This is a genomic window from Pseudomonas serboccidentalis, from assembly GCF_028830055.1.
Lineage (GTDB): Bacteria > Pseudomonadota > Gammaproteobacteria > Pseudomonadales > Pseudomonadaceae > Aquipseudomonas > Aquipseudomonas serboccidentalis.
In genome coordinates, this window is the sequence record NZ_CP101655.1 from 519045 (window position 1) to 573876 (window position 54832).

The following is a 54832-nucleotide window of genomic DNA, read 5'->3' on the forward strand; positions in this document are numbered from 1 at the left end:
ATTCCATCGTTTGTAGTCTCGCGGTGTAAGCCTTGGCTTACTCTTTCGTAAGTGTTCCCTATTTTTACAGGACGGTAGACGTCTATTGTTCGATGGACTGTAGTTTAACTCATTGATTTTCATGCATATTTTTAAATATGAAGTGCTTATTACAGTCCCTTTTGGCTGTCTGGGGCGATTGCTCTCGGCAGGGAACTCTTTAGTATCAGCACTGTGTCGACGGACAGACACGCCCTTCAAGGATGAGGGGAAAGGACATCGCGGGATGCGATTCATCAGGACGATGAAAAGGAATACAGGGAATAGGGAAAAAATGTGGGCGGGTCAAACCGCCCCTTTTTTTTGCCCGTAAAAACTCAAGGCAGAGACGAAAAAAAGGCCCGCAAGGGGCCTCTTCAGAACGCGTGACAGATCAGCGTTCGAGGTCTTTGATCTTGCCTTTGACGCCATCCCACTCTTCGGCATCCGGCAGCGATTCTTTCTTCTCGGTGATGTTCGGCCAGATTTCGGCCAATTCAACGTTCAGTTGAATGAACTCCTGCATCTCTTCCGGAACTTCGTCCTCGGAGAAAATGGCCACGGCCGGGCATTCTGGTTCGCACAGGGCGCAGTCGATGCACTCATCCGGGTGAATTACCAGGAAGTTCGGGCCTTCGTAAAAGCAGTCCACCGGACACACTTCTACGCAGTCGGTGTACTTGCACTTGATGCAGTTGTCGGTGACGACGAAGGTCATTTCTAATTTTCTCCTCAGGCGGCGGCAGCGTTGCCCCTTCACGGTTGGGGTCGCCAGGTTCGGGAGCGATGTCTGCCAGCCAGGCTATTAGCCAGCAGCATCCCAAACCGCGCGAGATTCTAACAGCTTGAAGCCGTTTGCGTTATATCCGGTTCTTCGGTGCTTAGATCCGGTTCTTAAGTGCATATAACAATTCGAGTGCCCGACGCGGAGTCAGGTCATCGAGATCCACTTTCGCCAACTCATCCAGCACCGGATGCGGCAGGCTGGCGAACATGTCGCTCTGCTGCGGAGCGGCCGGCTTGCCTTTGACGGCAGGTTTCGGCGCCTCATGCGGCAATGCGGTGTCTTCCAGTCGGCTCAGGTGCTCACGGGCACGCACGATCACTTCGCTCGGTACGCCGGCCAGTTGCGCCACGGCCAGACCGTAGCTCTGGCTGGCAGGCCCCGGCAACACGTGGTGCAGGAACACGATGCGCTCGTTGTGCTCGGTGGCGTTGAGGTGCACGTTGGCCACCAACGGCTCGGCTTCCGGCAACACGGTGAGTTCGAAATAGTGCGTCGCAAATAGAGTATAGGCACGCAGGTGCGCCAGACGCTCGGCCGCCGCCCATGCCAGCGACAGACCGTCGAATGTGCTGGTGCCGCGACCGACTTCGTCCATCAGCACCAGGCTGCGTTCGGTGGCGTTGTGCAGGATATTGGCGGTTTCACTCATTTCGACCATGAAGGTCGAACGGCCACCGGCCAGGTCATCGCTGGAGCCGATCCGGGTGAAGATCCGGTCCACCAGCGACAATTCGCAACTGGCCGCCGGCACGAAGCTGCCGATATGTGCCAGCAGCACGATCAATGCGGTTTGCCGCATGTAGGTGGATTTACCGCCCATGTTCGGACCGGTAATCACCAGCATTCGGGTGTTGTCATCCAGGCTCAGATCGTTGGCCACGAACGGCGTGGTCAGCACTTGCTCGACCACCGGGTGACGACCCTGAGTGATGCGCATGCACGGCTCGCTGACGAAACGCGGGCAGTTCAGGTCAAGGTTCAGCGCACGCTCGGCCAGGTTGCTCAGCACGTCCAGCTCGGCCAGTGCACCGGCAGTGTCCTGCAGGGGTGGCAGCTGGCTGATCAGGTCTTCCAGCAGCGCTTCATAAAGCATCTTTTCGCGGGCCAGGGCACGGCTTTTGGCCGACAGCGCCTTGTCTTCGAATTCTTTCAGTTCCGGGGTGATGAAGCGCTCGGCGCCCTTGAGCGTCTGGCGACGGATGTAGTCTGCCGGAGCGGACTCGGCCTGTTTGCTCGGCAACTCGATGAAGTAGCCATGAATGCGGTTGTAACCGACTTTCAGGTTGGCCAGGCCAGTGCGGGCCTTCTCCCGTGCTTCGAGGTCGATCAGGAACTGGCCGGCGTTTTCGCTCAGTGATTGCAGTTCGTCGAGCTCGCTGTCGTAACCGGTTTTCAGCACGCCGCCGTCGCGGATCACCGCTGGCGGGTTGTCGATAATGGCTTTTTCCAGCAGCGCCGCCAGTTCCGGGTAGGTGCTGGTGGTGGTCGCCAGGCGCTGCAGGTGCGGCGCCTCAAGGTCGGTCATCGCCACTTGCAGTTGCGGCAGCGCGCCGAGGGCATCGCGCAGGCGGGCGAGGTCACGGGGCCGCGCATTGCGCAGACCGATCCGCGCCAGAATCCGCTCGATGTCGCCGATTTCCTTGAGTTGTGGTTGCAGCTTTTCGAAGCGATAACCGTCGAGCAGACAAGTGATCGACGTTTGTCGCGCGAGCAGCACGGTCAGATCGCGCAGCGGACGGTTCAGCCAACGGGTCAGCAGACGGCTGCCCATCGCGGTCTGGCAGCGATCGACCACCGATTGCAGGGTGTTGTCGCGGCCACCGGCCAGGTTGGTATCCAGTTCGAGGTTGCGACGGCTCGCACCGTCCAGCACCACCGTGTCATCCAGGCGCTCATGGCGCAGGCTGCGCAGATGGGGCAGGGCGGTGCGCTGGGTTTCCTTGGCGTAGGCCAGCAGGCAACCGGCGGCGCCGATGGCCAGGGTCAGGGTTTCGCAACCGAAGCCTTTCAGGTCTTGCGTGGAGAACTGCTGGCAGAGACTTTTCAGCGCCGAGTCGCGCTCGAAATCCCACGGCGCACGACGACGCACGCCACGGCGTTTTTCCGCCGGCAGGTCTTTCGGCCAGTCGTCCGGGATCAGCAGTTCCACCGGGTTCACCCGTTCCAGCTCCGCCAGCAGGTTTTCCCAGCCCTTGATCTCCAACACGGTGAAGTTGCCGCTGGTGATGTCCAGCACGGCCAGGCCGAACAGGCGCTCGTCGCCCAAGACCGCCGCAATCAGGTTGTCGCGGCGCTCGTCGAGCAGCGCTTCGTCACTGACCGTACCCGGGGTGATGATCCGCACCACCTGACGTTCCACCGGACCCTTGCTGGTGGCCGGGTCGCCGACCTGCTCGCAGATCACCACCGACTCGCCGAGCTTGACCAGTTTCGCCAGGTAACCTTCCGCCGCGTGGTATGGAATCCCGCACATCGGAATCGCCTGACCCGCCGACTGACCGCGCGCGGTCAGGGTGATGTCGAGCAACTTGGCAGCCTTCTTCGCGTCTTCATAGAAGATCTCGTAGAAGTCGCCCATGCGATAGAACATCAGCTGATCCGGGTGCTGATTCTTCAGGCGCCAGTACTGCTGCATCATCGGAGTGTGGGAGGACAGGTCGGAGACGGCTTTATTCATCGGATTGTCAGGCAACTCGTTAAAAGATGTAGGGCAAAAGCGGGGGCAACGGCCCGGCTTTTCCGCGATGGGCGCAAGGTTACCATGGGTGGTCTGCTCGACGCAGGCACGACGGTCCGCTGACACTTTTTTGCGTTTAATGCTGATTTATGCATGTTTTATGCAAATCAGCATTTGTCTTCCGAAAAAACTTCAAGCACTATGCGCGTTATGCAAAAACGCAACGTATCCTCCGTCTTAAGAGCACTGCTCGACCAGCACGGGATCTCCCCCACGGAGCTCCACCGTCGCACCGGCGTGCCTCAATCAACGCTCTCGCGGATTCTCAGCGGGAAGATCGTCGATCCTTCGGATAAACACATTTCGAAGATCGCCGAATACTTCAGTGTGAGCACCGATCAGTTGCGCGGCCGCGCAGACGTCGCGACCGTGACCGGTGGCGCGCGCGATGACGTGCATGCGGAACTCAAGGACATAAGCCTGTGGGACGACGATACCCCTGTCGATGATGACGAGGTGTCGGTGCCCTTTCTTCGCGAGGTTGAATTGGCTGCTGGATCAGGAAGATTCGTCATCGAAGAGAGCGAACGCTCTAGCCTACGCTTCGGCAAGCGCAGCCTGCGCCATAACGGTGTGCAGTTCGACCAGGCCAAATGCGTGACGGTGCGCGGCAACAGCATGTTGCCGGTGTTGCGGGACGGCGCCACTGTCGGTGTAAATGCGGGCAAGTGTGGTATCGGCGACATCATCGATGGCGACTTGTACGCGATCAATCACAACGGTCAGTTGCGCGTGAAGCAACTCTACCGCCTGCCCACCGGTATCCGTCTGCGCAGCTTCAACCGCGATGAGCATCCGGACGAGGACTACAGCTTCCAGGATATGCAGGAAGAACAGATCGTCATCCTCGGCCACGTCTTCTGGTGGGGCATGTACGCCCGCTAACCTGAACCCCTTCAGATAGAACCCGCCCTTGGCGGGTTTTTTTTCGTCTGTGCAAAAACCTCCAACCCTTGAACGGCGCGGCTTTCATGCGTCCGTGCATTTCTCGCGCATAAATAAATGCATTTACGCATTGACTGGATATGCATCCATGCATATCCTTGCCACCAAGCCGCTCGACAAAGCGGCTGGCAACAACAGCTCTTTAGTTCCACAAGAACAGGCAGCGATGAACCGGCCTCAACGGTTCAGAGGGTTGGCAACTGACCCGGGTGTGCAGCGTAAAGCACCAAGAGCAGTTATCCGGCGGGCAGGGACCGCGGTCGGAAAAACAATTTGAATGGACTCGTACCGCGCCAGTAGCGCCGAAAAGTCAGCTTCCTTTTTTGAACACAGGATTTAAAGGAAGGCGAAGGAGCGCATTACTGAAAAGCCCGGCTATAGCGCCGGGCTTTTTGGAATGCCTACCTGAAGAGACATCGCTTGAACCCAACACACAACACTCATCAACTAAAAACAGGAGGCGTGACATGACAAACGAGCAACAAGCGTTGGCAGACATGCCGATCTGGCTGGTCATCCTTCTCGCCGTAGTGGGCGGGGTGTCCGGCGAGATGTGGCGCGCCGACAAGGAGGGCGCTCGCGGCTGGCCATTGCTGCGGCGTCTGGCCCTGCGCTCCGGCGCCTGCATGATCTGCGGCGTGTCGGCAATCATGCTGCTGTACGCCGCCGGCATGTCGATCTGGGCCGCTGGCGCCTTCGGCTGCTTGACGGCCATGGCCGGGGCCGACGTAGCCATTGGTCTTTACGAGCGCTGGGCGGCCAAGCGCATTGGCGTTTGCGAAGTACCGCCTGGCAATACAAACAAGGAGTAAAGAGGCGTCACAGCGGTATTTGAGAAGGAGTTCAATTCATGCTGAGCGATTTTCGTTGCGGTAAATGCAATCGTTTACTTGCAAAAGTAGATGCATTTCATCAAGTGCAAATCAAATGTCCTCGGTGCAGGACATTGAATCACACGAAGACCCGAGGTCTCGTCAGTCCGCCTGTGAGCGATCCAACGCAGCATTGACTGCCCACAATAACCAATCGGTCAATAGGTGAATATATGGCTACGCTACCACGCTACCCGTTTACTACGAACGGCAGTTCGATTTTGCTGCCTCTGCATGAGATGTCCGCTGGGCAATATCTTGAATCACCGGACAAGCGCTTCAAGTTAATTGTCCAGCCCGATGGCAATCTGGCCATTTACGAGGGGGGCAATACAGTTTGGGTGGCGATTGCCGGTCAACCGTATACAAGTTCCGGAAAGCAGATAGATAACTCAAAAATTTATTTCTACCTGATGTATTACGCGTTTCTCAATGATCCAACGCGCGGCCGTATGTGGGGCACTGCCAACAGCACGCCGCTTAACGCTGATATTTGGGCAGCTTACAATCGGGCCTATCTGTCTCTGCAAAATGACGGCAATCTCGTCGTGATCGACTCGATCCCGGTCTGGGCAAGTAACTCTGCCATCCCGATCAGCCCCTCTGTGGAATCGACCTATATTCCAGCCGGGACGACTCTCGAAGTTGATCGACGGTATGTGGTCGGTGGTACTACGCTGGTCTTCCAGTCGGACGGTAATCTGGTTGTTTCGAACGGACCGCTCGGTGTTCTTTGGGCGAGCTGGACACAGAACAAGGGCGCTACTCGTGCCGTGATGCAGGATGACGGAAATTTCGTGATCTATGGCGCGAACAATACGCCGCTTTGGTTTACCGGCACGGCTGGTCGTCCTGGGGCGATTGCGAAAATTCAGGCAAATGGAAGCTTCTCCATTGTCAGTGAAAAACCCGTCTGGGCTCGATTTGGTTTTACTCCAACTATTTTGCCGAAACGTGTTTACCACTGGGATAACAGCACTTGGAGTTTGCCTCTGAGTAAAGTTCTCTGGACCTTCTGACGTACAACTAATGATGTATGCCCCGTGTAGCAACGGGGCTTTTATATTTGAGTGTTACTCCGCCATGTGGCGGTTTTATTCTCGTTGGCAGCCGATAAAAAGCCACGTTGGCCCAGCCATCTCACACCATCATCGCAATCAGCCATCCCCCCACGTTTTTTGCCTGCAACTCCTGCGGCGGGACTGCGCGTGGACATTTGAAAAGGAGGTCATGCATGCCCGCACCGATCCAGCAGCCGTCGCAACTGTTCACGGCGATGGCGGCAACCTTGCGCAACAGCGCCGGCCTGAATCTGCAGGTTGGCAGTCACGACGACTTCACGGCACCTGGCGCTCAGGCCTGGGCGCTGATCGACTTCGACCGCAATGCACCGGGAGCACGTGCCGCTGACGGGCGTATCGCCCACGTCATGAGCGTATCGCTGCAAGTCATCCCGGCCGTTTCTGCCAGCGCTTTCGCCGCCTGCGATCTGATCGCCGTGCTGAAAAACCTGATCACCGACAACCGTTGGGGCCTGCCCGGCGATCAATGCGATCTGCCGATGAACATTGATGGTTTGCCGTCAGTGCTGATTCGCGCCGACCAGCCATACAAGGCGTGGACGCTGACCTTCACCCAAACCCTCTACCTCGGCCCGACCCTGCTCGACGATCCGCTCGGTACGCCGAAATTCGCCCGCACCTGGGAAGTCAGCGACATCGACGACCCCGACCAATACACCGCGCTGGAGGCCTGATTGATGTTCGACGCATTACTGCGCATGCAACTGGGGCCGATCATCGAGCGGCTGGCGGAAATGGAAGCGGAAATCGACGACCTGCACCGACGTGCCGAGAGTTTCTGTCGCATCGGCGTCTGTCAGGCAGTCGATGCGGCGAGCAATACCTGCCAGGTCAGCCACGGTGGATTGCTGACGCCGGCCATCAAGTTCTTCAACCCGAGTGCCGGCGCCCAGAGCGAGTCGCGGATTCCCACCGTGGGCGAGCAGTGTCTGCTGTTCAACTATGGCAGTGGTGAAAGCGGAGCGCAGAGCGTGGCGTTGTTCGGCCTGAACAGCGACCGCTTTCCGCCGGTCGCGACGGTACCGACGCTGACGCGTCGGGTGCATGTCGACGGCAGCGAAAGCGGCTACGACGACGCCAGCCATACCTTGCACTGGCAGAACGGACCGGCAGCTTTCAGCGGTTCCCGCGAATCGCTGGAACTGAGCATCGGCCCGGCACGGCTGGCGATGACGCCGCAGGTCATCAGCCTGCAACTGGGCGCAGTCGGCCTGACCATCGACGCCTCCGGCGTGCACTTCAGCGGCCCGTTGGTGGATCACCAGGGCCGCGTCATCAGCCCCTGAATCAAGAGCGTCCCATGATCGGAATCGATAGAGACAGCGGGGCCACGGTCGACGACTGGCTGCAGTTTGTGCAGCGCGCGACCCGGGCCCTGACCACGCCGCTGGGCACCCGGCAAAAAAGGCCCCTTTATGGCTCGCTGATCCCCACGCTGCTGGGGCAGAACCTTGGTGACGACGTTCTGCTTCTGGCCCAGAGCCACGCAGCTCAGGCGTTCTACAACACGCAGAACGGCATCAGCGATTTTCAGCCGAGCGTGATCGTCGCCAGCCGCCAGGGCGCCGGTCTGCTGCTGCGTTTCGCCGGCACCTGGAAAAACCGACAACAGACTTTCGAGGTAGTGACATGAGCATGTTGATCCCCGGCCAGAACCAGTTGGCCGAACCGGCGCTGATCACCGTCGACGCCTTCGAAGACCTGCTCGCCGAGTTCAAGACCTTCGTCGTCGAATACGTCGGCGCCCGAGCGCCCGACAGCGCGGCGAAACTCAAGACCAGTCTGGACAACGAAAGCGAACTGCTGACCCTGGCGCTCGAAGCCTTCTGCGTGCGCCTGCAAACCCATGAACGCAAATACAACGCTCGCATCAAGCAGATGCTGGCGTGGTGGGCGACCGGCAGCAATCTCGATGCACGACTGGCGGACATGGGCCTGGAGCGGCAGTTGCTCGACCCGGGCGACCCGGCGGCATTTCCGCCGGTACCGCCGATTTATGAAAGTGACGACGACGCCCGGTTGCGTTATTACCTGGCGCCACACGCCCCGGCAGCCGGTTCGCGGATGCAGTACCGCCGCGAGGTGTTCACCCTCGGTGAACGACCGACGGTGAAGGTCGAATCCAGCGATGCCGGTGTGGTGAACGTCACTTATACCTTCAACCCGGACGGCCTCGCCGCGCAGGTCAAGGACGGCAATGGTCGGCGCACTGCGCCTGGCGAAGTGCAGGTCACGGTGTTGTCGCGCGACGGCGATGGCACCCCGTCAGCAGCGTTGCTGGATGGCGTTCGTCAGCACTTCGCCCGACCCGATGTACGACCGGAAACCGACCTGGTCACGGTCAAGGCTGCCGACATTCAGCGCTACAAGATTCGCGTGGTGGCGAAGATCAATTCCGGCCCCGACTCGGGCCTGACCAAAGTCGCCGCGCAGCAGCAATTGCAGGCTTACGCCGACAGTTGTCATCGCCTCGAAGGCCGGGTCGATCCGAGCTGGATCGACTACACGCTGCACAGCGCCGGCGCCGTGCAACTGCAGATTCTTGAACCGCTGAAGCCGATCGTGACCAGCGCGTTTCAGGCGCCGTACTGCGAGGCCGTCGAGGTCGAGGTGCTGACACTATGAGTGAGCCAACTCAACGTCCGACGCTGCTGCCGGCCAACAGTTCGGCGCTCGAACGCGGTCTGGATCTGGGCTTCGGTGCACTGCTTGATCGCATCGCGCCGCCGTTTCCCGAGTTGATGAACCCGAGCGAAACACCTGTCGCGTTTCTGCCCTATCTGGCAGCGGATCGTGGCGTCGCCGAGTGGAGCAGCGCTGCACCGGAAGCGGAAAAGCGCCTGACCGTCGAACTCGCCTGGCCCACCGCGCGCCAGGCCGGCACTCGCAAGGCACTGGAAAACGCGGCCAAGGGCTTGCAACTGCGCCCCGATGTCCGCGCCTGGTACGAACAGACGCCGCCCGGCGTGCCTTACAGCTTCACCGTGCGAGCGTTCAGCGACCAACCCTACAGCGAAGAAATCGACGCCCGTCTCGACCGACGCCTGGCCGATGCCAAAAGCGAACGGGATGTGTTGTCGGTGTCGGTGGGTTTGAGCGCGTTCGGCAGTCACTCCATCGCCGCCGCGACTTTCTGCGGTGAGCTGACGACGATCTATCCGGTGTTCATCGAAGGGCTTGAAACCTCTGGCGAGGCATTCATGGCCGCGGCGCTGTACACCGTCGAAACATCCACTATTTATCCTCAGGGGGCCTGAATGGCTGACTATTACACCCTGCTCACCAACGCAGGGATTGCCTACGAAACGGCGTGCAAGGCCGCGGGCGTGCCGATCAAGTTGACGCAGATTTCCGTCGGCGATGGCGGCGGCACGGTCTACAACCCGGCTGCGACTGCCACTGCGCTGAAACGCGAAGTCTGGCGCGGGCCGCTCAATGCGCTGTTCCAGGACGAGAAGAATCCGAGCTGGCTGCTCGCTGAAGTGACCATCCCGCCGGATGTTGGCGGTTGGTATGTGCGCGAAGCGGGGTTGTGGACCGACACCGGGATTCTCTACGCCATCGTCAAATATCCGGAGTCGTTCAAACCGGTTCTGGCCACGTCAGGCTCGGGCAAAGAGTTCTATATTCGCTCGATTTTCGAGACCAGCAACGCGTCGCTCGTGACGTTGTTGATTGATGACACGGTGGTCAAGGCGACTCGTGCGTGGGTGGCTGGGTATGTGGCGGATGAGCTTGCCAAGCTCGATTCCAAGCAATCGGTACGTGTTGCCACTACGGGTAATATTGCGCTGAAAGCTTCACAAACCGTTGATGGTATTGCCGTCATTGCGGGTGACAGGGTGCTGGTGAAGAACCAGACATTATCGAAAGACAATGGACTCTACGTTGTCACAAATGAAGCTTGGGTTCGGACAAAAGATGCAGACACGAATCTGAAGGTCACCTCAGGCTTGTGCGTGTCTGTAGAGCAAGGCACAACTCAGGCCGATACGATCTGGCAACTGGTTACCGATGGCCCTGTAGTGCTTGGCACTACTACTTTGGTGTTTCAAAACATCACCTTCGGTTTTGCACCGCTCAGTTCACCGGTGTTCTCCGGTAGCCCGACAGCGCCAACGGCTAACGTTTTTAGCAATGATGATGTTCTGGCAACTACGAAGTTTGTCCAACGAGCGCTGGGTAGTTACGCCGGCCAGACAAACTATGACTCCGATACCCAGTTGACCGTTGCCGACGTCGGCAAACTGTCGATCTTTACCACTGCAGGTTCGACGGCGACGCTGCCCGATTGGAACAGCGTGCCTCCGGGGGGCTTGGTACATCTGACAACCACTGGGGGGCTAACCGTCAAGACCCGGGCAGGGGAAACCTTTGGAGCTGTAAACACAACCAACTTGACTAGCGTTGTGCTCCAACCAGGCAATTTTGCGGTTTTCCGGCGCTTGTTGCTTGGTCCTGGCTGGAGTCTGGATTCGGGGGATACTGCGCTGAAATATTCTCCGATGTTTTCCACCAACGGGGCAACAGTGGGATATATGAAACACCCTGGCGGAGCGATTGAACAATGGGGGATAGGGACGACGAATGCAGAGGGCTATGTTTACATCACCTATCCCTTAGCTTTCCCCTCGAGCATGCGCTCAATCAGTTGCCTTCATGGGGGTACCATGGCGTTGATGGGCTGCGTTGTTTACGACTCTATCGAGAAGACCGGATGTACTCTTCGAGTCCAAAACGGCAGTAATGGGTCTTTAGCCGGTTGGGCCGTTTACTGGCGAGCGATAGGGATTTGAACATGACAGACATTATTTTATTCAGCCCAAGCACATGTGGTGCTTACCTTCCAAATGTCCATGAACTCGATATTCCAGACGATGTGGTACCGGTGTCCCTGCTAAATTGGGAGGCGCTGCTTAACGAGTTAGCGACAACGCCAAAAAAAATCGGAGCGGGACCGGATGGTCACCCCATCCTAGTCGAGCCTCCACCGTTTGACAGAGAGACTTTGCAGTCCATAGAACTCGAATGGCGCAACGCGCAGTTGGCATCAACCGATACTCTTGTTTCAAGGCATCGAGACGAATTGGAGGGAAGCGGCCTTACCACGCTGACCGCTATGCAGTACTCAGATTTGCAAACGTATCGACAGCGGCTACGTCAGTGGCCGCAACGCGAGGAGTTTCCTTCGAATCAATATCGTCCCCCTATGCCTGATTGGCTTATCGAAAAGACTCAATAAACACCCCGCACCCCCAAGACGTTTCTTGCCCGCTTAAAACAATTCAACACCTAACAAAGCCCCTCCCCGAGGGGCTTTCCCGTTTATGGAGAAACGAAAAATGGCAACCCGCCAAACCTACACCGTGCTCGTCCCATTCCCCACCGGCGGTGGGCACTGGTCGAGCGTCGGTCAAGACCTTGATCTGCTCGACGTTGAGGCCAGTGCCTTGCACAGCGCCGGTCGACTGGAACTGAAAACACCCTCCACCCAGGCCAAAAAGGCCGCTGCCAAGAAGGCTGACTAACTATGGCTGAGGTTCTGAACTTCGAGCACAACGGCATTACCGTCAATGCCACCGAATCCCCCGAGGCCATGGGTGGCCTGGGTGACAACGTCATCGGTCTGGTCGGCACTGCGCCGAAAGCCGATCCGCTGATTCCGCGTAACGCGCCGTTCCGCATCAATAGCTTCACCACCCATGCGCTGCTCGATCCGACCGGTTCGGAAGAGGGCACGCTGTACCACGCGGTTTACCAGATCCTCAAAGTGGTCAAGGTGCCGGTCTACGTGGTGATCGTCGAAGCGGGCGCGACCCCGGCCGACACCGTTAACGCGGTGATCGGCGGCGTCGATCCAACCACCGGCCGCAAGCTCGGTCTGGCGGCGCTGGGCAGTGTCCCGGAAGACCTGACCATCATCGGCGCGCCGGGCTTCACCGGCACCAAAGCGGTGGCCAGCGAGTTTGCCTCGTTCGGCAAGCGCATCAAGGCCCGTGTGGTGCTGGACGGCAAGGACGTGTCCGTCGCTGACCAAGTGACTTACAGCCAGGAACTGGGCGGCGCCGATCTCGGTTTCGACCGTTGCCTGGTGGTGCACAACATGCCGGCCGTGTACTCGAAAGCGGCGAAGAAAAATGTGTTCCTCGCGCCATCTAGCCTGGCGATTGCCGCGCTGGCCAAGGTCAAGCAGTGGGAGAGCCCGGGCAACCAGGTGACCTATGCCGAAGACGTTTCCCGCGTCGTTGAGTACAACATCCTCGACACCTCGACCGAGGGCGATCTGCTCAACCGCTACGGCGTCAGCTACTACGCCCGCACTGTGCTGGGTGGCTTCTCGCTGCTGGGTAACCGCTCGATCACCGGCAAGTTCATCAGCTATGTCGGCCTTGAAGATGCGATCAGCCGCAAGCTGGTCAAGGCCGGCCAGAAAGCCATGGCCAAGAACCTGACCAAGTCGTTCATGGATCAGGAGGTCAAGCGCATCAACGACTGGCTGCAAACCCTGGTCGCCGACGAGACCATTCCTGGCGGCAGCGTCTATCTGCACCCGGAACTCAACAGCGTCGAGAAGTACAAGAACGGCACCTGGTACGTGGTCATCGACTACGGCCGCTACGCACCGAACGAACACATGGTTTATCAACTCAACGCCCGCGATGAAATCATCGAGCAGTTCCTGGAGGACGTTCTCTAATGTTTACCAACCGCGTAAGACAGGCCATCGCGGCCACCCTGCAAGGCCTGCCGTTGTCGGCGACCGTTGAGGAATTCACCCCGCCGAAAATCGACTTCGACATGGAAAGCATGACGGGCGGGCGCTTCATCGTTGAGGAAATGGCCAAGAGCGCCAAGGCGCTTAATGCTCAGATCAAGCTGCAAGGCACCGGTGCTGAAGTGTTGCTGGCGATGGGCGTGAAACTGGGCGACGACATCCTGCTGAACGTGCGTGAAGCCGGTCAGGATCAGGACGGCAACACCTGGTTCACCTATCACACTATCGGCGGCAAGCTCAAAACCATGGGTGAAGACGCAATCAAAATGGGCGGCAAAGCCCTGACGACACTGGACTTCTCCTGCCGCACCTACAACCGCCTGGAAAACGGCATCCCGGTGATCGACATCGACGTGCGCACCCAGAAGTTCGTGCTCAACGGCGTCGACATCCTCGGTGATGCGCGTCGTGCGGTGCTGATGCCGTAATCCACGGCACACCACAAACCCTGTAGGAGTGAGCCTGCTCGCGATAGCGGGCTTTCAGTCACATCGAAGTTGCATGTGCTGTCCTCATCGCGAGCAGGCTCGCTCCTACAAGGGAATAGCGATACCTCCAAAAAAAGAATCACCAAGGAATTCATACATGTCGTGGATGCCACCCAAGCATGACCTGCTGTCGCCGATCACCGGCGACGACGGTTCGCAGATCGAGCAGATCCAGCTCAAGCCGCTGTTTTACGCCGCGCAGAAAGAAGCGCTGGAACGCGCCGGCGATGATGAAGACGATCAGTTCTTCGAACTGGCGCTACTCGCCACCGGCCTGTCGGTCAAGGAACTCGACCAACTCAAACGCCCGGACTACGTGAGCATCGCCCAGTACGTGCACGAGATGTCGACACGTCCGGCGTCGTACTTTCTGGCGCAGGTCGAAGACGCGGAACAATCCGCCGATCCCGACGAAGTGCAACTGCTGCAACCGCTCGCTGTGACCGGCCGCACTGTGACCTCGCTGTCACTGGAAATGCCGGCACTGCGCGCCACCAAAGTGATGAAGAAACTGAAAACGGCCAAGGAACGCGCCGAGTTCATCACTGCCCATTGCACCGGTCTGATGATCCCCGATCTGGCCCGGATGAGCGTCCCTGACTGGACCCAGTTGCAGGTGCGCATCGACGATTTTTTAAACCAGCCGGCGGCCTACTTTCGGAACGCGACATCGAAGTAATCCTCGATATCGTCCCGCTCATTTACTCGGTAAGTGAGGCGGAGATTCTGGAGTGGGACGCCGAAAAGGCGTTGCGCCGCTACGACATAGCGATCACTCGCCTTGGCGTGAAACAGGAGTAGAGCGGCATGGCAGAGAGTAAAAATGCGCTCATGTACGCCGATGAGAGCACAAGTGCGGCGAATCGTAATCTCAGCTTGGTTACCGCAAACACGAACTTGGCCAAGGATTCAGTGGCCGGCCTCAGACAAACGTTGACGACCGCAAGTGACCGCATTCTTTTGCTGACGACAGCCATCGATTCGTTAAACCTGACACTGGCGAGCAAACGTGATTTGTCGCAGAGCATGGCCAGCAATATCACTGGATTGTCTGAGCAAAAGAGTTCGCAGAAGGTGGCTGGTGCTACACCTCCCGACTCGCTTAAAGCAGCGGTGGTTATGGATTCTGCCGCTGCAGCCTTGAGCGATGCAGCCCGAATCAGTCGGACTCAAGGCAAGGAAGCGGCTCATGAGAGTCTGATCATGGCCAGCGCACCGCTGGTGGCTGCCGGTGGGACCACCGGGGTTGAGTTGGTCAATGCCGCGGCACTGGGTGCCAAGGCGGGGGTCGGCCTCGACTTGCCCAATGCCTCGGACAAAAAGTTCGAGCTGCTGAAGTTTGCTGATGACGCCGCGATCACCGCATCGGCATTCAAGGTGCCTGGGTTACAAGCCGCCGAGATGATGGCGGTCTGGCGCACTTCGATGAAGTTGACCCGCGATGAGGCTGTCGATCTGGCGGATGCGGCCCATCACCTAGGCAAAATGACTGGCGATGTAAACGCGGCAGACATTGGTTCTGTCTTGCAGCAATCGGGTGACGCGGCAATTGCCGCGGGTTTTCAACCCGAACAGTCTGCAGCATTGTCGGCAGCATTACTCAACACCGGAACGAAGGAAGGCGAAGCTGGCGCTGCGCTGAAGAGCATTTCCACTGCCTTGAGTAAAGGAGGCCAGGTCTCTGCCGTCGAGCAGGGTGCATGGAAGCAGTTGGGGCTTGACCCCAAGGCAGTGGCTGCTGCGATGCGTGATCCGAACAAGGACAATGCGCAAGGTGCATTGTTATCGGTGTTGGCGGCATTGAACGCCAGACCGCCAGAGCAACGTGCGGTGTTAGCCCGGACGTTGTTTTCAGATGGCGGTGACGCCGCGCAAAAGCTCTCGCAAAATCTGAGTGAGGTGAATGAAGCCTTCTGGCAGGTCAAGGACAAGCGCCAATATGCAACGTCGGAACTGGGCGAGAAGAGTTCGGTAAGACAGGCTGCTCTCGCGCTTTCCAACACCTATCAAGGGCAGCTGAACATTCTCAATGCCCGAAGGGAACGGCTGGACGTCGCTAAAGGCAACGCGCTGGACCCCTCAAGCGACACGCTGGCCTCCGCTGGTGTCGACAAGCTCAGTGAACTGACTGAAACCTATCCGAAAACCGCTGGCGTGGTGTTGACGGTGAGCGCGTTTCTCAAACCGTTGTTCGATCATGCGCTGGATGCCATTGGTAGCGAGATCAAGGATCGGTTTGGCAAGAAGGTCGTGGATAAGGGGCTGTCCGTTTTCACCGGTGCAGCCACAGGAACGGCGGAGGGGGCAGCTGCTGGCACCGGTTTGAAGATCCTTGAGCAAACCTCACGGGTGCGGGCCCCGCTTTTGGAGTCGACCACCGCTGCCATGCGCCCCCTGTCACGCGCAATGCCCTGGCCTGTAAAAACCGTCGCGGCCCTCGCAGGCCTGGCGGCGGGGGTGGCCAGCGGTGACGAAACCCAGATAGCTAAAAGCGTCGGCGCGGCGGGCGGTGGAATGGCTGGCGCTCTCGCAGGTTCTGCTTTCGGCGCATCACTCGGAGCCGTGGGTGGCCCTCCCGGCGTGGCCATAGGTGGCCTGCTTGGTGGATTGCTTGGCGGTTGGCTGGGCACTGAGGGCGGTTCCCTTCTGGGCGAAAAACTCGGCAGTGCCGCACCGGACAAACTCGAAGCACCGGCTCAGGTAAGTCAGGCGTTGGCCAGCGCCCAGGTACCCTCGGTGCCAGCCACCTACGCGCCCACCGTTCAGGTGTATTGCAGCGATCCGGGCAGTGCGGAAAAGATCGGTCAGTTGGTCGACTTTCACCTGAGATCTCAATTCAGCAACGAATTTACCCCGCTGATGGGTAGCCATTCCCTCGCCACCCGCCGTGACGCAGCCCTGACCGATGGAGTCGCCACATGAAACAGCAAATGGCACTGGGCAGTTTCATCTTCGGCCTCTCGCGCAACTTCGCCTACAGCACGCTGGCGCGAAAGTCCGACGGTGGCTGGACCGAAATACAGATCCTGACCAGCAAACCCAAATCCAGTCAGACCGGGCAGAAAGCGGAAACGCTGACCATCAGCGGCACCTCGATGTATGCCGTGGCCATGGATCGACTCGATGAGTTGCGCGCACTTCAGGCACTGCGTGTGCCGCTGCCGTTGATTGACGGTATCGGTCGCAACTGGGGCCTGTGGCGGATCAACAGCATCGACGAAAACCAGAGCGAGGTCATCGATGACGGCACCGCGATGGTGATCAAGTGGGTGGTCGGATTAACGGAGTTCAACAATGCGTAAGGTAAGAAGCGTGGCCGGTGATTCGGTGAATCTGCTGCTTTACCGCGAAACCGGTCGCAGTGATGACGCCGCCGAAGAGGCCCTGTGGAAACTCAACCCGACCTTGGCTGAACACGGTCCGATCCTGCCCGCAGGTGTATGGGTCGTACTGCCGGAACTCGATTCGAAACCGGCCGTGATCAAACCGGTCACGGCCTGGGATTAAGGAGGACGCATGGCACTGGGTTTTACCCCGACGGTAAAAATCTACGGGGCTAATTCGGCCCTGCTCAATCAGCGCCTGATCAGTTGGGAACACATCGATGCAGCCGGTTTCGAGTCCGATCAGCTGACCTTGACGATTGATCTTGAAGGCCTCGAAGGGCTGCCGAACCTGGGTGGGAAAATCGGCCTGGAGGTCGGTTACCTGGAGTCGGGAATGGTCGACAAGGGCCAATTCAAAGTGACGCGCCTGACCCCGACCCTGTTTCCGTTTCGCCTGACCCTGGTGGCCACGGCGGCACCGTTCAGCAAGGATGATGAAACGGGCTTCAAGCAACGCCGCACGGCCAGTCATGGCCCGACCACATTGGGTTCGCTGTTTCACGAGCTGGTGTCGAGCCATGGCTTTTCACCGCGCGTCGCGCCCGAGGTGTCGATGATCAGGATCGAGCACGTCGACCAGTCCAACGAAACCGACATGAGCTTTCTGACGCGCCTGGCGAAAAAGTACAACGCGGTGACCAAACCCTACGACAACGTGTACGTGCTGGCCCGTCCCGGCCAGACCAAATCGTTGTCGGGCCAGGTGCTGGCGGACGTGACCTTGTCGGTGACCAGCAACAACCGTCCCGGCGATCACGCGTTCGTCAGCGCCACGCTGGAGGAATCTGCCCGCGAGCAGACCAAGGGTTGCAAGACCTGTTTCTGGGATGGCGCCGCGGGTGTGTTGCGCTGGGTCGAAACGGGGCTGGCGCCGTTCAAGACCCTCCGCCAGAAGCAACCCAGCGAAGCTGATGCCATTGCCGTCGGCGAAGGCGAAGTGCGCAAGATGCTGCGTCAGAAATACAAGGTGAAGATCACCTGTCCCGGCGACCCACGGCTGACGGCCGAAGGCCTGGTGCTGCTGGATGAGACCTGGCCGGACTTCATGCGCGGACGCTGGTCGATCGACAAGGTCACCGCCAGCGGCAATCGCGAGAACAGCTATCGCTGCGTGATTGATGCCAGCTGTCTCGATCCCAAGGCCGAGTCCAAAGACTGATTCAGCAGCGACACGAATCCCTTGTAGGAGTGAGCCTGCTCGCGATAGCGGTGCCACAGTCAAAATCAATGTGTCTGACCCACCGCAATCGCGAGCAGGCTCACTCCTACAGGGGCCTGTGGTCATTTTCATAATCTGGAACACCACCATGAAGATCACCCCGATCCTCACGCAGCTGCGTGCGCAATGCCCTGGCCTTGCCAACCACATTGCCGTTGGTGTCGATCTGGCCTTGCTGCAAGGCAACGCCGATCTGCCGACACCTTCGGTCCATGTGCTGCCGCTGGCCGATGTGGCCAGCAACAGCTCCGCGCAAAACCTCATCGCCCAACCGATCCGCGACCGCTTCGAAATCGTCCTGGCGCTGGATGCCAGCGACGGCACAAAAGCGCTGGATCTGTTGCACGACCTGCGTGCCGAACTGTGGCGCGCGCTGGTGGGGTTCAAGCCGGGCACCGACTACAGCGCCATCGTTTATGACGGCGGCGAAATGATCACGATCAACAGCAGCCGCGCCTTCTACCGGCTGCGCTTTTTTGCCGAGTTCCAGCTCGGCCGCAATCTGCCCGGTCAGCCTGCGGAGAGTTGGCACGAACGTGAACTGGACGGTTTGTCGTCCTTTACCGGGGTCACCGTGCGGGTGGATGCGATCGACCCGGCCGACCCCAACCTGAAACACCCGGGCCCAGACGGGCGCGTGGAACTGACTTTCTCTGGAGACGTAACCCCATGAGCAATCGCATCACCGTACTGCCGGCCGCTGGCCGTGCCGTGCCTGACCCGGAGGCGGGCGATCTGCTGCCCAAGGAAGGCCGTGAAGTGCTGGACAGCGCCTGGTGGCGCCGGCGTCTGGCCGACGGCGATATCACACTCAAAACCGCAAAAGCGGCTAAACCACAGGGAGCCAAATAATGGCGATCGGATTCAGCAACATCCCCGCGGACATTCGTGTACCGCTGTTCTATGCCGAAATGGACAACTCGGCCGCCAATAGCGCGAGCTCGACCCTGCGTCGTCTGATCGTCGCTCAGGTCAACGACAACATCGCCGCGACTGAAGTCGGCAAACTGGTGCTGGTCTCCAGCGTTGCGCTGGCAAAAAGCATTGGCGGTCAGGGCTCGATGCTCGCCTCGATGTACGAGACCTTCCGCAAGGCCGACCCGATCGGTGAGATCTGGTGCCTGCCGCTGCACAACACTGAAGGCGCCATCGCCAAAGGCGTGCTGACCCTGACCGGCACCGCGACCCAGGCTGGCGTACTCAACCTGTACGTCGGCGGTGTGCGTGTGCAAGCCACCGTGGTCAACGGTGCCACCGCTGCCCAGGCCGCCACTGCACTGGCACAGAAAATCAACGCCACGGCCGATCTGCCGGTGAGCGCTGCGGCTGCCGAAGGTGTGGTCACCCTGAACGCCAAATGGACTGGCGACAGCGGTAACGACATCAGCCTGCAGTTCAATCGTCTGGGCAAGAGCAACGGCGAAGAAACCCCGGTCGGCCTGACCGCTGCGATCACCGCCATGACCGGCGGCGCCGGCGTGCCGGATCAGATCGCGGCGGTTGCCGCACTGGGCGACGAACCGTTCGAGTTCATCGCACTGCCATGGTCCGATCTGTCGACCCTCAACACCTGGCAAGCGGTCATGGATGACAGCACCGGTCGCTGGTCCTGGGCCAAGCAACTGTTCGGTCACGTCTACAGCGCCAAGCGCGGCACCGTCGGCACGCTGGTCGCAGCAGGCCAGGCGCGCAATGACCAGCACATGACCATTCAGGCGCTGGAGCCGGGCGTACCGCAACCGTTCTGGGTACAAGCTGCAGCACTGGCTGCGCGCACCGCGGTGTTCATCTCCGCCGACGCCAGTCGCCCGACCCAAAGCGGCAGCCTGCCGGGCGTTGACCCTGCACCGGCAAGTGAGCGTTTCACCCTGACCGAGCGTCAGTCGCTGCTCAACTACGGCATCGCCACCGCGTACTACGAAGGCGGTTACGTGCGCATCCAGCGTTCGATCACCACCTACCAGAAGAACGCTTACGGTCAGGCCGATAACTCCTACCTGGACAGCGAAACCATGCACCAGTCGGCGTTCATCGTGCGTCGCCTGCAAAGCGTGATCACCAGCAAGTACGGTCGCCACAAACTGGCGTCCGACGGTACCCGTTTCGGCGCCGGCCAGCCGATCGTGACGCCAGCGACCATTCGCGGCGAGCTGATCGCGCAATACGCCAAGCTGGAACTGGAAGGCCACGTGGAGAACGCCGAGCTGTTCGCCGAGCACCTGATCGTCGAGCGCGACGTGCAGGACCCGAGCCGTGTGAACGTGCTGTTCCCGCCGGATTACATCAACGGTCTGCGCGTGTTCGCACTGCTCAACCAATTCCGTCTGCAATACGACGACGCGGCCTGATCGCCGCGTTTGACCGTAAGCATTCAGCCCACCTCGCGTGGGCTTTTTATTTGAAGGGAGTAACACCATGGGTCAAGTGATTGCAGGCACCTGCTACGTCAAAGTGGACGGTGCACAACTGACTATCAACGGCGGCTGCGAAGCCCCGCTGATGGCCGTCAAACGCGAAACCGTCGTACCGGGTTTCTACAAGGAAACCGACGTCGCGCCGTCGTTCAAAGTGACCGCGCTGCACACCGCCGACTTCCCGCTGAAGAAGCTGATCGAAGGCACCGACATCACCGTCACCTGCGAATTCAGCAACGGCAAAGTCTACGTGCTGGCCGGTGCCTATCTGGTCGAAGAGCCGGTTTCCAAGGGCGATGACGCCACCATCGAACTGAAGTTCGAAGGCATCAAGGGGACCTGGCAATGAGCGGCGCCGTGAAGCTTCAGGTTGCGATCGAAGCTCACGGCGAGCCCCTGACCGAACTCGTCCTGCGTCGTCCGACGGTGCAGGAAGTGCGAGCGATCAAGGCGCTGCCGTACAAGATCGACAAGAGCGAAGAAGTCAGTCTCGACATGGACGTGGCGGCCAAATACATCGCCGTGTGCGCCGGTATTCCACCGTCGTCGGTCAACCAGCTCGATCTGGCTGACCTCAACGCGTTGAGCTGGGCCGTTGCGAGTTTTTTCATGAGTGCGGCGTCGGAGCCATCACCGACCTGATCGCAGTCGCCTATGACCTGGCCTGGTTCTGGAAGGTTGACCCCGAACAGATGATGGCCAGGCCACTGGATGTGCTCCGCGAATCGCTGGAGCACGCGCAACGGATCAATGCGATGCAGCAGGTGCAGTGATGGCAGACGAAGAAAAGCAAGTGAAGACTCCGGTGCTGATCACGGGCATCGATGAACTGTCGCCAAAACTCGGCGCCCTTCGGGCAAAGGTCGAGAGCTTCAAGAAAAATCTCGAGCAGACCGGCCTCGGCAAACTGGATATCAGCGGTCTGTTCAAGGGCGGCAGCGTGATCACGCCGTTCGTGGACGGGATCAAATCGGCGGCGGCGTTTCAGGGCAAGTTGACCGAAGTCAGCGAGACGGCGAAAACCGTCGACCTGCCTGCTGCGCCGAAAGTCGCCGCGCAGAACATGAACGTGTTCAGTGCGTCGATGGAAAAGGTGTCTGCCGCTGTCGACGCGGCTTTGGTGCCGGCAGTCGGGGCGTTGGTGGTCGGGCTTGAGCCGATGATGACTCAGGTCGGCAGCCTGCTCGCCGACAATCCGAAACTGGTGGAAGGACTGGCGGCGGGGGCCATCGCCTTCTCGGCGATGCAAACCGCGGTCACCGGGGCGACGCAAGTGTTCGATGTCATGAGCACGGTGCTCAAGACCAATCCGATCATGCTGATCGCCATGGGCATTGCTGTGGCGGCGGGGCTGATCGTGGCCAACTGGACGCCGATCAGCGCGTTCTTTACGGGTATGTGGGAAAGCGTGAAAAACGCCGGGGCGAATGCCATGGCGATCTTGCGCTCGGTGCTCGACTGGCGCCCGCTCGATACGCTGGCGGCGCTTTGGCAACCGGTCACGGAATTCTTCTCGGGAATCTGGGACAAGGTCAAAGCGGTCACCCGCCCGGTGATCGACTTTTTCAAAACGGTTTTCTCCTGGACCCCTTACGGCATGATCCTGGAAAACTGGGGGCCGCTGACAGGGCTGTTTTCGGCGATCTGGGAACTGCTCAAGGCCTTGAGTGTGCCGGTGATGGCGTTCCTCAGAAACCTGTTTGATTTCTCGCCGATGCAGATGATCAACAGTGCGTGGGGTGGTGTTGTCAGGTTCTTCGAACCGATGTTCAGCGGCCTGCGAAAAGTCGCGCAGCCGGCTAAAGAGTTTCTGGTGTCGTTGTTCGACTTCTCGCCCATGCAGATGATCACCAGCGCCTGGGGCGGTGTCGTTGCGTACTTCCAGCCGATGTGGACGACGCTGCAATCGGCCGTGCAAGGCACCCGGGATGCGTTGCGGACGCTGTTCGATTTTTTCCCAATGGAAATGATCACCAGCGCCTGGGGTGGTGTCATGGGATTTTTCGAACCGATGTGGACGGCACTGCAAACGTCGGTGCAGCGGGTCAAAGGCTTTTTCACCAGTCTGTTCGAGTGGTCGCCGCTGGAGCAGATTGCGCAGTACTGGCAGCCGGTCGGCGAAGTCTTTTCGGCGCTGTGGGATGTTGTGCTGGCGGCGTCTGCGCCGGTCGTGGACTTTTTGCACACCCTGTTCGAATGGAAACCTCTGGATCAGATTATCGAGAGCTGGGGGCCGATCATCGGGTGGTTCGGCGAGTTGTGGCAAAAGCTGCAAACCGTCATCGCGCCGATCAAGGAGCTGTTCGACGGTGGTTTTGCCGGGTTGATCGCCAAGGTCACCGGCAAGGTCGAAACCCTGACCCAAGCGCAGCGCCAGACCAATGCCGAAGGCAAGGGTGAGCTGGCGCCGGCGTTCTTTGGCGCGAGTCCTGCGCCTGCTGGGAACGGCGCGTTGCAAAGCGGTTCGTTGCCACAATCCTCCAGTGCCCTGATCCAGCAAAGCGCCGCCAACAACCGCACGCAACTCGAAGGCGGCCTGACCGTACGCTTCGAAAATGCGCCGGCAGGGCTGCGTACCGATCAACCGCAAACCAATCAACCAGGGCTGGCGCTGTCTTCGCGCATCGGCTATCGCTCGCTGTCGGCAGGAGGTTCCAATGAACTGGCGTGACCGTTTGTTGCCGGCATCGTTTCGTGGTGTCGGGTTCTGGATCGATCAGGCGAAAACCCCGGTCGGTCGCAAAGGTCAGTTGCACGAATACCCGCAACGCGACCTGCCGTATTTCGAGGATCTGGGCCAGCAGGCCAAGACCCACGATCTGACGGCGTTCATCATCGGCGCCGATTGCCTGGAGCAGCGTGACAAGCTGCTCAAGGCTCTGGAGGCGGGCAGTGGTGAGCTGGTGCATCCGTGGCTGGGGCGCCTGCAAGTCAAGGTCGGCGAATGCGACATGACCCACACCCGCCAGGACGGCGGGCTGGTGACGTTCAGCCTGAAGTTCTATCCCGACCGGCCGCTGTCGTTCCCGACCGCCACCGTCAGTACGCAGAAAGTGCTGTTGGCCAAGGCCGATACGTTGCTGGGGTCGGCGGTGGCGCGCTTCGAGCAGGCGATGACGTTGATCAAGGCTGCGCGGATCGGCATCGCCAATCTGCGCAACAGCCTGACCGGGGTCTATGAGGTGATCAAAGAGCAGCTCAAACCGCTGATCGAGCAGTACAAGCAAATCACTGAACTGGTCAAAGCCGTGAAGGAGTTGCCCAAGGAAGTGGCGACGGAGTTCAAGGGCTTGCTCGGCGATATCAAGGAGCTGAAGGCGTTCGCGAAGGAGGGCTACCGTGGCGTGATTGCCGACGTATCTCAACAACTCGAAGCCATCCGCAAGGCGGATGCACCGAAGATCACCACCGGCAAGGACACCAACGCCGCGGCGCAAGCCATGGCGGATCTGGTGCAGGACACGATGCTGGTCAAAGTGGCGCAATGGGTAGCGTCGATGCCGGTGGCGACCCCGACAGTAAAACTGACATCGACACCTTCGGTGGCGCATCAGGCGGATCAACCGGTAACCCGTCAGGAAGTGCCGGTGACCGATGAGATGAAGGCGCTGCAGAAGGCGATCGGGGTGGCGATTGACCCGATGCTGGACAAGGCCGATCCCAAGCACCACCAGGCAATCAACGATGTGAAGGAAGCGCTGATTGCGCATCTCAAGGCTGTGGCGTCATCCGGTGTGCGACAGGTCACTAAATCGTTCCAGGAAAGCCTGCCGGCGCTGGTTGTGGCCTACAAGCAATTTGCCGATGCCACACGGGTGACTCAGGTGACTCAGAGCAACGCGATGAACCATCCGGGCTTTTCACCCAACGACGTGAAAGTGTCCAGGGAGTGAGCCATGAGCGAGATGGATAACCATGTCACGTTGACCGTCGACAACATGGAATATGGCGGCTGGAAAAGCGTGGAAATCACCGCCGATCTGGAGCGCCAGTTCCGCACCTTCAAGCTCGACATCACCTGGCAATGGCCGGGGCAAACGGTAGACAAACCGATCAAGCCCGGCGACCCGTGCGAAGTGAAAATCGGCAACGACCTGGTGCTCACCGGCTACGTGTTCAAGGCGCCGATCCACTATGACGGGCGGCAGATCAGTCTGAGCATCGAGGGCAGCTCCAAGACTCAGGATCTGGTCGATTGCGCGGCCACCAACCGGCCGAATCAATGGCAGGAGCAACCGTTGCTGAGCATCGTGCAGGCGCTGGCGATGGACTACTCGCTGATGGTGGTCAATCAAATTCCCGAGACCGCGCGGCTTGCCAAGCACACCATCGTGCCGGGCGAAACGGTGTTCCAGTCGATCGACCGTCTGCTCTCACTGTTCCGGGTGTTCTCCACGGATGACGAGCAGGGCCGGCTGGTGCTGGCCAAACCCGGCAGCGGTGGGCGGGCCAGTGATGCGCTGGAGCTGGGCAAGAACATTCTGTCGGCCAACGCGCCGATGGATCAGAGTCAGGTGTTTTCCGAATACCGGGTGATCGGCCAGCAGAAAGGTTCGGACAAGAAGAGCGGGGCGGCGGTCAGCGAGGTTGAATCCAGCGCGGCCGACCTGAGTTTCAAACGTCGACGCACCACGATCATCAACGAGGGCACCGCACTGACGTTCGAACTGGCCCAGCAGCGCGCCCAGTGGGAAAGTGCCACGCGCATGGGCCGGGCGCTGACCACCACCTATCAGGTGCAGGGCTGGCGCCAGTCCAACGGCGATCTGTGGCGTCACAACACGTTGGTCAAGGTCAAGGATCCGGTGCTGGGGTTCGATGGCGACATGCTGATCTCGAAAGTGACGTATTCGCTGTCGGCGCAAGGCTCGGTGACCACGCTGCAAGTGGCGCCGCCGCATACCTTCGATGCCAATCCCAGCCCTTCTAAAACAACCTCATAGGCCCGGAAAAGATCGCAGCCTTCGGCAGCTCCTACAGGTGTACGCCGATCTTATGTAGGAGCTGCCGAAGGCTGCGATCTTTTGACCTCGGCCCGTTTCTTACAGGAACCAAGCATGAGCCTACTGACACGCCTGCTGGCGCGCGGCACTGTCGTGCTCGCCAACTCGGCATCCAAGCTGCAATCGCTGCAAATGCGCCTCACCGCCGGCGAGGTGAACGACGACATGGAGCATTTCGAACCCTACGGTTTCACCAGTAACCCGCTGGCTGGCGCCGAAGGCATCGTCACGTTTCTCGGGGGCGATCGCTCCCACGCCATCGCCCTGGTGGTCGCCGACCGCCGCTATCGCCTGCAGTCGCTGGCCTCTGGTGAAGTGGCGATCTACACCGACGAGGGCGACAAGATTCACTTCAAACGCGGGCGGATCATCGACATTGAAACCGCCACGCTGAACATCCGCGCCAGCCACGCTGTGAACTTCGACACGCCGGTGATCAACCAGACCGGCAAGATCGTGTCCACCGGTGATCAACTCGCCGGTGGCATCAGCCAGATCAAACACGTGCACGTCGGCGTGCAGGCCGGCAATGGCCAGACCGGTGCGCCGGCGGGAGGCCAATGATGCTCATCAGCCAGAACCTCCACGCCGCACTGACCCGCGCCGTGCTCATCAGCCTGTTCACCTGGCGTCGCGCCGCCGATGACGACGCCCTCGACGACGAGGAGCGCTTCGGCTGGTGGGGCGACAGCTTTCCCACCGTCGCCGACGACCGCATCGGCTCGCGGCTGTGGCTGTTGCGCCGGGTCAAGCTGACCCGACAGACCCAGATGGACGCCGAGTTCTATGCCCGCGAAGCCCTGCAATGGCTGATCGACGACGGCCATTGCAGCGCCATCGACATCATCAGCGAACGCTTCGACGCCCAGCGCCTGAACCTGCGCACGGTCTTGACCCTGGCCGACGGCGAGCGTCTGGACATCAACCCCGATAACAGTTGGCAGGTGATCTATGCCGTTTGAAACCCCTTCGCTGCCGGTGCTGATCAAGCGCACCCAAAGCGACCTGGCCGGCGATTCGCTGCGCCAGTCCGATGCGCAAGTGCTGGCCCGCACCCTCGGCGGCGCTGCTTATGGCCTCTACGGTTATCTCGACTGGATTGCCGAGCAGATTCTGCCGGACAAGGCCGATGAATCGACCCTTGAGCGCATCGCTGCCCTGCGTCTGAACCAGCCACGCAAAGCTGCGCAAGTCGCCACCGGCAGCGTCAGTTTTACCGCCACCGCTGGTGCCGTGCTGGATGTCGACACGCTGCTCCAAGCGAGCGATGGCCGTACCTACAAAGTCACCACCGCACGCACCACCGTCAATGGCAGCAACACCACCACCATCGCCGCGCTGGATGCCGGCAGCCTCGGTAATGCCGACGCCGGGCTGGCGTTGAATCCGGTGCAGCCGATTACCGGCGTCGTCGGCAACAGTTTCGTGGTGCTGGCGCCGGGCCTCAGCGGCGGTGTGGCGCGGGAAAGTCTGGAATCGCTGCGCTCGCGAGTGATCCGCTCCTATCGCGTGATCCCGCACGGCGGCTCGGCCAGTGACTACGAGACGTGGGCGCTGGAAGTGCCGGGCGTGACCCGCGCCTGGTGCCGTGGCGGCCTGCTCGGGCCGGGCACGGTGACGGTGTTCATCATGCGTGACGAAGACCCGCAACCGGTGCCCAACGATGAGCAGTTGGCAGAGGTTCAGGACTACATCGAACCGCTGCGTCCGGTGACCGCGGAAGTGCACGTGCAGCGGCCGATTCAGGTGCCGGTGGTGTATCGCTTCAAGAGCGTCAATCCGGACACCACCGCCGTGCGCGCCGCCGTTGAAGCGCAACTGCGCGACCTGCACAACCGCGAGGCCGATCTGGGTGTGCCACTGTTGATCAGCCATATCCGCGAAGCCATCAGCAGCGCCGGTGGTGAGTACGATCACACGCTGACCGCACCGGCCGCTGACGTAGCGGCCGGTCAGAGCGAACTGCTCACCTTCGGAGGTTGCGTATGGGGGGCATAAGAACCGCCGCGCAATACCAGGCGCAGCTGCGTGCGCTGCTCCCCAGCGGTCCGGCGTGGGATCCGGAGCGCGTCCCGGAACTTGAGGAAGTGCTGCAAGGCGTCGCCGTCGAACTGGCACGCCTCGACGCCCGCGCAGCCGACCTGCTCAACGAGATGGACCCGGCTGGCGTCAGCGAACTGGTGCCGGACTGGGAGCGGGTGATGGAGCTGCCCGACCCGTGCCTGGGCGCCACCCCGCTGTTCGACGACCGCCGCCTCGCCGTACGCCGCCGATTGCTGGCGGTCGGCAGCCAGGCCGTCGGTTACTACCTCGACATCGCCAAAAGCCAAGGCTACCCCAACGCCAGCATCACCGAACTCGAAGCCCCACGCATGGGCCGCTCGCGTTTCGGCGCGGCGCACTGGGGCACCTGGGAAGCTCAGTTCATGTGGACCCTCAACACCGGCGGCCGCCTGCTGCTCGGACGGCGTTACGGCGCGAGCTACTGGGGCGAGCGCTTCGGCGTCAACCCGGGCTCGGCGCTGGAATGCCTGATCCACCGCAGTGCGCCGGCGCATACCAAGGTGCACATCAATTATGACTAGGGAGGAATGACAGGATGGATTATCCGAAGAGTGTGCCCAGTTCCGGATTGGTGAACGGGAAGTTTGCCGATGAGAATCCGCTGACCGGTACGCCGGGGTCGCTGATTTCCTCCAGTTGGGGCAATGGAGTGACCGAAGAGTTACTGAACGTTATTCGCGCAGCGGGGCTGGTGCCTTCCGAGAGCCAGTCAGATCAGTTGCTCAAGGCACTCAAAGTGGTGCTGACTCAGGACGCGCTGCCTCTGGCTGCACTGGCATTCCCGACTGTGGCCACGGCTGATGGACGCATCCCGGTGACTGCGGCTACCGGAGCGACGGGTGGAACCGTGTCGGTGCCTGGCGGTGTGCTGGTCAGCCTCTGCGAAGAAGTGTCTGCTGGCATGACCGCCCGCCCGCGTGCGCTGTTCACGCCGGTATGGGCATCGCCTGCACTGGATATCAACAGCACGTATTTCCTGCGCATGCAGGTTCGTGATGGGTTGCTGGTTTGCTATACGCAGAAAGGCGTCGATACCGACGTCATTCCAGCCGCGATGAAGGGCGGTACCGGCAGTAGCGGCGGTGGTTTCGACTCCACCTGTATCGACATGCTGGTGGCCAAAATCGTCACCACTGGAGCGGGTACGCTGCCCAAACTGACGTTGTTGGCAAACAAGGCCCGGCTTGAGGCTGTCGGGGTCTGGTCGGGTGCCAATGGCAACTACTCGGTGACCTTGAACTGGGCTCGAAAGCCTCGTGCCTACATTGCCGGGATTTTTGACTTTGATGACAACGTCAAAACCGATTACGGCGTGATCAGTGAGGATACCGGTGTCAATTTCGTAGGCACGCAGTTCATGCCTGCGGGTGGGTTTACTGATCGTTACATGGGGCGCGTGGCCATTGCTGCGTGGGCACAGAACCTGACGACTTCAGGCCTGATGAACGCCCGTGTGCGATGGGAGGTTTGACGATGAAAGCGATGATTGAAAATGGAGTAGTGACCGCTCTTGTGACGGGTGATGTCGATTGCGGCGTTGTGGTACCGGCTGGCACGCCGGTGTCCGCCGGCTGGGCCTACAAGGACGACACCTTCAGTGCGCCGGCCGGCGCGCCAGTGACGCAAGACACCGCAACCCGTTCGGAGCGTCTGTGGCGGACGGCGAGGCTGAGCGAATCGGACTGGCTGGTGAGCCGCCACCGCGATGAACTGGATGCTGGATCCGACACCTCTCTGAGCAGCAAGCAATTCTCCAGGTTGCTGGCCTACCGCCAGGCACTGCGCGACTGGCCTGTTGCCAACGATACCACTGACGCAGAGTCTCGCCCGCAACCGCCCAAGTGGCTGGCGCGAATATCACTACGGCCTCTTTGACGCGTTTTTTGTCGAAGACTCGTAGTCATCCTTCTGCAGCACCCAAGCCCACTTCAGCGTGGGCTTTTTATTTTCAGAAAACAGCCCGCTGCAGGCTCGCAATCGCGATCGTCCTGACGCGGTTGATTTGTTTTTTCAGAGGAACGAAAGACCTATGGATTATCCAAAAAGCGTCCCCAGCGTCGGTCTGGTCGATGGCCGCTTCGTCGATGAAAACCCGGTGGCGGGCACGCCGGGATCGTTGATTCCGGCGGTGTGGGGCAACAGTGTGACTCAGGAAATTCTGAGTGTGATTACCGGTGGCGGGTTGGTGGCTTCCGAGGCGGATACCGGGCAGTTGTTCAAAGCGATTCAATCGATTGTTGGCAATGCCAGTCCGATGCGTTCGGTGATTACTCGGGTTGGAGTGTCCAGGTCATTGACCATTGAAGAGTTGGGCTTGGTTCTGATCGACGCCGGGGCCAGCGCACTGACCGTCAGTCTGCCTCCAGCCAATACCAGCTTGGGGGTGCGTGACGTCATTGTGCGGCGCGTCGATAACAGCGGTAACCGCTTGATCGTGAGAAGTGCAAGCGGCGATGCGATCAAGTTTCACACCCACCTGAATGCTTCGGGTTATCCGTTTCTCGTATTGATGGGAGCCGGTGACTGGTGGCATTTGCGCAGTGATACAGCGGGCAATTGGTGGCCAGTCGGTCGTCTGGATGGCTCTTCACTTGGGCACATAGCCTTTGAGACCACATTGGCTGTACTGCCCGGTGGCTATGCCGCGCTGAGTGGTTCCTTAATGAACCGCGCGGAATGGCCATGGCTTTGGGACCACGCGCAGCAGTCGGGGATGTTGCGTTCTGAAACCGATCGCGGCGGTGCGTGGACACCAGGAGACGGCGCCACGACTTTCCGCTTGCCAGAAGCCCGTGGTGAGTTTCTGCGCGTACTAGCCGAGGGCGGTCTGGTCGATACCGGTCGGGCGCCGGGGTCTTGGCAAAAAGGCTCTTTGGTTCAGGGCGACAATGGCATTGGCGACAATATTCTGTTCGCGACACACATCGGTACCCAGAAGACCCAGTTGGGTTTCGATATGGGTAACTACGTCGATTACGCGGGCGCCACCGTCAAATACATCACACCTTCAGAGCTGGTTTCCCCAATCACGGATGCTGATTTGCTGAACCACGGTGGTATTACGCGCCCTCGCAACATCGCCTATCCCGGGCGCATCAAACTTATCTGAGGTACGTCATGTTCAATTATCTATTTGATGGCTCGGGCGCTCTATCCGGCCCCGTCGAGTTTCCCGTTACGCCCGGAATCGGGATTCAGCTTCCCGCCAACGCCGTCGAACTGACGTACGAGTTGCCCGAGCCGGAAGCCGGTCGCAGCTGGGCGCTCATCAACGGCGTACCTCGTGAAGTGATTGACCGGCGTGGTGTGGTTTATCGCAAGGACGGCGGCGCGCAACAGATCTGGAGCGAACTGGGTGAATTGCCTGACACCCTCACCGCACAGCCGTGGCCAGGTGAGTTCCATGTCTGGCGCGACAACGCCTGGGTGCTGGATGAGCAGGCTCGCTTGTCGAGCGTGAGACAGCAATGTCTCGACAAGCGCGACGCACTGCTTCGCGACGCCGTCCTGCGCATCGCGCCTCTGCAATACGCCGAAGACATCGGCGATGCCAACCATGATGAGCAACTGCTGCTGATCGAATGGAAGCTCTACAGCGTCGAGTTGAACCGTATCGAACAACAGGTCGGTTTCCCCGTTGAAATCAGCTGGCCGGTGGTGCCCGGAACGACGGTAAACACCTGATTCACACACACAAGGAGAATTACAGTGGACTATCCAAACAGTGTCCCGAGTGCCGGACTGGTCAACGGCCGGTTTGTTGATGAAGACCCGATTGCCGGCAAACCGGGATCGTTGATTCCGGCCAGTTGGGGCAATGGCATTACGCAGGAGTTGCTTAATGTCATCCAGGCCGCCGGCCTCACCGCGTCAGAAGCCAAGACCGATCAGCTGCTGACTGCCTTGCGCAGCAACCGATTGTTTGCAACACCGCCACAGTTCGATAACAGCCAGAACGTCGCCACCACCGGGTTTGTGAACCGCAGCGGTACGCAGTTTTCCGGTTTCACGACCTATACGACCAGCGCCGCCCTGACAGCGGCTCAAGCGGGCGGAGTAGTGAGTTTCTACAGCAGCACGGCGGCCACCGCTACGATGCCGGTTACCACCAGTGTCATGAGCACAAGCACGCTGACCATCCTTAATCTTGGCACCGGTGTGCTGACGATCAACCCGGCGCCAAATGACCGTATCGTCAGCAGCAATACGGTGGGGGCGCTGGTACTGGGTATCGGTGATTCCGCGCAGTTGTTCCGCACAGGCAACGACTGGCGCCTTTACGGCGGCTCGGTCAGCGACCGGTTCGCTTCGGTTCATTCCGGTGTCTTTGGCGACGCCGGCTATCAGCGGTTTGCGAGCGGTGTGATCGAGCAGTGGGGATCGGCAGTTTCGGATGCCAACGGCGATATCAATGTCGTATTCCCTATCGCTTTCCCCAATGCATTCAGCAACATCGTGGCGACTCATGCCGGGGGCGATAGCGCCATGGTTATTCTGAATGGCAACCCGGCGGCAAACAAATTCGGGTGCCATTTGAAAATACGCAGCTATCTCGGCACGGTCTCTGCCGGCTGGACTGTCCACTATCAGGTGAAGGGTTATTGAATGAACGTCTACAGTGTTCTCTTCAGCGCCAGCACCCGGGGCGTTTATGTACCGGGTATCCATTTGTCGGACATTCCCGACGACGTTATCGAAATTCCCCAAGCCTACTGGACCTCGCTCCTGCAACAACTGTCGGTCTCGGCAAAAGTCATTGGTGTGCGGGCGGATAACGGCTTTCCAATTCTCGTCGACCCGCCGCCGCCTTCTGCAGAGGAAGCCGCCGACGCTGAACGGCATTGGCGCACCGCGCAACTGGCCGCCACCGACGGTCTGGTGGCCCGTGACCGCGATGAGCTGGAGGACGGCGGCGGTACCACATTGACCACTGAGCAATACAGCGAACTACAAACCTATCGTCGTCAATTGCGTGACTGGCCGCAGGGGGCTTTCTTTCCGTTCAGCGAGCATCGGCCGGTGGCGCCGCGTTGGTTGGCTAGCGCGCTGTAGGTCTTCAGGGATGCTCAAATGGATTATCCAGAAAGCGTTCCCGGCGTACAGCGGGTGAACGGCAAGTTCGCCAATGAAGATATCGTCGCCGGTCTGCCCGGATCACAGTACCGAACAACACCCTGAAAACTCTGGCAAAAAAATGGCTGGGGGCCGTTGTCCGCCAACCATGATTCAATCGGAGCATCCAGGGAGGATCGAGCATTATGCAAATAACTGAAGACAACCTTAAAACCATCATGCCAAACGCCCGCAGCCAAGCGGGCGTTTTTGTTTCTGCGCTCAACAGCGCCATGGACAACCACCGCATCGACTCGCCCAAACGGGTCGCTGCGTTTCTCGCGCAAATCGGCCACGAGTCGGGCCAGTTGCAATACGTGCGTGAACTGGGCAACAACCAGTACCTGAGCAAATACGACACCGGTACTTTGGCTTTACGTCTGGGCAATACGCCGGAGGCTGACGGCGACGGGCAAAAATATCGTGGTCGCGGGCTGATCCAGATCACCGGTCGCAGCAACTATCGTCAGTGCAGCCTGGGTCTGTTTGGCGACGAGCGTCTGCTGTCCTTGCCGGAGTTGCTGGAACAGCCGCAATGGGCGGCCGAGTCTGCCGCGTGGTTCTGGGAGCAGAACGGTTTGAACGAACTGGCTGATCGCGACCAGTTCAACAGCATCACCCGCCGAATCAACGGCGGGTTGAATGGCCTGCAGGATCGCCTCGACATCTGGGCACGGGCGAGGGCGGTGCTATGCCAGCCCTGAACGTCTGGCGGCTGATCGGTCTTTTGCTGCTGGCCGGTGGCTCGGCCGCGCTGGCCTGGCAGTTTCAGGATTGGCGCTACGGTCGCCAACTGGCCGAGCAGGCGCGACAGCAGGCCGACACCCTCAATCAACTGACCTCGGCTGCTGCCACCGCGCAGCAGGCCGAGCAGGACAAGCGTCTGGCCCTCGAGCAACGCCTCGCGACCAGTGAACAAACCCACTATCGAGCCATGAGCGATGCCCAACGTGATCAGGATCGCCTGCGCGATCGTCTTGCCACTGCTGATCTGCGCCTGTCAGTCCTCATCGACGCAGGCGACGCTGCCCAGGGCTGCGGGCTGCCAGCCACCGCCAGCACCGGCGGCGTGGATCATGCAACCGTACGCGCCCGACTTGACCCGGCGCATGCTCAACGAATTATCGCCATCACCGACACCGGCGACCGCGGACTGATCGCCCTGCAGGCGTGTCAGGCCTATGTCAGAGCGCTGGCGCCCGAACATTTTGAATGAGTCTGTGTATTGAAAGCGCAACCGGCTCGTGTACGGTGGTAGTCATTCCACCCGATCCGGAGCGCACCGTGAAAGAGATCACTCAACTGGCTGCCGAGCTTGGCCGACGTCTGCAATTGCTCAATGCCCACGTCACCACCGCCGAATCCTGCACCGGTGGCGGGATTGCCGAAGCGATCACGCGCATTCCGGGGAGCTCGGCGTGGTTCGAGGCCGGTTACGTGACGTACTCCAACCGGCAGAAAACCCAGCAATTGAATGTCCCCGCCGAACTGTTCGGCACGGTGGGGGCGGTCAGTCGCGAGGTGGTCGAGTCGATGGTGCGTGGCGCGCAGAAAAACAGCCTGGCACGGTTTGCCGTGGCGGTCAGCGGCGTGGCCGGGCCCGACGGCGGTACACCGAACAAACCGGTGGGCACGGTGTGGCTGGCCTGGGGAGTGGGCGACGCGGTTTCCAGCGAGGTCCAGCACTTCCCCGGTAACCGCGACGAAGTCCGCCGACAAACGGTGAAGGCCGCGCTAGAGGGGCTTCTGCGACTAGCGGCACGAGAAATCGAAAATCAGGGGTAGGCGATCCGCGAACGCTGTGGAATAATACTGGCTACTTATACAGGTGTTGGCCGTCAGGCCTTATTGATTACGTGAGGACTTTAATGGACGACAACAAGAAGAAAGCCTTGGCTGCGGCCCTGGGTCAGATCGAACGTCAATTCGGCAAGGGTGCCGTAATGCGTATGGGCGATCAGGACCGTCAGGCGATCCCATCCATCTCCACTGGCTCTCTGGGTCTGGACATTGCACTCGGCATCGGCGGCCTGCCAAAAGGCCGTATTGTTGAAATCTACGGTCCTGAATCCTCCGGTAAAACCACACTGACTCTGTCCGTGATCGCCCAGGCTCAAAAAGCCGGCGCGACCTGCGCTTTCGTCGACGCTGAACACGCCCTCGACCCTGAGTACGCCGGCAAGCTGGGCGTCAACGTCGATGACCTGCTGGTGTCCCAGCCGGATACCGGCGAACAGGCGCTGGAAATCACCGACATGCTGGTGCGCTCCAACGCAGTAGACGTGATCATCGTCGACTCCGTGGCCGCGCTGGTACCGAAAGCTGAAATCGAAGGCGAAATGGGTGACATGCATGTGGGCCTGCAAGCCCGTCTGATGTCCCAGGCACTGCGTAAAATCACCGGTAACATCAAGAACGCCAACTGCCTGGTGATCTTCATCAACCAGATCCGCATGAAGATCGGCGTGATGTTCGGCAGCCCGGAAACCACCACCGGTGGTAACGCGTTGAAGTTCTACGCGTCGGTCCGTCTCGACATCCGCCGCACCGGCGCGGTGAAGGAAGGCGACGAAGTGGTCGGCAGCGAAACCCGCGTCAAGGTTGTGAAGAACAAGGTCGCTTCGCCGTTCCGTCAGGCCGAGTTCCAGATTCTTTACGGCAAGGGCATCTACCTCAACGGTGAGATGATCGACCTGGGCGTGCTGCATGGTTTCGTTGAGAAGTCCGGCGCCTGGTATGCCTACGAAGGCACCAAGATTGGTCAGGGCAAGGCCAACTCGGCCAAGTTCCTGGCAGACAATCCGGAAGTTGCTGCCAAGCTTGAGAAACAACTGCGTGACAAGCTGCTGACCCCAGCACCTGACACCAAGGCTTCGCCGGTCAAAGTGACCGAAGACGACTTGGCTGACGCTGATATCTGATCGCAGCGATGACCACCGCCGTACTCGATACCCTCGTCGCGGTGCGGCGAACCGCCATGGACCTGCTTGCTCGACGCGAGCATGGTCGAGTCGAACTGACGCGTAAACTGCGTCAGCGCGGCGCTGAAGCGCAGATGATCGAAACAGCCCTCGACCGTTTGACGGAAGAGGGCCTGCTTTCCGAAGCCCGTTACCTTGAAAGCTTTGTTTCCTACCGTGCCCGCTCCGGCTACGGCCCTTTGCGCATTCGCGAAGAGCTGGGCCAGCGCGGTTTGCAACGCACCGATATCGAACTCGCCCTGCGTGAAAGCGGTATCGACTGGCAGGAGCAGCTTCGGGATACGTGGCAGCGCAAGTTCTCCGGACACTTGCCCATTGATGCCAAGGAACGGGCCAGACAAGGCCGGTTCCTTGCGTATCGGGGCTTCTCAATGGAGATGATCAACCGCTTGTTCAGCGGCAGAGGGATGGACGATTAAGACGGTTAAATAAAAACGGCCCGCTATGAAAATAGCGGGCCGTTTTTTTTGCCTTCAAATAACCTTCGAGGGCTCACGTGTGTGTTGAGTGGTCTGCTGTCTGGTATGGGCCCAGTTTTCCGGGAGGTTGATGTAATCCACCAGTTCCCTGAGTCGGCCATGATCCCGGGCATTGAACGCGAAGGCCAACCGCACCAGATGGCTGTACTGTGCTTCGTCGTGTTCCTCGCCGCTGTAGGCGTGTTGATGGAACTGGTCACTCAGACACAGATCGGCGAAAGCCTCCTGCATATGCTCCAGCGCTTGATCGCTGAGCTTGTGATTCATGCGGATCACGAACTGGCGCTTGAGCCAGCGGCTGGAGTGGAAGTTGCTGTAGAACTGGTTGATCTGCTCCACCGCCTCGTCGACGTTGTAGACCAGCCGCATCAGTTTCAGGTCGGTGGGCAGGATGTAGCGGTTGTCTTCGAGTTGCTGGCGAATGAAATCCAGTGCGCCTTGCCAGAACGTTCCGCCCGGCGCATCCAGTAATACCACCGGCACCAATGGGCTTTTACCAGTCTGGATCAGCGTCAGTACTTCCAGTGCCTCGTCCAGTGTGCCGAACCCGCCAGGGCACAGCACCAGCGCATCGGCTTCCTTGACGAAGAACAGTTTGCGGGTGAAAAAGAAATGAAACGGCAGCAGGTTACCGGTGCCGTTGACGGTCGGGTTGGCATGTTGTTCGAAGGGCAGGGTGATATTGAACCCGAGGCTGTGATCGCGGCCGGCGCCTTCATGCGCGGCAGCCATGATCCCGCCACCGGCCCCGGTGATGACCATCATGTTCGAGCGTGTCAGGGCCGCGCCGAGTTCCCGGGCCATTGCATACAGTGGATGCTCGACCGGTGTGCGTGCCGAGCCGAACACGGTGACCTTGCGGCGTCCCTTGAACTGTTCCAGCACCCGGAACGCCTGCTCCAGTTCGCGCAGGGCCTGCAGGGTGATCTTGGCGTTCCAGCGGTTGTGATCTTCCTGGGCCATGCGCAGCACGGTCAGGATCATGTCGCGATAAATCGGCAGATTCGGGCTGTTGGGGGAAACCTGGTTGAGTTGTTCTTCGACCTTGCTGATGAGGTCGGGGCCGCTTTCCTGAAAATGACGGCTGAGCAGGTCATTCGGTTGGTAAGGCATTCAACGTCTCCTTCTGCACAGAGCTTGCGGCCCTGACGTGCGGCGTCAGTGCCGCGCTGCAAAAAACACACACTCGGCAGCTCCTTTTTCTGCCGTGAACAAGTGATCGGGAATACTTTGAATCTAGACCCTCGTGCGCCATTGCGCTGAATTGATCATTACGCCGCGAAGTCTTTTCTGGCAACCGTTGGTTGTCGATGGGCAAAGGGCGTTCACCGCTCGTCCGAACGTGCACCGTAGAGCAATAGCTCTGATTTACTAACTTACAGGCACCGTACGACAGCTTTAAGTCAGCAACCGTACCCAAGGTGCGCGCTTTTCAAGGATTCGCGGGTAGCAGGCAAGGAGGCGGTATAGATGGTCAGAGTGGTTCTGGAGATCGATACGCAGCTGTATCGGATGCTGAAAGCATCAGCCGAGACCAATCAAGTGAGTCTCGAAGAGGAGTGCTGTCGTCGGTTGGCAGGTGGAGAACGACGTTCTCGCTACTTGCAGGCCCTGGTGGCCGAATTGCGCGCCGAGGATGAACAGCGGCGCGCCAACACCGGATGATTACTTCTTCTTCGCCGGGGCCGCTTTCGGGCAATCGGAATCCTGATAGCTGGCCGAGCCGATGGCTTTGTTGGTTTTATATTCACTGAAGTCGTAACGCATGATCGCGCCCTTGGCCATCAGCTTGCGGTACGACGGGTTACTGCACACCGAAGCACCCAGCTGGAAATACACGGCCTTTGGATCAGCACGCATTTTTTCGGCGTGGCTGGCTTGCACGCTCAGGTGGTTGATCAGGGTAACGCCCTCAACGGTGTAGCCCTGATCAAGAATGTCTTCGTTGATCGCCCGTGGCGTGCCGACGCTGCTTTGTTCGGCGACGTTGCGCAGTTCTCGGTTCAGATTCTGCTCTTTCAAGGACGCCGCTTGTGCGCTGAAGGACAACGCCAGCGCGATGGCAGCGGTGGGAACGATTAGGCGCAGCATGAAACTCTCCTGATTCAGTGACTGGTGGTTCGACCAGCCCTGTGGCTGTGCGTTCAGTGGCGCCGGATTATAGGGGAGCCGGTCGGGACGGTACAGGTTTGCGCTCGCCGCTCTGGTAAACTGCCGGCCTTTATTGCCTTGCCGAGTGCTGTGCGTGTCGAGTTTCCCTGCTGTGGTGCGTCGCCCGTGACCAATCATGCCCCCAACGCCGTAGCCCGCCTGCGCGACCAGCGCGAGGACGAGGGCATCAAGCCGATTCAGGCCCGTGGTTTTCGCTCCGAGCGCTGCCGCGACTGTCGGGTGATCATCAGCCATTGCCTGTGCGCCTGGCGACCGACGGTCGAAACCCGTTCCGGCGTGTGCCTGATCATGACCGGCAAGGAAGTGTTCAAACCGAGCAACACCGGCTGGCTGATCGCCGACGTGGTGCGCGACAACCACGCGTTCATCTGGTCGCGCACCGAACCCGACCCGCAGATGCTGGCGCTGCTCAATGACCCGCAATGGCAGCCGTACCTGGTGTTTCCCGGCGAATACGTCGAGCCGTCGCGGGTGACCAACACTGTCGCCGTCGATAGCAGCAAGCGTCCGCTGTTCATTCTGCTGGATGCAACCTGGACCGAGGCGCGCAAGATCTTCCGCAAGAGTCCGTATTTCGATCGTTTGCCTATTCTCAGCCTGTTGCCTGACAAACTCTCGCGCTATCGCCTGCGTCGTTCCACCCGCAGCGAGCACCTGTGCACCGCCGAAGTCGCGGCGTTGTGCCTGGAACTGGCAGGGGACAGCGATGCCGCTTCAGCGCTGGACGCTTATTTCGATGTGTTCAGCCAGCATTACCTGGGCGCCAAACAACAGTTGGACATGAACGAGTCGACCCCGGCCCACGCCGAGTTGTTGCCTTATATACGAAAGCCGCAAGCGGTGTTGGCCCCATAGTGGCCCATACTTCATACAGTGGCGGCCGTGCTGCTTGACCACCCCGGCTTCGCTGGGCATGCTTGGCGCCGATTAGGGTGCGGCCAAGGTTTGAAACGCCGTGTTTGCAAGTGATTGGCGTTGAACGTGCCCCTTTGGATACCGCTGTGCGGTGGTATCTTGAGTTGCTTTGGTGAGGCCCGAATGCGTCGGGTCTGCCATCAAAAACAGGATCATTTGAAAAATGGCCACATACGACATCCTGATTGCCGATGATCACCCTCTATTTCGTAGCGCATTGCATCAAGCGGTGACGCTGGGCCTTGGCCCGGATGTACGACTGGTGGAGGTGGCGAGCATCGCCGAACTGGAAGCGCGCCTGACCGAAAAGGCTGACTGGGATCTGGTTCTGCTGGACCTGAACATGCCCGGCGCTTTCGGGTTTTCCGGGTTGGTCATGCTACGCGGCCAGTACCCGCAGATTCCGGTGGTGATGGTCTCGGCCCAGGAAGAGGCTTCGGTCATGGTCAAGTCCCGGGAGTTCGGCGCCAGTGGCTTCATTCCCAAGTCCAGCGACCTGAGCGTGATCCAGGAAGCGGTGCGCAAAGTGCTCGATGGCGACGTGTTCTGGCCGCCGCAGGCGTTCGAGGCGGTCAAAGTCTCCGACGAGGCCAAAGCTGCCAGCGATGGCCTGGCCAGCCTTACCCCGCAGCAGTTCCGCGTATTGACCATGGTCTGTGAAGGCTTGCTGAACAAGCAGATTGCCTATGAGCTGAACGTGTCCGAGGCAACCATCAAGGCCCACGTCACGGCGATCTTTCGCAAGTTGAACGTGCGCACCCGGACACAAGCTGCATTACTTCTGCAACAACTTGAGTCAATTCCGAGCCAATAATGGCCGGCGTCTTCACGCTTTTTTGACTTTTGTTGCTCTAGCTTTCCCACTCCTTTTTGGTTGGTTTTTACTTTATGTCACCTTTCAAGGGCCAGACCGGCCTGAAACGCATCCTCAACGCTTCCGGTTATTCGCTGGACGGCCTGCGCGCAGCCTTCACCGGCGAAGCGGCCTTCCGCCAACTGGTGCTGCTCAATGTGGTTTTGATTCCGCTGACGTTCTTCCTGAATGTCAGCCGTGTCGAACAGGCTGTGCTGATCGCAGTCTGCCTGCTGGCATTGATCGTCGAGTTGCTGAACTCGGCAGTAGAAGCGGCCATCGACCGCATCTCCCTGGAGCTGCATCCACTGTCCAAGAACGCCAAGGACATGGGCAGCGCCGCGCAATTCGTGGCGCTGAGCATGATTGCCCTGGTGTGGGCGGTGATTCTACTTTAAGCGATACTCGGCAACACGATCTCGTCGCTGCGCTGCACCCCGGCGGTGAAAGCGCGGCACAGCTCGAGAAACTCGCGCATGGCCGAGGTCTGGTATTTCTGTTTGTGCCAGATGAAGTAGAACTGCCGGGACAGATCCAGATCCGGCGTTTCCACCGCCACCAGACTGCCGCGCCGAAAGGCATCGCGCAGTGCCAGCCGCGAGATGCAGCCAATCCCCAGCCCTGATTCCACTGCGCGCTTGATCGCTTCGGTGTGTTCCAGTTCCAGACGGATATTCAGCGCACTGCGATGGTGACGCATGGCCTGATCGAAGGTCAGCCGCGTGCCAGAGCCCTGTTCACGCAGAATCCACGCCTCATGCGTCAACTCTTCCATGGTCGCGCTGCCGCGTTGGGCCAGCGGATGTTGCGGCGCACAGAACACCACCAGCTCATCCTCGACCCAACTCTGCACTTCGATGTCCGGATGGCTGCAATCGCCTTCGATTAGACCCAGATCAATTTCGTAGTGGGCGACCTGGTGCACGATGTTGGCAGTGTTCTGTACGTGCAGCTTCACCTGACTTTCCGGATGGCGCTGCATGAAGCCGCCGATCAGCAAGGTCGCCAGGTAATTGCCAATGGTCAGCGTGGCGCCCACCGACAGTGAGCCGAAGCCGGATTTGCCATTGAGCAGGTCTTCGATTTCCTTGGACTGGTCGAGCAGGGCCACCGCTTGCGGCAACAGCTGCTTGCCGAGGGCGTTGAGGCTCAGGCGTTTGCCGGCGCGATCGAACAGCTGGCAGCTGGACTGGCGCTCCAGTTCGGTGATCGAGGTGCTTGCCGCCGATTGCGAGAGGTTGAGCAGACCCGCAGCACGGGATACGCTTTCCTGCTGGGCGACGGCGACGAAGACTTGCAGTTGACGAAGAGTAAATCGCATATCGATATAACCGATAACCCTTATCTTAATAATCCAGTTAACAGATATTGTCGTCGCTATTAGAATGCGATGCAATTGCGCACTGTCGGCCGCAAAGGCGAGCGCAGACCCAATATCCAGGAGTCCCACGTACATGAGCAACATGAACCACGAGCGTGTCCTCAGTGTTCACCACTGGAACGACACTCTGTTCAGCTTCAAGTGCACCCGCGATCCGGGCCTGCGCTTCGAGAACGGTCAGTTCGTGATGATCGGCCTGCAACAGCCCAACGGCCGCCCGCTTATGCGCGCTTACTCGATCGCCAGCCCGAACTGGGAAGAGCATCTCGAGTTCTTCAGCATCAAGGTGCCTGATGGTCCGCTGACGTCGCAGCTGCAGCACCTGAAGGAAGGCGACGAGATCATCATCTCGAAGAAGCCTACCGGCACCCTGGTCCTCGACGACCTGAACCCGGGCAAGCATCTGTACCTGCTGAGCACCGGCACTGGTCTGGCGCCATTCATGAGCGTGATCCAGGACCCGGAAACCTACGAGCGCTTTGAAAAAGTGATCCTGGTGCACGGCGTGCGTTACGTCAACGAAGTCGCCTACCGCGAATTCATCACCGAGCACCTGCCGCAGAACGAGTTCTTCGGCGAAGCGCTGCGTGACAAGCTGATCTACTACCCGACCGTGACCCGCGAGCCGTTCGAGAACCAGGGCCGCCTGACCGACCTGATGCGCAGCGGCAAGCTGTTCAGCGACATCGGTCTGCCACCGATCAACCCGCAGGACGACCGCGCGATGATCTGCGGCAGCCCGAGCATGCTCGACGAGACCAGCGAAGTGCTCGACAGCTTCGGCCTGAAGATCTCGGCGCGTATGCGCGAGCCGGGTGATTACCTGATCGAGCGTGCGTTCGTCGAGAAGTAAGCACCACGAAAAAGCCCCCATTGCCGGCGAAGGCAATGGGGGCTTTTGTATGCCCGAAACATTTCCTTCATGCCTGCCACAATCCATGTAGAGCGATACTTCAGGCGTTGGCAAGGATCACTTCCAGCACGCGGATCTGCTCCGGCGTCGGGTAGTGCCAGCGTACGTCCAGATCCCAGAACTGCGCGCCGTACTCGCGCTCCGGCGCCGGCGTTTGATACGCCGGACGCGGATCCTGCGCCAGGCACTGCTCGATCAACTCGACCAAGGGCTCACCAAGGCGCTGTGCATGTGTGTGCGCCTGTTGCAGCGAGGCGTCCGTCCACTGCACGGCGATCAGCTGTGGCGCCGCGCTGGCGATGCTGTTGGTGGCGTCAGCGATGATGTCGGCGTAAGGCACATAGGGTTTGATGTCGAGAATCGGCGTGCCGTCGAGCAAGTCTATTCCCGAGATGAACAGCCGATTGGCCTCGACCTTGTCCAGCTTCACGACTGACTGGCCGATGCCATTGGGACGGTGGGTGGCGCGGGTGGCGAACACGCCCATGGACTTGTTGCCGCCCAGCCGTGGCGGGCGCACTTTCAGGCGCGGCTTTTCTTCCAGCGCCTGATGAAACAGGAACAGCAGCCAGACATGACTGACCTGCTCCAGACCTTGCACGGCATCACCCTGATCGAACGGCGCCACCAGTTCCAGCACGCCACGGGCGGCGGGGGCCAGTTGCGGCTGGCGCGGGATGGCGAACTTCTCCTTGAAGCAGGAGCGCACGAAGCCGATAGGAGAGACGCTGTAAGTCATCTTCCGCGATCAGCCGCGAACGCGCAGAGTCAGGCCCTTGAGGAAGTTGCGCAGCAACTGGTCGCCGCACGGGCGGTAGTTGGTGTGGCCGACCTTGCGGAACAGCGCGCTCAGCTCAGGCTTGGACACCGGGAACTCGGCAGCCTTGAGGATGGCGTGCATGTCGTCTTCTTTGAGTTCGAAGGCCACGCGCAGCTTCTTCAGGATGATGTTGTTGGTCACCGGCACTTCGATCGGCTGCGGCGGACGGCTTTCGTCCTTGCCACGCTTGAAGATCACCAGGCCATCGAGGAAGTGCGCCATGACTTCGTCCGGGCAGCGCACGAAGCCTTCTTCGTCTTCTTCTTTCTTGTCGAGGTACGCGACCACGTCTTTCAGCTCCGCGTCCATGCCGCCGAGCTTGATGATCTCGATGACTTTCTTGTCGCTGATGTCGAGCATGTAGCGCACGCTGCGCAGTACGTCGTTATGAATCATGTGGGCAATCCTGATATTTCGTTGTGGGCAACGCGCAGACGCGTTGCCGGAATGTGTGGCGGCTACAGAGGCGTCAGAACTTCTCTTTGCCGGACAGGTAGCGCCATTGGCCGACCGGAACCTTGCCGATCGACACGCCGCCGATGCGGATGCGGCGAATACCGATGACCTTCAGGCCAACCGCTTCGCAAAACTGGGCGATGATCCCCGGTTGCGGGTTCTTCATGGCGAAGCGCAGACGGTTTTCGTTCTGCCAGCTGGCCTTGACCGGCGGCAGCTCCTTGCCCTTGTGGGTAAGGCCGTGCTGCAGGCGATTGAGGCCATGAGCGACCATGTCGCCTTCGACTTCAACCACGTATTCCTGCTCGATCTTGGCCGCGTCGGCGGTGAGCTTGCGCAGCGCTTTCCAGTCCTGGGTGAACACCAGCAGGCCGCTGGCGCCGGGTTGCAGATCGGCACTGGCGGTCAGGCGCAGGAAGTGCCCGCGCAACGGACGTTTGCCGTAGCGGTGTTCTTCGCTGAGGGTGTCGGCGCCCAGCGTTTGCATGGCGGTGTCGACGTCCATGCCGGCCGGCACGTTGAGCAGCAGGGTGACTGGCTCGGGCGCGGTGGCCTTGGCGTCTTTGTCGAGCTCGACTTTCTGGTCGCCGACCTTGAACTGCGGCTCGTCGATCACTTCGCCGTCCACGGTGACCCAGCCGCCCTCGATGAACAGCTCGGCCTCCCGGCGGGAGCAACCAACCAGTTCGATGAGGCGTTTGGAGAGGCGAATCGGGTCAGTCATGACAGGGCCGTAACAAAAAAGGGGTGGGCATTGTACCTGCCTGGCGCCGGTTAAGCCCGGTTCCATTTCACGGTGTGGCTTTTTGTAGGAGTGAGCCTGCTCGCGATAGCCATCTGACATTTGACATGGATGTTGGCTGATCTGGCGCTATCGCGAGCAGGCTCACTCCTACATGGGGTTTTGTGGTGTGTCAGGCATGGTTTGAGCGCTGTTGATTCTGACGCAAGCGCATGTGCAGCAACGGATACGGCTGGCCCATGCCATCGACTTCCGAGCGACCGATCACTTCAAAACCTTGCTTGAAGTAAAAGCCCAGTGCCTGCGGGTTCTGTTCGTTGACGTCCAGTTCATCGGCGTTCAGGTGCTGCATGGCGTAGTTCAGCAGTTTCTTGCCCAGCCCCTGACCCCGATGGGCGGGATCGATGAACAGCATCTCGATCTTGCCCGCCGCGACCCCGGCGAATCCGGTAATGCGCTGCTGATGATCCTTGGTGCAGATCAACATCACCGCGTCCAGATAACGGGTGAGCACCAGATTGCGCAGCAATTCGATGTAACTGTCCGGCAGAAAATCATGGGTCGCGCGGACCGAGGCCTCCCAGACCCGGGTCAGTTCCTGATAATCGCTGAGTTTCGGCGTGTGAATGACCGAATGCTGACGCATGCCCGATGGCCTCATGTTCGTTTCAAGGGAGTCCGTCCCCCGCTAAACGATAGCCGTAAAAAAGCCCCGCATCTCGTAAAAAGAGCGGGGCTTTTCAAATTCAGTACAACGTCTGCAGGAGCTGCCGAAGGCTGCGATCTTTTGATCCTTGCTGTTAAAAGACAAAGTCAAAAGATCGCAGCCTGCGGCAGCTCCTACATCAGTCAGGCGTCAAATCTGTTCAGCCCACAGGTCGTATTCGTCGGCGTCAGTCACCTTGCACCAGACCTTGTCGCCAGGCTTGAGGTTGCTGCCGTTATCGATGAACACATTGCCGTCGATTTCCGGGGCATCGAAGAAGCAGCGGCCGACCGCGCCTTGCTCGTCGACTTCGTCCACCAGCACTTCGATCTCGCGGCCGATGCGCATCTGCAGACGGGCCGAGCTGATTGCTTGCTGGTGCGCCATGAAGCGCTCCCAACGGTCCTGCTTGACGTCGTCCGGGACCACTTCCAGGTCCAGGTCATTGGCGGGCGCGCCGTCTACCGGCGAGTACTGGAAGCAGCCGACGCGGTCGAGTTGGGCTTCGGTCAGCCAGTTGAGCAGGTACTGGAAATCCTCTTCGGTCTCACCCGGGAAACCAACGATGAAGGTCGAACGGATGATCAGGTCCGGGCAGATTTCGCGCCAGTTCTTGATCCGCGCCAGGGTCTTGTCTTCGAACGCCGGGCGTTTCATCGACTTCAGCACTTTCGGGCTGGCGTGCTGGAACGGGATGTCCAGGTACGGCAGGATCTTGCCGGCGGCCATCAGCGGGATCAGCTCGTCAACGTGCGGGTACGGGTAAACGTAGTGCAGACGAACCCAGACGCCCAAGGTGCTCAGCGCTTCGCAGAGTTCGGTCATGCGGGTTTTCACCGGCGCGCCGTTCCAGAAACCGGTGCGGTATTTCACATCGACGCCGTAAGCGCTGGTGTCCTGGGAGATCACCAGCAGCTCTTTGACGCCGGATTTGACCAGACGCTGGGCCTCGTCGAGTACGTCGCCGACCGGACGGCTCACCAGTTTGCCGCGCATCGACGGGATGATGCAGAAGCTGCAGCTGTGGTTGCAGCCTTCGGAAATCTTCAGGTACGCGTAGTGGCGCGGGGTCAGCTTGATGCCTTGCGGCGGCACCAGGTCGATCAGCGGGTTGTGATCCTGACGCGGCGGCACCACTTCGTGCACCGCGTTGACCACTTGTTCGTACTGCTGCGGACCGGTCACGGCCAGCACGCTCGGGTGTACGTCGCGGATGTTGCCTTCTTCCACGCCCATGCAACCGGTGACGATCACCTTGCCGTTTTCCTTGATCGCCTCGCCGATCACTTCCAGCGATTCAGCCTTGGCCGAATCGATGAAACCGCAGGTGTTGACCACGACCACGTCGGCGTCCTGATAGGTGGACACCACGTCATAGCCTTCCATGCGCAGCTGGGTCAGGATGCGCTCGGAGTCGACCAGTGCTTTCGGGCAACCCAGAGATACGAAGCCAACCTTTGGATTGGCCGGCGCAGGAGTGGTGGACATGTCTAACCTCGGTGTTTTGTGACGCCGCTTTCCTGATGCGAAAAGCCGACGGACGGGCGCTTGAAGGGCGCCTCTGATCAAAAAGTGCGCAATTCTAGCGGTGAGCAACGCACTTGACCAGCTTTATGCAGGGAAATACGACGAGTGCTGCGCTATGCTTCGCGCCGTTGAGCTTTACCAATTTTTTACAGTCAACAAAACGTCTGTAACAACGGGTAAAACAGCGCATGCTGCACCACAAAGCATAGTGCTTCATTCAAGAAGCCGGTTCTGAGAAGTAGGAGTGTTGGATGGGTCAGGCAAGTAGTCAGGCGGCGGGCGCCGAGCATTCGGCTGCAAAACCGCTGAGCATGCTGGTCGCGGCAGTCGGGGTGGTTTACGGCGACATCGGCACGAGCCCGTTGTACACCCTCAAAGAAGTGTTTTCCGGCGCGTATGGCGTGCCCGTCAATCACGATGGGGTGCTGGGCATTCTGTCGTTGATCTTCTGGTCGCTGATCTGGGTCGTCTCGATCAAGTACATGATGTTCGTCCTGCGCGCCGACAACCAGGGCGAGGGCGGCATCATGGCGCTGACCGCACTGGCACGTCGTGCGGCGGGCAAGCGCAAGAAGTTGCGTTCGTTGCTGGTGGTTTGCGGACTGATCGGCGCAGCGTTGTTTTACGGCGACAGCATGATCACCCCGGCGATTTCCGTTTTGTCGGCGATCGAAGGCCTGGGTCTGGCATTCGATGGAATTGATCACTGGGTGGTGCCGCTGTCGCTGGTGGTGCTGGTCGGGTTGTTCCTGATCCAGAGCCACGGTACGGCGCGGATCGGCATTCTGTTCGGGCCGATCATGGTCACCTGGTTCCTCGTCCTCGGCGCCCTCGGCGTCTATGGCATCAGCCACACCCCGGACGTACTACACGCACTGAACCCGGTCTGGGCGGTGCGTTTCTTCATGGTGCATACCGGCATGGGCGTGGCAATTCTCGGCGCGGTGGTGCTGGCGCTGACCGGTGCCGAAGCGTTGTATGCCGACATGGGCCACTTCGGCCGCAAGCCGATTGCCCGTGCGTGGTTCCTGCTGGTGCTGCCGGCGCTGGTGCTGAACTACTTCGGTCAGGGCGCTCTGCTGCTGGAAAACCCGGAAGCGGCACGTAACCCGTTCTACCTGCTGGCGCCGAGCTGGGCGCTGATTCCGCTGGTGGGACTGTCGACGCTGGCAACCGTCATTGCATCGCAAGCGGTCATTTCCGGCGCGTTCTCCCTGACCCGTCAGGCGATCCAGCTCGGTTACATCCCGCGCATGTACATTCAGCACACCTCCAGCGACGAGCAGGGCCAGATCTACATTGGCGCGGTGAACTGGGCGTTGATGGTTGGCGTAGTCCTGCTGGTGCTGGGCTTCGAATCCTCCGGCGCTTTGGCCTCGGCCTACGGCGTGGCAGTCACCGGCACCATGCTGATGACCACCATTCTGGTGTCGGCGGTGATGCTGCTGCTGTGGAAGTGGCCACCGATCCTCGCGGTGCCGGTGCTGATCGGTTTCCTGCTGGTGGACGGCCTGTACTTCGCCGCCAACGTGCCGAAGATCGTCCAGGGCGGTGCATTCCCGGTAATCGCCGGTATCGCCTTGTTCGTGCTGATGACCACCTGGAAGCGCGGCAAGCAATTGCTGGTCGAGCGTCTCGACGAAGGCGCGCTACCGCTGCCGATCTTCATCAGCAGCATCCGCGTACAACCGCCGCACCGGGTGCAGGGCACGGCGGTGTTCCTCACCGCGCGCTCCGACGCCGTGCCTCACGCGCTGTTGCACAACCTGCTGCATAACCAGGTGCTGCACGAGCAAGTGGTGCTGCTGACCGTGGTCTACGAAGACATTCCGCGTGTGCCGTCATCGCGCCGCTTCGAGGTTGAGGCCCACGGCGAAGGCTTCTTCCGGGTGATCCTGCACTTCGGCTTCACCGATGAGCCGGACGTGCCGCAAGCGCTGAAGCTGTGTCATCTGGATGATCTGGACTTCAGCCCGATGCGCACCACGTACTTCCTCAGCCGGGAAACGGTGATTGCTTCGAAACTTGAGGGCATGGCGCGTTGGCGTGAGGCGCTGTTTGCGTTCATGTTGAAGAACGCCAACGGCAACCTGAGGTTCTTCAATCTGCCGCTGAACCGGGTGATTGAATTGGGGACGCAGGTGGAGATGTAGTCCTGCATCAACTGAAAAGCCCCCGTCAGCCTTGCGGCTGGCGGGGGCTTTTTTGTGCCTGTGCATAAACTTCAAATCCACTACAAAATCCCCTGTGGGAGCGAGCTTGATGGCGAAGACGTAGTGTCAGTCGAACACTTCAGATCAAAAGATCGCAGCCTTCGGCAGCTCCTACAGGTTTTGCATTCCATGTAGGAGCTGCCGAAGGCTGCGATCTTTTGATCTCTGTGTCTCTACAGGTTTTCAGACAGATTGGATTCGGTCTTCGTCCGCGCAGGTCGTGGGATTAGCGCTTGGATCACGTCATCAATCAAAGCCTTGCCCATCACCGTCAGGTAATGCGCGGCCCAGGCATGGCGGTCGGTGTCTGTGTTGTAGGCGGCATCCTCGGCGAAGGATTTGGCGAGGCACAGCAGGTCGGACGCTTGTGACAAGGCATCGGCGATGGGGATGCCGGAGCGGACGTTGAATAACGCTTGATCCGAATGGTAGAGGAAGGGGGTGAAGCCGATGGTTGTAAGGTCTGAAGACGTTAACGGACTTTCTTTGCTCATTGTTTCGCTCCCTAAAACAAGGAGCTGCCACATTCGTTACCACGCGAATGGGTGGCAGCTGTACGCAGGGTGGTAAACCGGAAGAGCAAAGAACCCGGCAGACCCGAAGGTCTCCCACGTACAGCAGCCATAAAACGGGCGTAAAAACACCTGAAGGCCTGAAGGAGGCCTGCTGCACTTTGCCTAGCCGGGTTACCACACCCGATCGCTGAATGAGTCAGCGACGTCCGGAGAGTATCCCGTCAAAAAACAGCGCAACAGGGCAGCAAGCCGCTCAAATATGAGATTCGGAGTTTGCCTACAAGGTCTGTGGGCGTCATCCGATATTGCGAAACCAGACGTAAACGAAACTAAACGTTGCTGGCGATTTTGTGGGTATTTGTTCGGTAGATGAATGAGTGTGAAGTTGACGATTCGATAATGCCAATTAAGCAGGTGTCCACGTTTTATGGAATGTGGACACTTGGCGTTTTTAGCTTCTTGAAGAGTCAAGAGATTTACGGTCACTGCACAAAAATCTCGAATCCAGCGCCATCCCTTGTAGGAGTGAGCCTGCTCGCGATAGCGGTGTGTCAGTTGGCAAATAGGTGGCTGACACTCCGCTATCGCGAGCAGGCTCACTCCTACAGGGGGACGAGTTCATCATCCGAGATGTAAAAAAGCCCCCGTAACGGTGAAGTTGCGGGGGCTTTTTGTGAGGCGTTTTAGATCACTCTTCGGCGACCGAGTCCTTGCTCTGGCGTTTCTCGATCAGATCCACCAGACGCTTGGCCAGCGCCGGGTAGTTCTCGTCGAAGTGGTGGCCGCCGGGCAGTTTTACTGCTTCGCCCACTGCAGTCTTGTCGGTGCAACCGCTTTCATCGGTTTCTTCTGCGCCATAGATGCACACCACTTTGGCGGCTGGCAGCTTGGCCATTTCCGGGCCGGTGGCGGCTTCTTTGCCGGCGTTGCCGAGCCAGCCTTCGACTTCGATTTCGAAGCTGCCGGTGCGGGCGAAGGCCAGCAGGATGATGGCGTCGACGCGCTGCTGCTCGGTGTCTGGCAGGCGGTTGTAGATTGCCGGCAGGACGTCGGCACCGAACGAGTAACCGGTCAGGATGAAGCGCTTGGTGCCCCATTTCTGGCGGTAGTGCTGCATCAGTTCGGTCAGGTCCAGCGCGCTTTGCTCCGGGCTCTTGTGCTGCCAGTAGTAGCGCAGGGTGTCGATGCCGACCACCGGGTAGCCGATCTTGGCCATCTCGCCGGCCACGTCGCGGTCGAGGTCGCGCCAGCCGCCGTCACCGGAGAGGAACAGGGTCACAGTGTCTTTCGCCTGACCGGCCGGCACTTCAACCACCGGGATCGCCAGACCGCCGTTGGCCTTGTCGCCGCCGACGAGGATCTTGCGCAGTTCGTTGTTCAGCACTTGCGGCAGGTTGATGTCGTAGTCGCTGATGCTGGTTTCGGCGTTCGGTTGATCGCGTACGAAACCGGCGCTGGTGTCGTCCGGGTTGTCGTTCCACGCCACCAGCCAGTGGCCATGAGCCGCGGATTTCGGCAGCAGGTGCGTGCAGCCGGGTTTTTCCAGCGCCAGGTCAACCGAGATGGCCTGGGCCTTGTCGTCCTTCTGCTCGGACAACCAGCGCCAGGCCAGCACGGCGCCAGGGCCGATACCGCTGACCAGCGTGGCTGGGCCATTCAGTTCGCGCAGGCCGGTTTGCAGGGCGCGGCTCTGTTGCAGGCAGTCCTTGGGCAGAATCACCTGAACGATCTGCGCCGAGGCGCTGCGGCTCAGGGTGCTCAGTTGGTTGTCGGTCAGCTTCTGGTCGTCATTGACCGTCACCAGCACCTGCGCCTTGGGCTGGGTGCCCGGGATCACGCGGGTCATGACCGTGCCGTCAGCGGCAGTCAGCGGTTGCAGCGTCGGTTGGGGGGCCGGACGTTTGAGGTACCAGTAACCGCCGCCGGCAATCACGGCCAGCACAATCAGTGCGGCCAGGATGTACTTCAGGGAGCGTTGAATCATCAGCGTTTCACCAATCCAGTCAAGCCGCCCGCGATCAGGGCAGCAGTATCGGCCAGCGCCACCAGCGGATCGAGTCCGGCGGGCACGGCCATATAACGGGGTTCCCAGTCAGGCTGGAACTTGTCTTTGAAGCGGCGCAAGCCTTGGAAGTTGTACAGCTGCTCACCACGGCGGAAGACCATCGAGCCCAGACGCTGGGTCAGCGGTGCACCACGCCGGGGTTGCAACCCCGACAACGGCACCATGCCCAGGCTGAAGCGCGCGTATCCGTGACTCTTATAGTGTTGAATCAGGCCGACCATCATGAATTCCATGGTCAGCTTGGGGGCGTCCGGGTGCGCGCGCATCAGGTCGAGACTGGCCAGGTCATGGCTGTAGGTCTCGAGCAGGTTGGCGAACGCCACCGGGCGGCCTTCGAAGCGAATCACCGCAATGCGGAAATGCTTCAGGTAATCGTCGCTGAAGCGGCCGAGGGAGAAACCTTTCTCACGCACGTTCTTGCCGGTCAGCCACGCATCGGAAATCACTTTGAGCTCGTCCATCGGCGCCTGGCCCGGCTCGTGGATTTCCAGCGACAGACCATCGCGGGTGCCACGGTTCCAGGTGTAGCGCAGATCCTTCATCTCTTTGCCCTTGGCTTCCAGGTCAAAGCGCTGCAGATCGACCCGGGCTTCTTCGCCGAGCTTGATCGCGGTCAGGCCGATGTCCATGTAGTACGGCAGGTTCTCTGCGCGAACTTGATAGAACACGGGACGGGTGTGATGAATGTCGCACAGGTCGCGGAACTGCCAGATCATCTCGGCGCGCTGCTGGCCGGGGCCGATCGGGTCGTACAGCGCCACCAGGCTGCGACCACGGCGGGCGTACATCAGAAACGCCTCGTCGTTGGGGTGAAACAGCAGCGCCTTGTCACCGGTCAGCGCGAGGCCGCCATCGGGTTGCGAGGAGGCCATCAGAATCTTCGCGGCGCGATCGAGTTCGTCCGGGGTCGGCAGATGGATCACCGGGCGAGCGGTGCGCAGCAGCCAGGTCAGGGCGATCACCAGCAACAGCACGGCCGCGCCGAGCAGCGAGCGCAGGCCACGTGGGGCGTCAGCGTCGAGGGTGAACTGCCACCACAGTTGATGGCTGTACGGTACGTCCTGATAGGCGAACAGCAGCAGCCAGGTCGAAGCGCCCAATACGCAGAGGCTGGCCACCAGGTACAGCGGCGAGAACGGCAGTTCGGTCAGGCGACTCGGGCGATAGAACGAGCGGCGGAACACCCCCAGCAACGCGGCGGTGAGTGTCATCAGCGTGGCTTCTTCCCAGTCGAAGCCTTTGAGCAGCGAGAGCAGGGCGCCGACCAGCAACAGAATGGTGGTCAGCATCCACGCGGCCGACAGTCGGCGGCGCAGGCCCTGGGCGAGCAGCAGGCACAACACGCCGATCAGGCTGGCGCCGAAGTGCGAGGCGTCGACCAGACGATGCGGGATCAGGAAACCGATGTGTTCCAGGCGAGTGTCGATCTCCGGGGTCGCGCCGGAAAACAGCAGCACCACGCCGGACAGGAATACCAGTACCGCCAGAATCGGCGCTGCCAGACCCGACGCCGCACGCATGGTCTGGGTCTGGAACAGGCGCTGGCCTTCGTTGATCAGTAAAAACACGCAGGCCACCAGCAGCGGCAGCACCACGTAGATCAGGCGATAGAGCAGCAGAGCAGCGGCCAGTGGCGCGGCACCGAGCGTATCGGCGAACGCGGCCAGCAGGATCGCTTCGAAAACCCCGACACCCCCCGGCACATGGCTGAGGACCCCGGCGGCCAAGGCGAGCAGATACACCAGCAGGAAGGCGCCGAAGGGCGGAGCTTCCGGCAGCAGCAGATAGAGCACGGTGGCCGCTGCGGCGACGTCGAGGGCGGTGATGATCAGTTGCAGGAAGGTCAGGCGTCGGCCCGGCAGGCGCAAGGTCCGGCGGCCGGCCCTGACCAGCAGGTTGTCGCGGTACGGCTGCTCCGGCAGGCGTCGACGATAGATGCCGATCGCCAGAATCGCGCCAAGCCCCAGCACCACCATGGCAATCGTGCCGAGCAGGCCTTCCGACAGGCCCAGGGCGGCGGAGGCGGCGGGCAGGTTGCTCAGGGTCGCGAGGGCAGCCAGCGGTGGCAGGGCGCAACCCAGCGACAGGCTGGCGAACAGGGTCATGTGTGCGACTTCCGACGCCCCCAGACCATGTCGTGCATATAAACGGTAGCGTACCGAGCCGCCGGACAGCAGCGACAGGCCAATGGCGTTGCCAATCGCAAACGCAGTGAAGCCGCCCAGTGCCAGAGTCCGCGGCGGCAAGGTCACGCCAGCATAGCGGCTGGCCGACCATTCATAGCCCAGCAATATGATGAAGCCGACGACCGTCGCCCCCACTGCGCCGAGCAGGGCCGGTTTCGGCACGGCCAGGATCGAGTCATGCAGGGCATCGAGATCGAGTTCGCTCAGCAGATGGCGACAGGCAATCAGCGCAATGGCAAACAGCAGCAACGTGACCGCCAGACCGATCGGTTGACGATATTTGCTTAACCGATCCAGCAAGCGCAGGCGCTCGGGTTTGATCGGATGGTCTGCTGTGACGGTGTCTTGTGAATCAGACGAGTTGGCGCGCATCAATCACCTCTTGGATTGTGCGCGACAGGATGGAGGTATCCAGCCAAGTTACCAATCCCTGTAGAAAAAAATAATCACAAAATACTACGCCTCTCATCGAGTATCGGCGAGGGCGGGTCATGGATTGCAGACGTCTTGCGTGCGACTCAAGCATAGTCGCAACTCGGCGGGTCTGATGATCCTGAGCGTTTCACTGCAGCGTGACAGATCATTGTTGCGAAAGGACTTTTTCCACAGATACAAAAAAGGCCACTCTTTCGAGCAGCCTTTTTTGATGTTTGGTTGCGGGAGCCGGATTTGAACCGACGACCTTCGGGTTATGAGCCCGACGAGCTACCAGACTGCTCCATCCCGCGTCTGTGTGGCGGCATTCTACAGGCGAACGGCGGGGTGTCAACCGCTAATCCCGTAAAGGGTCAAATAAGTGTGTATTTGCGTCAAACGGTCGCAGCCGAGCGGTAAGTTTCGGAAATGCAACGAATTCCTGTTTGCTCAAGGCGCTTGGTGCGCAAGCTGGTGTGAAAAACAGACAGGCACAAAAAAGGCCACTCTTTCGAGTAGCCTTTTTTGATGTTTGGTTGCGGGAGCCGGATTTGAACCGACGACCTTCGGGTTATGAGCCCGACGAGCTACC

The 54832-nt window shown here is 59.9% G+C and carries 61 protein-coding genes, 2 tRNA genes and 1 pseudogene (1 of these 64 running past the window's edge); 49 read left to right on the top strand and 15 right to left on the bottom strand.

Annotated elements, in window-relative coordinates:
* Positions 1–412 precede the first annotated feature (412 nt).
* Both fdxA and mutS read right to left on the bottom strand, forming a co-directional pair.
* Positions 413–736: a ferredoxin FdxA gene (gene fdxA, locus NN484_RS02240; RefSeq protein ID WP_007908827.1), complete on the bottom strand. Its 324-nt coding sequence runs from the start codon at positions 734–736 to the stop codon at positions 413–415.
* 163 nt (positions 737–899) lie between these two features.
* Positions 900–3482 (bottom strand): DNA mismatch repair protein MutS, encoded by a 2583-nt coding sequence (mutS, locus tag NN484_RS02245; RefSeq protein WP_007964305.1) that lies wholly within the window; start codon positions 3480–3482, stop codon positions 900–902.
* Between the two features lie 201 nt (positions 3483–3683).
* Here mutS and NN484_RS02250 point away from each other — a divergent pair, with 201 nt between their 5' ends.
* The 43 genes and pseudogenes from NN484_RS02250 (at position 3684) to recX (ending at position 36302) form a co-directional block, all read left to right on the top strand.
* Entirely contained in the window at positions 3684–4427 is a 744-nt protein-coding gene (locus NN484_RS02250; protein WP_127650903.1) for a LexA family transcriptional regulator, read from the top strand.
* Positions 4428–4954: 527 nt separating this feature from the next.
* Complete coding sequence (locus tag NN484_RS02255; RefSeq protein WP_215501431.1) at positions 4955–5299, top strand: phage holin family protein; 345 nt, start codon at positions 4955–4957, stop codon at positions 5297–5299.
* Positions 5300–5337: 38 nt separating this feature from the next.
* Positions 5338–5496, top strand: a complete 159-nt coding sequence (locus NN484_RS02260; protein WP_215501432.1) for a Com family DNA-binding transcriptional regulator — start codon at positions 5338–5340, stop codon at positions 5494–5496.
* Between the two features lie 36 nt (positions 5497–5532).
* Positions 5533–6378, top strand: coding sequence for a putidacin L1 family lectin-like bacteriocin (locus NN484_RS02265; RefSeq protein WP_215501433.1), 846 nt, complete (start codon positions 5533–5535; stop codon positions 6376–6378).
* Between the two features lie 215 nt (positions 6379–6593).
* Positions 6594–7115: a hypothetical protein gene (locus tag NN484_RS02270; protein WP_274658513.1), complete on the top strand. Its 522-nt coding sequence runs from the start codon at positions 6594–6596 to the stop codon at positions 7113–7115.
* 3 nt (positions 7116–7118) lie between these two features.
* Positions 7119–7727: a phage baseplate assembly protein V gene (locus tag NN484_RS02275; RefSeq protein WP_127650674.1), complete on the top strand. Its 609-nt coding sequence runs from the start codon at positions 7119–7121 to the stop codon at positions 7725–7727.
* Between the two features lie 14 nt (positions 7728–7741).
* Positions 7742–8074 (top strand): phage baseplate protein, encoded by a 333-nt coding sequence (locus tag NN484_RS02280; protein ID WP_047291927.1) that lies wholly within the window; start codon positions 7742–7744, stop codon positions 8072–8074.
* Positions 8071–9066 carry a baseplate J/gp47 family protein gene (locus tag NN484_RS02285; protein WP_274658514.1) on the top strand — a complete coding sequence of 332 codons (996 nt, stop codon included), beginning with the start codon at positions 8071–8073 and terminating at the stop codon, positions 9064–9066. Before NN484_RS02280 ends, NN484_RS02285 begins: the two co-directional genes overlap by 4 nt.
* Entirely contained in the window at positions 9063–9698 is a 636-nt protein-coding gene (locus NN484_RS02290) for a phage tail protein I (protein ID WP_274658515.1), read from the top strand. The genes NN484_RS02285 and NN484_RS02290 overlap by 4 nt, the downstream gene beginning before the upstream one ends.
* Positions 9699–10496 (top strand): annotated as a pseudogene (locus NN484_RS27280) (phage tail protein); the annotation flags it as partial.
* 483 nt (positions 10497–10979) lie between these two features.
* Positions 10980–11237, top strand: a complete 258-nt coding sequence (locus tag NN484_RS27285) for a gp53-like domain-containing protein (protein WP_425518804.1) — start codon at positions 10980–10982, stop codon at positions 11235–11237.
* Between the two features lie 2 nt (positions 11238–11239).
* Positions 11240–11683: a tail fiber assembly protein gene (locus tag NN484_RS02300; RefSeq protein WP_252191614.1), complete on the top strand. Its 444-nt coding sequence runs from the start codon at positions 11240–11242 to the stop codon at positions 11681–11683.
* A 100-nt stretch (positions 11684–11783) separates the two neighbouring features.
* A complete protein-coding gene (locus NN484_RS02305; RefSeq protein ID WP_007964321.1) occupies positions 11784–11969 on the top strand; it encodes a hypothetical protein in 186 nt (61 codons plus the stop codon).
* Between the two features lie 2 nt (positions 11970–11971).
* Positions 11972–13138 (top strand): phage tail sheath protein, encoded by a 1167-nt coding sequence (locus NN484_RS02310; protein ID WP_274658517.1) that lies wholly within the window; start codon positions 11972–11974, stop codon positions 13136–13138.
* A complete protein-coding gene (locus NN484_RS02315) occupies positions 13138–13644 on the top strand; it encodes a phage major tail tube protein (protein WP_215501441.1) in 507 nt (168 codons plus the stop codon). Before NN484_RS02310 ends, NN484_RS02315 begins: the two co-directional genes overlap by 1 nt.
* Before the next feature lie 157 nt (positions 13645–13801).
* On the top strand, positions 13802–14383 hold the full coding sequence (locus tag NN484_RS02320; RefSeq protein ID WP_274658518.1) for a phage tail assembly protein: 582 nt from the start codon (positions 13802–13804) through the stop codon (positions 14381–14383).
* Positions 14384–14511: 128 nt separating this feature from the next.
* Positions 14512–16626 carry a phage tail tape measure protein gene (locus tag NN484_RS02325; protein ID WP_274658519.1) on the top strand — a complete coding sequence of 705 codons (2115 nt, stop codon included), beginning with the start codon at positions 14512–14514 and terminating at the stop codon, positions 16624–16626.
* Positions 16623–17006, top strand: coding sequence for a phage tail protein (locus tag NN484_RS02330; protein ID WP_127652508.1), 384 nt, complete (start codon positions 16623–16625; stop codon positions 17004–17006). Before NN484_RS02325 ends, NN484_RS02330 begins: the two co-directional genes overlap by 4 nt.
* Positions 16999–17211, top strand: coding sequence for a tail protein X (locus NN484_RS02335; RefSeq protein WP_127652509.1), 213 nt, complete (start codon positions 16999–17001; stop codon positions 17209–17211). Before NN484_RS02330 ends, NN484_RS02335 begins: the two co-directional genes overlap by 8 nt.
* 9 nt (positions 17212–17220) lie before the next feature.
* Positions 17221–18249, top strand: coding sequence for a phage late control D family protein (locus NN484_RS02340; RefSeq protein ID WP_215501444.1), 1029 nt, complete (start codon positions 17221–17223; stop codon positions 18247–18249).
* A 148-nt stretch (positions 18250–18397) separates the two neighbouring features.
* A complete protein-coding gene (locus NN484_RS02345; protein ID WP_274658520.1) occupies positions 18398–18982 on the top strand; it encodes a phage tail terminator protein in 585 nt (194 codons plus the stop codon).
* Complete coding sequence (locus NN484_RS02350) at positions 18979–19161, top strand: DUF2635 domain-containing protein (protein WP_041072263.1); 183 nt, start codon at positions 18979–18981, stop codon at positions 19159–19161. The genes NN484_RS02345 and NN484_RS02350 overlap by 4 nt, the downstream gene beginning before the upstream one ends.
* Positions 19161–20657 carry a phage tail sheath subtilisin-like domain-containing protein gene (locus NN484_RS02355; protein WP_274658521.1) on the top strand — a complete coding sequence of 499 codons (1497 nt, stop codon included), beginning with the start codon at positions 19161–19163 and terminating at the stop codon, positions 20655–20657. The genes NN484_RS02350 and NN484_RS02355 overlap by 1 nt, the downstream gene beginning before the upstream one ends.
* Positions 20658–20724: 67 nt before the next feature.
* A complete protein-coding gene (locus NN484_RS02360; protein ID WP_007964335.1) occupies positions 20725–21072 on the top strand; it encodes a phage tail tube protein in 348 nt (115 codons plus the stop codon).
* Complete coding sequence (locus tag NN484_RS02365) at positions 21069–21365, top strand: phage tail assembly protein (protein WP_003222226.1); 297 nt, start codon at positions 21069–21071, stop codon at positions 21363–21365. Before NN484_RS02360 ends, NN484_RS02365 begins: the two co-directional genes overlap by 4 nt.
* Before the next feature lie 130 nt (positions 21366–21495).
* A complete protein-coding gene (locus NN484_RS02370; protein ID WP_274658522.1) occupies positions 21496–23394 on the top strand; it encodes a phage tail tape measure protein in 1899 nt (632 codons plus the stop codon).
* Positions 23381–24616, top strand: a complete 1236-nt coding sequence (locus NN484_RS02375) for a DNA circularization protein (RefSeq protein ID WP_274658523.1) — start codon at positions 23381–23383, stop codon at positions 24614–24616. Before NN484_RS02370 ends, NN484_RS02375 begins: the two co-directional genes overlap by 14 nt.
* Positions 24617–24619: 3 nt before the next feature.
* Entirely contained in the window at positions 24620–25666 is a 1047-nt protein-coding gene (locus tag NN484_RS02380; RefSeq protein ID WP_215501449.1) for a phage baseplate assembly protein, read from the top strand.
* 114 nt (positions 25667–25780) lie between these two features.
* Entirely contained in the window at positions 25781–26290 is a 510-nt protein-coding gene (locus NN484_RS02385; protein WP_215501450.1) for a phage baseplate assembly protein V, read from the top strand.
* Positions 26290–26688 (top strand): phage GP46 family protein, encoded by a 399-nt coding sequence (locus NN484_RS02390; RefSeq protein ID WP_274658524.1) that lies wholly within the window; start codon positions 26290–26292, stop codon positions 26686–26688. The genes NN484_RS02385 and NN484_RS02390 overlap by 1 nt, the downstream gene beginning before the upstream one ends.
* On the top strand, positions 26678–27724 hold the full coding sequence (locus NN484_RS02395) for a baseplate J/gp47 family protein (RefSeq protein ID WP_215501451.1): 1047 nt from the start codon (positions 26678–26680) through the stop codon (positions 27722–27724). Before NN484_RS02390 ends, NN484_RS02395 begins: the two co-directional genes overlap by 11 nt.
* A complete protein-coding gene (locus NN484_RS02400; protein ID WP_215501452.1) occupies positions 27712–28311 on the top strand; it encodes a YmfQ family protein in 600 nt (199 codons plus the stop codon). Before NN484_RS02395 ends, NN484_RS02400 begins: the two co-directional genes overlap by 13 nt.
* A 14-nt stretch (positions 28312–28325) precedes the next feature.
* Positions 28326–29261 carry a hypothetical protein gene (locus NN484_RS02405; RefSeq protein ID WP_274658525.1) on the top strand — a complete coding sequence of 312 codons (936 nt, stop codon included), beginning with the start codon at positions 28326–28328 and terminating at the stop codon, positions 29259–29261.
* A 2-nt stretch (positions 29262–29263) separates the two neighbouring features.
* Positions 29264–29665, top strand: coding sequence for a phage tail assembly chaperone (locus NN484_RS02410; RefSeq protein ID WP_215501454.1), 402 nt, complete (start codon positions 29264–29266; stop codon positions 29663–29665).
* A 154-nt stretch (positions 29666–29819) separates the two neighbouring features.
* A complete protein-coding gene (locus NN484_RS02415) occupies positions 29820–30899 on the top strand; it encodes a phage tail protein (RefSeq protein WP_215501455.1) in 1080 nt (359 codons plus the stop codon).
* A gap of 8 nt (positions 30900–30907) precedes the next feature.
* Complete coding sequence (locus NN484_RS02420; protein WP_215501456.1) at positions 30908–31474, top strand: tail fiber assembly protein; 567 nt, start codon at positions 30908–30910, stop codon at positions 31472–31474.
* A 24-nt stretch (positions 31475–31498) separates the two neighbouring features.
* Entirely contained in the window at positions 31499–32395 is an 897-nt protein-coding gene (locus tag NN484_RS02425; protein WP_215501457.1) for a gp53-like domain-containing protein, read from the top strand.
* A complete protein-coding gene (locus NN484_RS02430; RefSeq protein WP_215501458.1) occupies positions 32396–32842 on the top strand; it encodes a tail fiber assembly protein in 447 nt (148 codons plus the stop codon). It begins immediately after the preceding gene.
* Positions 32843–33048: 206 nt separating this feature from the next.
* Positions 33049–33606 carry a glycoside hydrolase family 19 protein gene (locus NN484_RS02435; RefSeq protein WP_215501459.1) on the top strand — a complete coding sequence of 186 codons (558 nt, stop codon included), beginning with the start codon at positions 33049–33051 and terminating at the stop codon, positions 33604–33606.
* Positions 33594–34118, top strand: coding sequence for a lysis system spanin subunit (locus NN484_RS02440; protein ID WP_215501460.1), 525 nt, complete (start codon positions 33594–33596; stop codon positions 34116–34118). The genes NN484_RS02435 and NN484_RS02440 overlap by 13 nt, the downstream gene beginning before the upstream one ends.
* A gap of 68 nt (positions 34119–34186) precedes the next feature.
* The gene (locus NN484_RS02445; protein WP_127652530.1) at positions 34187–34687 is read left to right on the top strand and encodes a CinA family protein; all 501 of its coding nucleotides are present in this window, start codon (positions 34187–34189) and stop codon (positions 34685–34687) included.
* A gap of 83 nt (positions 34688–34770) precedes the next feature.
* On the top strand, positions 34771–35823 hold the full coding sequence (gene recA, locus NN484_RS02450; protein WP_215501461.1) for a recombinase RecA: 1053 nt from the start codon (positions 34771–34773) through the stop codon (positions 35821–35823).
* 8 nt (positions 35824–35831) lie between these two features.
* Positions 35832–36302, top strand: coding sequence for a recombination regulator RecX (gene recX / locus NN484_RS02455; protein WP_127652532.1), 471 nt, complete (start codon positions 35832–35834; stop codon positions 36300–36302).
* 54 nt (positions 36303–36356) lie between these two features.
* Here recX and NN484_RS02460 read toward each other — a convergent pair whose 3' ends face one another.
* Positions 36357–37475 (bottom strand): LOG family protein, encoded by a 1119-nt coding sequence (locus NN484_RS02460; protein WP_127652533.1) that lies wholly within the window; start codon positions 37473–37475, stop codon positions 36357–36359.
* Positions 37476–37832: 357 nt separating this feature from the next.
* Between NN484_RS02460 and NN484_RS02465 the strand changes: the two genes are divergently transcribed.
* A complete protein-coding gene (locus NN484_RS02465) occupies positions 37833–38027 on the top strand; it encodes a hypothetical protein (protein ID WP_127652534.1) in 195 nt (64 codons plus the stop codon).
* Here NN484_RS02465 and NN484_RS02470 read toward each other — a convergent pair whose 3' ends face one another.
* Positions 38028–38453 (bottom strand): PA3611 family quorum-sensing-regulated virulence factor, encoded by a 426-nt coding sequence (locus tag NN484_RS02470; protein ID WP_127652535.1) that lies wholly within the window; start codon positions 38451–38453, stop codon positions 38028–38030.
* Between the two features lie 186 nt (positions 38454–38639).
* On the opposite strand from NN484_RS02470, the gene NN484_RS02475 reads away from it, so the two are divergent.
* The 3 genes from NN484_RS02475 to NN484_RS02485 all read left to right on the top strand — a co-directional run bounded on the left by NN484_RS02475 (position 38640) and on the right by NN484_RS02485 (position 40700).
* Complete coding sequence (locus NN484_RS02475; protein WP_274658526.1) at positions 38640–39389, top strand: tRNA-uridine aminocarboxypropyltransferase; 750 nt, start codon at positions 38640–38642, stop codon at positions 39387–39389.
* Between the two features lie 223 nt (positions 39390–39612).
* A complete protein-coding gene (erdR, locus tag NN484_RS02480; protein WP_127652537.1) occupies positions 39613–40263 on the top strand; it encodes a response regulator transcription factor ErdR in 651 nt (216 codons plus the stop codon).
* A gap of 74 nt (positions 40264–40337) precedes the next feature.
* A complete protein-coding gene (locus NN484_RS02485) occupies positions 40338–40700 on the top strand; it encodes a diacylglycerol kinase (RefSeq protein ID WP_042607041.1) in 363 nt (120 codons plus the stop codon).
* Here the strand turns inward: NN484_RS02485 and NN484_RS02490 are convergent.
* On the bottom strand, positions 40697–41623 hold the full coding sequence (locus tag NN484_RS02490) for a LysR family transcriptional regulator (protein ID WP_127652538.1): 927 nt from the start codon (positions 41621–41623) through the stop codon (positions 40697–40699). The genes NN484_RS02485 and NN484_RS02490 overlap by 4 nt on opposite strands.
* A gap of 133 nt (positions 41624–41756) precedes the next feature.
* Between NN484_RS02490 and fpr the strand changes: the two genes are divergently transcribed.
* Positions 41757–42536 (top strand): ferredoxin-NADP reductase, encoded by a 780-nt coding sequence (fpr, locus tag NN484_RS02495; protein WP_003222277.1) that lies wholly within the window; start codon positions 41757–41759, stop codon positions 42534–42536.
* Positions 42537–42636: 100 nt separating this feature from the next.
* Here the strand turns inward: fpr and tsaA are convergent, their stop codons facing one another.
* The 5 genes from tsaA to rimO all read right to left on the bottom strand — a co-directional run bounded on the left by tsaA (position 42637) and on the right by rimO (position 46808).
* Entirely contained in the window at positions 42637–43335 is a 699-nt protein-coding gene (gene tsaA / locus NN484_RS02500) for a tRNA (N6-threonylcarbamoyladenosine(37)-N6)-methyltransferase TrmO (protein ID WP_274658527.1), read from the bottom strand.
* 9 nt (positions 43336–43344) lie between these two features.
* Entirely contained in the window at positions 43345–43812 is a 468-nt protein-coding gene (locus NN484_RS02505; RefSeq protein ID WP_215501465.1) for a YehS family protein, read from the bottom strand.
* Between the two features lie 73 nt (positions 43813–43885).
* Complete coding sequence (locus tag NN484_RS02510) at positions 43886–44596, bottom strand: rRNA pseudouridine synthase (RefSeq protein WP_215501466.1); 711 nt, start codon at positions 44594–44596, stop codon at positions 43886–43888.
* A gap of 190 nt (positions 44597–44786) precedes the next feature.
* Complete coding sequence (locus tag NN484_RS02515; protein ID WP_127649612.1) at positions 44787–45260, bottom strand: GNAT family N-acetyltransferase; 474 nt, start codon at positions 45258–45260, stop codon at positions 44787–44789.
* Between the two features lie 210 nt (positions 45261–45470).
* Positions 45471–46808, bottom strand: coding sequence for a 30S ribosomal protein S12 methylthiotransferase RimO (gene rimO / locus NN484_RS02520; RefSeq protein ID WP_024011887.1), 1338 nt, complete (start codon positions 46806–46808; stop codon positions 45471–45473).
* Positions 46809–47158: 350 nt separating this feature from the next.
* Here rimO and NN484_RS02525 point away from each other — a divergent pair, with 350 nt between their 5' ends.
* Entirely contained in the window at positions 47159–49000 is a 1842-nt protein-coding gene (locus tag NN484_RS02525; protein ID WP_414892094.1) for a potassium transporter Kup, read from the top strand.
* Between the two features lie 233 nt (positions 49001–49233).
* On the opposite strand, the gene NN484_RS02530 is transcribed toward NN484_RS02525, so the two are convergent.
* From NN484_RS02530 to NN484_RS02550, 5 genes are all read right to left on the bottom strand, one after another.
* Entirely contained in the window at positions 49234–49554 is a 321-nt protein-coding gene (locus NN484_RS02530) for a DUF3077 domain-containing protein (protein ID WP_274658528.1), read from the bottom strand.
* A 709-nt stretch (positions 49555–50263) separates the two neighbouring features.
* The gene (locus NN484_RS02535) at positions 50264–51559 is read right to left on the bottom strand and encodes a virulence factor family protein (RefSeq protein ID WP_274658529.1); all 1296 of its coding nucleotides are present in this window, start codon (positions 51557–51559) and stop codon (positions 50264–50266) included.
* The gene (gene mprF, locus NN484_RS02540) at positions 51559–54198 is read right to left on the bottom strand and encodes a bifunctional lysylphosphatidylglycerol flippase/synthetase MprF (protein WP_215501468.1); all 2640 of its coding nucleotides are present in this window, start codon (positions 54196–54198) and stop codon (positions 51559–51561) included. Before mprF ends, NN484_RS02535 begins: the two co-directional genes overlap by 1 nt.
* A gap of 279 nt (positions 54199–54477) precedes the next feature.
* Positions 54478–54554 (bottom strand) — tRNA-Met (locus NN484_RS02545).
* A gap of 219 nt (positions 54555–54773) precedes the next feature.
* A tRNA-Met gene (locus NN484_RS02550) sits at positions 54774–54832 on the bottom strand (it continues 18 nt past the right edge of the window).

Excerpts from the sequence above, each read along its gene's own strand:
- mprF (WP_215501468.1), bottom strand. The coding sequence starts at position 54,198 with ATGCGCGCCAACTCGTCTGATTCACAAGACACCGTCACAGCAGACCAT.
- NN484_RS02315 (WP_215501441.1), top strand. The coding sequence starts at position 13,138 with ATGTTTACCAACCGCGTAAGACAGGCCATCGCGGCCACCCTGCAAGGC.
- NN484_RS02360 (WP_007964335.1), top strand. The coding sequence starts at position 20,725 with ATGGGTCAAGTGATTGCAGGCACCTGCTACGTCAAAGTGGACGGTGCA.
- NN484_RS02305 (WP_007964321.1), top strand. The coding sequence starts at position 11,784 with ATGGCAACCCGCCAAACCTACACCGTGCTCGTCCCATTCCCCACCGGC.
- rimO (WP_024011887.1), bottom strand. The coding sequence starts at position 46,808 with ATGTCCACCACTCCTGCGCCGGCCAATCCAAAGGTTGGCTTCGTATCT.
- NN484_RS02265 (WP_215501433.1), top strand. The coding sequence starts at position 5,533 with ATGGCTACGCTACCACGCTACCCGTTTACTACGAACGGCAGTTCGATT.
- fdxA (WP_007908827.1), bottom strand. The coding sequence starts at position 736 with ATGACCTTCGTCGTCACCGACAACTGCATCAAGTGCAAGTACACCGAC.
- NN484_RS02490 (WP_127652538.1), bottom strand. The coding sequence starts at position 41,623 with ATGCGATTTACTCTTCGTCAACTGCAAGTCTTCGTCGCCGTCGCCCAG.
- NN484_RS02510 (WP_215501466.1), bottom strand. The coding sequence starts at position 44,596 with ATGACTGACCCGATTCGCCTCTCCAAACGCCTCATCGAACTGGTTGGT.
- recA (WP_215501461.1), top strand. The coding sequence starts at position 34,771 with ATGGACGACAACAAGAAGAAAGCCTTGGCTGCGGCCCTGGGTCAGATC.
- NN484_RS02260 (WP_215501432.1), top strand. The coding sequence starts at position 5,338 with ATGCTGAGCGATTTTCGTTGCGGTAAATGCAATCGTTTACTTGCAAAA.
- NN484_RS02380 (WP_215501449.1), top strand. The coding sequence starts at position 24,620 with ATGAGCGAGATGGATAACCATGTCACGTTGACCGTCGACAACATGGAA.
- mutS (WP_007964305.1), bottom strand. The coding sequence starts at position 3,482 with ATGAATAAAGCCGTCTCCGACCTGTCCTCCCACACTCCGATGATGCAG.
- NN484_RS02385 (WP_215501450.1), top strand. The coding sequence starts at position 25,781 with ATGAGCCTACTGACACGCCTGCTGGCGCGCGGCACTGTCGTGCTCGCC.
- NN484_RS02300 (WP_252191614.1), top strand. The coding sequence starts at position 11,240 with ATGACAGACATTATTTTATTCAGCCCAAGCACATGTGGTGCTTACCTT.
- NN484_RS02515 (WP_127649612.1), bottom strand. The coding sequence starts at position 45,260 with ATGCGTCAGCATTCGGTCATTCACACGCCGAAACTCAGCGATTATCAG.
- NN484_RS02325 (WP_274658519.1), top strand. The coding sequence starts at position 14,512 with ATGGCAGAGAGTAAAAATGCGCTCATGTACGCCGATGAGAGCACAAGT.
- NN484_RS02470 (WP_127652535.1), bottom strand. The coding sequence starts at position 38,453 with ATGCTGCGCCTAATCGTTCCCACCGCTGCCATCGCGCTGGCGTTGTCC.
- NN484_RS02310 (WP_274658517.1), top strand. The coding sequence starts at position 11,972 with ATGGCTGAGGTTCTGAACTTCGAGCACAACGGCATTACCGTCAATGCC.
- NN484_RS02390 (WP_274658524.1), top strand. The coding sequence starts at position 26,290 with ATGCTCATCAGCCAGAACCTCCACGCCGCACTGACCCGCGCCGTGCTC.
- NN484_RS02400 (WP_215501452.1), top strand. The coding sequence starts at position 27,712 with ATGGGGGGCATAAGAACCGCCGCGCAATACCAGGCGCAGCTGCGTGCG.
- erdR (WP_127652537.1), top strand. The coding sequence starts at position 39,613 with ATGGCCACATACGACATCCTGATTGCCGATGATCACCCTCTATTTCGT.
- NN484_RS02530 (WP_274658528.1), bottom strand. The coding sequence starts at position 49,554 with ATGAGCAAAGAAAGTCCGTTAACGTCTTCAGACCTTACAACCATCGGC.
- NN484_RS02505 (WP_215501465.1), bottom strand. The coding sequence starts at position 43,812 with ATGATTCATAACGACGTACTGCGCAGCGTGCGCTACATGCTCGACATC.
- NN484_RS02465 (WP_127652534.1), top strand. The coding sequence starts at position 37,833 with ATGGTCAGAGTGGTTCTGGAGATCGATACGCAGCTGTATCGGATGCTG.
- NN484_RS02355 (WP_274658521.1), top strand. The coding sequence starts at position 19,161 with ATGGCGATCGGATTCAGCAACATCCCCGCGGACATTCGTGTACCGCTG.
- NN484_RS02320 (WP_274658518.1), top strand. The coding sequence starts at position 13,802 with ATGTCGTGGATGCCACCCAAGCATGACCTGCTGTCGCCGATCACCGGC.
- fpr (WP_003222277.1), top strand. The coding sequence starts at position 41,757 with ATGAGCAACATGAACCACGAGCGTGTCCTCAGTGTTCACCACTGGAAC.
- NN484_RS02345 (WP_274658520.1), top strand. The coding sequence starts at position 18,398 with ATGAAGATCACCCCGATCCTCACGCAGCTGCGTGCGCAATGCCCTGGC.
- NN484_RS02280 (WP_047291927.1), top strand. The coding sequence starts at position 7,742 with ATGATCGGAATCGATAGAGACAGCGGGGCCACGGTCGACGACTGGCTG.
- NN484_RS02535 (WP_274658529.1), bottom strand. The coding sequence starts at position 51,559 with ATGATTCAACGCTCCCTGAAGTACATCCTGGCCGCACTGATTGTGCTG.
- NN484_RS02275 (WP_127650674.1), top strand. The coding sequence starts at position 7,119 with ATGTTCGACGCATTACTGCGCATGCAACTGGGGCCGATCATCGAGCGG.
- NN484_RS02340 (WP_215501444.1), top strand. The coding sequence starts at position 17,221 with ATGGCACTGGGTTTTACCCCGACGGTAAAAATCTACGGGGCTAATTCG.
- NN484_RS02395 (WP_215501451.1), top strand. The coding sequence starts at position 26,678 with ATGCCGTTTGAAACCCCTTCGCTGCCGGTGCTGATCAAGCGCACCCAA.
- NN484_RS02525 (WP_414892094.1), top strand. The coding sequence starts at position 47,159 with ATGCTGGTCGCGGCAGTCGGGGTGGTTTACGGCGACATCGGCACGAGC.
- NN484_RS02410 (WP_215501454.1), top strand. The coding sequence starts at position 29,264 with ATGAAAGCGATGATTGAAAATGGAGTAGTGACCGCTCTTGTGACGGGT.
- NN484_RS02250 (WP_127650903.1), top strand. The coding sequence starts at position 3,684 with ATGCGCGTTATGCAAAAACGCAACGTATCCTCCGTCTTAAGAGCACTG.
- NN484_RS02460 (WP_127652533.1), bottom strand. The coding sequence starts at position 37,475 with ATGCCTTACCAACCGAATGACCTGCTCAGCCGTCATTTTCAGGAAAGC.
- tsaA (WP_274658527.1), bottom strand. The coding sequence starts at position 43,335 with ATGACTTACAGCGTCTCTCCTATCGGCTTCGTGCGCTCCTGCTTCAAG.
- NN484_RS02370 (WP_274658522.1), top strand. The coding sequence starts at position 21,496 with ATGGCAGACGAAGAAAAGCAAGTGAAGACTCCGGTGCTGATCACGGGC.
- NN484_RS02255 (WP_215501431.1), top strand. The coding sequence starts at position 4,955 with ATGACAAACGAGCAACAAGCGTTGGCAGACATGCCGATCTGGCTGGTC.
- NN484_RS02415 (WP_215501455.1), top strand. The coding sequence starts at position 29,820 with ATGGATTATCCAAAAAGCGTCCCCAGCGTCGGTCTGGTCGATGGCCGC.
- NN484_RS02420 (WP_215501456.1), top strand. The coding sequence starts at position 30,908 with ATGTTCAATTATCTATTTGATGGCTCGGGCGCTCTATCCGGCCCCGTC.
- NN484_RS27285 (WP_425518804.1), top strand. The coding sequence starts at position 10,980 with ATGAAACACCCTGGCGGAGCGATTGAACAATGGGGGATAGGGACGACG.
- NN484_RS02365 (WP_003222226.1), top strand. The coding sequence starts at position 21,069 with ATGAGCGGCGCCGTGAAGCTTCAGGTTGCGATCGAAGCTCACGGCGAG.
- NN484_RS02330 (WP_127652508.1), top strand. The coding sequence starts at position 16,623 with ATGAAACAGCAAATGGCACTGGGCAGTTTCATCTTCGGCCTCTCGCGC.
- recX (WP_127652532.1), top strand. The coding sequence starts at position 35,832 with ATGACCACCGCCGTACTCGATACCCTCGTCGCGGTGCGGCGAACCGCC.
- NN484_RS02430 (WP_215501458.1), top strand. The coding sequence starts at position 32,396 with ATGAACGTCTACAGTGTTCTCTTCAGCGCCAGCACCCGGGGCGTTTAT.
- NN484_RS02335 (WP_127652509.1), top strand. The coding sequence starts at position 16,999 with ATGCGTAAGGTAAGAAGCGTGGCCGGTGATTCGGTGAATCTGCTGCTT.
- NN484_RS02350 (WP_041072263.1), top strand. The coding sequence starts at position 18,979 with ATGAGCAATCGCATCACCGTACTGCCGGCCGCTGGCCGTGCCGTGCCT.
- NN484_RS02270 (WP_274658513.1), top strand. The coding sequence starts at position 6,594 with ATGCCCGCACCGATCCAGCAGCCGTCGCAACTGTTCACGGCGATGGCG.
- NN484_RS02375 (WP_274658523.1), top strand. The coding sequence starts at position 23,381 with ATGAACTGGCGTGACCGTTTGTTGCCGGCATCGTTTCGTGGTGTCGGG.
- NN484_RS02405 (WP_274658525.1), top strand. The coding sequence starts at position 28,326 with ATGGATTATCCGAAGAGTGTGCCCAGTTCCGGATTGGTGAACGGGAAG.
- NN484_RS02290 (WP_274658515.1), top strand. The coding sequence starts at position 9,063 with ATGAGTGAGCCAACTCAACGTCCGACGCTGCTGCCGGCCAACAGTTCG.
- NN484_RS02285 (WP_274658514.1), top strand. The coding sequence starts at position 8,071 with ATGAGCATGTTGATCCCCGGCCAGAACCAGTTGGCCGAACCGGCGCTG.
- NN484_RS02440 (WP_215501460.1), top strand. The coding sequence starts at position 33,594 with ATGCCAGCCCTGAACGTCTGGCGGCTGATCGGTCTTTTGCTGCTGGCC.
- NN484_RS02435 (WP_215501459.1), top strand. The coding sequence starts at position 33,049 with ATGCAAATAACTGAAGACAACCTTAAAACCATCATGCCAAACGCCCGC.
- NN484_RS02485 (WP_042607041.1), top strand. The coding sequence starts at position 40,338 with ATGTCACCTTTCAAGGGCCAGACCGGCCTGAAACGCATCCTCAACGCT.